The 57,671-nt window shown below is 39.1% G+C and carries 44 protein-coding genes (2 of these 44 running past the window's edge); 27 read left to right on the top strand and 17 right to left on the bottom strand.

The window, feature by feature from the left end; translation table 11 throughout:
- Positions 1–437 carry the 3' portion of a histidine phosphatase family protein gene (locus OB69_RS05500; protein WP_053222723.1) on the top strand. The gene continues 181 nt to the left of window position 1, outside the view, so the window shows 437 of its 618 coding nt (coding positions 182–618); the start codon falls outside the window, past its left edge; it ends in the stop codon at positions 435–437.
- Here the strand turns inward: OB69_RS05500 and OB69_RS05495 are convergent.
- Genes OB69_RS05495 through OB69_RS05485 form a run of 3 tightly spaced genes read right to left on the bottom strand, consistent with a single transcriptional unit; the run spans position 415 to position 3,800 of the window.
- A complete protein-coding gene (locus OB69_RS05495; protein WP_053222702.1) occupies positions 415–1,902 on the bottom strand; it encodes a tetratricopeptide repeat protein in 1,488 nt (495 codons plus the stop codon). The two genes, OB69_RS05500 and OB69_RS05495, sit on opposite strands and share 23 nt — an antisense overlap.
- 10 nt (positions 1,903–1,912) lie before the next feature.
- The gene (locus OB69_RS05490; RefSeq protein WP_053222701.1) at positions 1,913–2,692 is read right to left on the bottom strand and encodes a zinc ribbon domain-containing protein; all 780 of its coding nucleotides are present in this window, start codon (positions 2,690–2,692) and stop codon (positions 1,913–1,915) included.
- A 10-nt stretch (positions 2,693–2,702) separates the two neighbouring features.
- Positions 2,703–3,800, bottom strand: a complete 1,098-nt coding sequence (locus tag OB69_RS05485; protein ID WP_053222700.1) for a Nif3-like dinuclear metal center hexameric protein — start codon at positions 3,798–3,800, stop codon at positions 2,703–2,705.
- A gap of 41 nt (positions 3,801–3,841) precedes the next feature.
- Here OB69_RS05485 and lpxK point away from each other — a divergent pair, with 41 nt between their 5' ends.
- Together lpxK and OB69_RS05475 are read left to right on the top strand one after the other, a co-directional pair.
- Positions 3,842–4,900 (top strand): tetraacyldisaccharide 4'-kinase, encoded by a 1,059-nt coding sequence (gene lpxK, locus OB69_RS05480; RefSeq protein ID WP_053222699.1) that lies wholly within the window; start codon positions 3,842–3,844, stop codon positions 4,898–4,900.
- Positions 4,901–4,916: 16 nt separating this feature from the next.
- Positions 4,917–6,842 carry a putative porin gene (locus OB69_RS05475; RefSeq protein ID WP_221404854.1) on the top strand — a complete coding sequence of 642 codons (1,926 nt, stop codon included), beginning with the start codon at positions 4,917–4,919 and terminating at the stop codon, positions 6,840–6,842.
- A 108-nt stretch (positions 6,843–6,950) separates the two neighbouring features.
- On the opposite strand, the gene OB69_RS05470 is transcribed toward OB69_RS05475, so the two are convergent.
- Positions 6,951–7,856, bottom strand: coding sequence for a DUF3078 domain-containing protein (locus tag OB69_RS05470; protein ID WP_053222697.1), 906 nt, complete (start codon positions 7,854–7,856; stop codon positions 6,951–6,953).
- A gap of 131 nt (positions 7,857–7,987) precedes the next feature.
- Between OB69_RS05470 and miaE the strand changes: the two genes are divergently transcribed.
- The gene (miaE, locus tag OB69_RS05465) at positions 7,988–8,593 is read left to right on the top strand and encodes a tRNA-(ms[2]io[6]A)-hydroxylase (protein WP_053222696.1); all 606 of its coding nucleotides are present in this window, start codon (positions 7,988–7,990) and stop codon (positions 8,591–8,593) included.
- 23 nt (positions 8,594–8,616) lie between these two features.
- On the opposite strand, the gene OB69_RS05460 is transcribed toward miaE, so the two are convergent.
- Entirely contained in the window at positions 8,617–9,882 is a 1,266-nt protein-coding gene (locus tag OB69_RS05460) for a hypothetical protein (protein ID WP_053222695.1), read from the bottom strand.
- Between the two features lie 115 nt (positions 9,883–9,997).
- Between OB69_RS05460 and OB69_RS05455 the strand changes: the two genes are divergently transcribed.
- Positions 9,998–11,233 carry an ABC transporter permease gene (locus tag OB69_RS05455; protein ID WP_053222694.1) on the top strand — a complete coding sequence of 412 codons (1,236 nt, stop codon included), beginning with the start codon at positions 9,998–10,000 and terminating at the stop codon, positions 11,231–11,233.
- 72 nt (positions 11,234–11,305) lie between these two features.
- Positions 11,306–11,704, top strand: a complete 399-nt coding sequence (locus tag OB69_RS05450) for a hypothetical protein (RefSeq protein WP_053222693.1) — start codon at positions 11,306–11,308, stop codon at positions 11,702–11,704.
- On the opposite strand, the gene rsmG is transcribed toward OB69_RS05450, so the two are convergent.
- From rsmG to OB69_RS05435, 3 genes are read right to left on the bottom strand one after another with little or no spacing between them, the layout of a single operon-like run.
- Complete coding sequence (gene rsmG, locus OB69_RS05445) at positions 11,705–12,334, bottom strand: 16S rRNA (guanine(527)-N(7))-methyltransferase RsmG (protein WP_053222692.1); 630 nt, start codon at positions 12,332–12,334, stop codon at positions 11,705–11,707.
- A gap of 25 nt (positions 12,335–12,359) precedes the next feature.
- On the bottom strand, positions 12,360–12,968 hold the full coding sequence (locus tag OB69_RS05440) for an RNA polymerase sigma factor (RefSeq protein ID WP_053222691.1): 609 nt from the start codon (positions 12,966–12,968) through the stop codon (positions 12,360–12,362).
- Entirely contained in the window at positions 12,959–14,068 is a 1,110-nt protein-coding gene (locus OB69_RS05435) for a glycosyltransferase (RefSeq protein ID WP_185096867.1), read from the bottom strand. The genes OB69_RS05440 and OB69_RS05435 overlap by 10 nt, the downstream gene beginning before the upstream one ends.
- A 73-nt stretch (positions 14,069–14,141) precedes the next feature.
- Between OB69_RS05435 and tgt the strand changes: the two genes are divergently transcribed.
- The 3 genes from tgt to OB69_RS05420 are packed head-to-tail and all read left to right on the top strand — an operon-like array spanning position 14,142 to position 17,275.
- Complete coding sequence (gene tgt / locus OB69_RS05430; protein ID WP_053222689.1) at positions 14,142–15,272, top strand: tRNA guanosine(34) transglycosylase Tgt; 1,131 nt, start codon at positions 14,142–14,144, stop codon at positions 15,270–15,272.
- Positions 15,273–16,355 carry an LptF/LptG family permease gene (locus OB69_RS05425; protein WP_053222688.1) on the top strand — a complete coding sequence of 361 codons (1,083 nt, stop codon included), beginning with the start codon at positions 15,273–15,275 and terminating at the stop codon, positions 16,353–16,355.
- A complete protein-coding gene (locus OB69_RS05420) occupies positions 16,355–17,275 on the top strand; it encodes a DMT family transporter (protein ID WP_053222687.1) in 921 nt (306 codons plus the stop codon). Before OB69_RS05425 ends, OB69_RS05420 begins: the two co-directional genes overlap by 1 nt.
- A gap of 84 nt (positions 17,276–17,359) precedes the next feature.
- Here OB69_RS05420 and OB69_RS05415 read toward each other — a convergent pair whose 3' ends face one another.
- The 7 genes from OB69_RS05415 to topA all read right to left on the bottom strand — a co-directional run bounded on the left by OB69_RS05415 (position 17,360) and on the right by topA (position 26,222).
- Complete coding sequence (locus OB69_RS05415) at positions 17,360–17,917, bottom strand: GNAT family N-acetyltransferase (RefSeq protein ID WP_082338082.1); 558 nt, start codon at positions 17,915–17,917, stop codon at positions 17,360–17,362.
- A gap of 93 nt (positions 17,918–18,010) precedes the next feature.
- Complete coding sequence (locus OB69_RS05410) at positions 18,011–18,532, bottom strand: DinB family protein (protein WP_245620784.1); 522 nt, start codon at positions 18,530–18,532, stop codon at positions 18,011–18,013.
- Between the two features lie 402 nt (positions 18,533–18,934).
- Positions 18,935–19,789 (bottom strand): hypothetical protein, encoded by an 855-nt coding sequence (locus OB69_RS05405; RefSeq protein WP_053222685.1) that lies wholly within the window; start codon positions 19,787–19,789, stop codon positions 18,935–18,937.
- Between the two features lie 221 nt (positions 19,790–20,010).
- A complete protein-coding gene (locus tag OB69_RS05400; RefSeq protein WP_053222684.1) occupies positions 20,011–21,852 on the bottom strand; it encodes a Xaa-Pro dipeptidyl-peptidase in 1,842 nt (613 codons plus the stop codon).
- A gap of 120 nt (positions 21,853–21,972) precedes the next feature.
- On the bottom strand, positions 21,973–22,476 hold the full coding sequence (locus tag OB69_RS05395; RefSeq protein WP_053222683.1) for a MepB family protein: 504 nt from the start codon (positions 22,474–22,476) through the stop codon (positions 21,973–21,975).
- 167 nt (positions 22,477–22,643) lie between these two features.
- Positions 22,644–23,426 carry a hypothetical protein gene (locus OB69_RS05390; protein ID WP_053222682.1) on the bottom strand — a complete coding sequence of 261 codons (783 nt, stop codon included), beginning with the start codon at positions 23,424–23,426 and terminating at the stop codon, positions 22,644–22,646.
- A 297-nt stretch (positions 23,427–23,723) separates the two neighbouring features.
- On the bottom strand, positions 23,724–26,222 hold the full coding sequence (gene topA / locus OB69_RS05385; RefSeq protein ID WP_053222681.1) for a type I DNA topoisomerase: 2,499 nt from the start codon (positions 26,220–26,222) through the stop codon (positions 23,724–23,726).
- Between the two features lie 145 nt (positions 26,223–26,367).
- On the opposite strand from topA, the gene OB69_RS05380 reads away from it, so the two are divergent.
- The 9 genes from OB69_RS05380 to OB69_RS05340 all read left to right on the top strand — a co-directional run bounded on the left by OB69_RS05380 (position 26,368) and on the right by OB69_RS05340 (position 34,529).
- Positions 26,368–26,865, top strand: a complete 498-nt coding sequence (locus OB69_RS05380) for a SixA phosphatase family protein (protein WP_053222680.1) — start codon at positions 26,368–26,370, stop codon at positions 26,863–26,865.
- A 65-nt stretch (positions 26,866–26,930) separates the two neighbouring features.
- Complete coding sequence (speE, locus tag OB69_RS05375; RefSeq protein WP_053222679.1) at positions 26,931–28,208, top strand: polyamine aminopropyltransferase; 1,278 nt, start codon at positions 26,931–26,933, stop codon at positions 28,206–28,208.
- Positions 28,209–28,212: 4 nt separating this feature from the next.
- Positions 28,213–29,265, top strand: coding sequence for an agmatinase family protein (locus tag OB69_RS05370; protein ID WP_053222678.1), 1,053 nt, complete (start codon positions 28,213–28,215; stop codon positions 29,263–29,265).
- 235 nt (positions 29,266–29,500) lie between these two features.
- Positions 29,501–30,154 carry a hypothetical protein gene (locus tag OB69_RS05365; protein ID WP_157608495.1) on the top strand — a complete coding sequence of 218 codons (654 nt, stop codon included), beginning with the start codon at positions 29,501–29,503 and terminating at the stop codon, positions 30,152–30,154.
- Between the two features lie 78 nt (positions 30,155–30,232).
- Complete coding sequence (locus tag OB69_RS05360; protein ID WP_053222676.1) at positions 30,233–31,429, top strand: acyl-CoA dehydrogenase family protein; 1,197 nt, start codon at positions 30,233–30,235, stop codon at positions 31,427–31,429.
- A 9-nt stretch (positions 31,430–31,438) separates the two neighbouring features.
- Entirely contained in the window at positions 31,439–31,915 is a 477-nt protein-coding gene (locus OB69_RS05355; RefSeq protein ID WP_053222675.1) for a hypothetical protein, read from the top strand.
- 234 nt (positions 31,916–32,149) lie between these two features.
- The gene (locus OB69_RS05350) at positions 32,150–33,202 is read left to right on the top strand and encodes a phosphotransferase family protein (protein ID WP_053222674.1); all 1,053 of its coding nucleotides are present in this window, start codon (positions 32,150–32,152) and stop codon (positions 33,200–33,202) included.
- Between the two features lie 125 nt (positions 33,203–33,327).
- The gene (locus OB69_RS05345; protein WP_185096866.1) at positions 33,328–33,615 is read left to right on the top strand and encodes a hypothetical protein; all 288 of its coding nucleotides are present in this window, start codon (positions 33,328–33,330) and stop codon (positions 33,613–33,615) included.
- Positions 33,616–33,638: 23 nt separating this feature from the next.
- The gene (locus tag OB69_RS05340; RefSeq protein ID WP_053222672.1) at positions 33,639–34,529 is read left to right on the top strand and encodes a 3-hydroxyacyl-CoA dehydrogenase NAD-binding domain-containing protein; all 891 of its coding nucleotides are present in this window, start codon (positions 33,639–33,641) and stop codon (positions 34,527–34,529) included.
- Between the two features lie 207 nt (positions 34,530–34,736).
- Here the strand turns inward: OB69_RS05340 and OB69_RS05335 are convergent, their stop codons facing one another.
- Positions 34,737–36,092, bottom strand: a complete 1,356-nt coding sequence (locus OB69_RS05335) for a sensor histidine kinase (protein ID WP_053222671.1) — start codon at positions 36,090–36,092, stop codon at positions 34,737–34,739.
- Positions 36,082–37,467 (bottom strand): sigma-54-dependent transcriptional regulator, encoded by a 1,386-nt coding sequence (locus OB69_RS05330; RefSeq protein WP_157608494.1) that lies wholly within the window; start codon positions 37,465–37,467, stop codon positions 36,082–36,084. Before OB69_RS05330 ends, OB69_RS05335 begins: the two co-directional genes overlap by 11 nt.
- Positions 37,468–37,695: 228 nt before the next feature.
- On the opposite strand from OB69_RS05330, the gene OB69_RS05325 reads away from it, so the two are divergent.
- The 9 genes from OB69_RS05325 to OB69_RS05285 form a co-directional block, all read left to right on the top strand.
- Positions 37,696–39,474: a S9 family peptidase gene (locus tag OB69_RS05325; protein WP_053222669.1), complete on the top strand. Its 1,779-nt coding sequence runs from the start codon at positions 37,696–37,698 to the stop codon at positions 39,472–39,474.
- Positions 39,475–39,620: 146 nt separating this feature from the next.
- Positions 39,621–42,017 (top strand): FtsX-like permease family protein, encoded by a 2,397-nt coding sequence (locus OB69_RS05320; protein WP_053222668.1) that lies wholly within the window; start codon positions 39,621–39,623, stop codon positions 42,015–42,017.
- 177 nt (positions 42,018–42,194) lie between these two features.
- The gene (locus OB69_RS05315) at positions 42,195–44,567 is read left to right on the top strand and encodes an ABC transporter permease (RefSeq protein ID WP_053222667.1); all 2,373 of its coding nucleotides are present in this window, start codon (positions 42,195–42,197) and stop codon (positions 44,565–44,567) included.
- Positions 44,568–44,593: 26 nt separating this feature from the next.
- Positions 44,594–46,987 carry an ABC transporter permease gene (locus OB69_RS05310; protein ID WP_053222666.1) on the top strand — a complete coding sequence of 798 codons (2,394 nt, stop codon included), beginning with the start codon at positions 44,594–44,596 and terminating at the stop codon, positions 46,985–46,987.
- A 52-nt stretch (positions 46,988–47,039) separates the two neighbouring features.
- Positions 47,040–49,391: an FtsX-like permease family protein gene (locus OB69_RS05305; protein ID WP_053222665.1), complete on the top strand. Its 2,352-nt coding sequence runs from the start codon at positions 47,040–47,042 to the stop codon at positions 49,389–49,391.
- A gap of 184 nt (positions 49,392–49,575) precedes the next feature.
- Positions 49,576–51,966 carry an ABC transporter permease gene (locus OB69_RS05300; protein ID WP_053222664.1) on the top strand — a complete coding sequence of 797 codons (2,391 nt, stop codon included), beginning with the start codon at positions 49,576–49,578 and terminating at the stop codon, positions 51,964–51,966.
- A 205-nt stretch (positions 51,967–52,171) separates the two neighbouring features.
- Positions 52,172–54,523, top strand: a complete 2,352-nt coding sequence (locus OB69_RS05295) for an ABC transporter permease (protein ID WP_082338080.1) — start codon at positions 52,172–52,174, stop codon at positions 54,521–54,523.
- A 141-nt stretch (positions 54,524–54,664) separates the two neighbouring features.
- Positions 54,665–57,025, top strand: a complete 2,361-nt coding sequence (locus OB69_RS05290; protein WP_053222662.1) for an ABC transporter permease — start codon at positions 54,665–54,667, stop codon at positions 57,023–57,025.
- A gap of 122 nt (positions 57,026–57,147) precedes the next feature.
- On the top strand, positions 57,148–57,671 hold the 5' portion of the coding sequence (locus OB69_RS05285; protein WP_082338078.1) for an ABC transporter permease. The gene runs 1,822 nt beyond the window's last position; the window shows 524 of its 2,346 coding nt (coding positions 1–524); its start codon is at positions 57,148–57,150; its stop codon lies off the right edge, out of view.

Here is a 57,671-nt window from a genome sequence, read left to right as displayed (position 1 = left end):
CCGCGCAGTCTATGGAGAATTTTATTCAGCAAGGCTTACCTTATGAAGCGCTACCTGAGTTAGACGAGATTAGCTGGGGTATTCACGAAGGGGCAGAAGTAAACGAACAGCAGCACGCTTATTACTTCGAAATGATAAACAGTTGGCAAAGAGGCGAAACGCACAAGGCGATTGAAGGCGGAGAGAGCCCTGAGGGTTTGGCCAAGAGGTTACGTGCAGGGCTATCTTATATTATGGCCAAAGAGAACGAAAATAACGTTTTGATTTGCATGCACGGCCGAGCTATGCGTTTAATGCTGGCCACTATTTTTAATTACCCAATTAGTGGAATGGATTACTTTCTACACAATAATTTGGGTCTTTACGAGATTACCTACACCGGAAAAACTTTTGTGTTAGATAGGTATAATGAAATTAGTCATTTGCGCCATCTATAGTGGCCAAGGCTATTTTGGCTTTACTATCTAAGCTGTTTTTATAAGGATGCTTTTTAAATTCTAATACCTTATTGAAATATGCTTTTGCTTGCTCATTATCTTTTTCTTCTAATTTTATGTAGCCCATTTGAAGGAAAGAATTGGGTATGAAATAAGACTCTGGGAGTATGTTTGCGTTTGAAGTTACCTCCTCATAAAGCTCCATAGCTTCAGCGTAATTCGACTTTAGTTGCGCTAATCTTGCTTTTCTATAGGTGATTTCATGAACCTCCATAATGGTTAATTTCTCAAGGTTCAGTTTAGAAATGGCTTTACTGGCCAATGTATAATAACCACCATCAATAGCGTATCTGATTTGGAGTAGTTTAAAATTAGGCAGCGCGTCTGCTTCCAAAATAGCTGAGGCATTTTTATCTGCTTCTGAGGTAGCGCCTTCCGTGGTCTTTGCTTCTTCCCAGTATTGTTTAAATGAAGTGTTTTTTCCTAAGAAGTATTCACACATTGCCACCTTCATTCTCGAGTCCTTTAGTTGGTTTCTACCTTTAAACTGATTGATATATGCTAAATAATGTGTTTTGGCTTGATTGTACATTCCACCCTGAAAAAGTGCTTCGGCCAGTAAGTATTCAAATAATAGGGGAGCTCTGGCTTCTTGGTTTTCTAAGGCTTCTGTAAGTAGTTGGGCAGCTGCATTTGCATTGTGTGCTTTCATCAAAATGAGAGAAGAAATATACACTTCAGCCATTGTTTTCTGATCAGAAGTATTGTTTTTAAGGTTCTTTAAAGCTTCTTCATGCTGCTCTAAAAGGTAGGATTCAATCATGGAAGAGATGAGCGTTGCTTCAAGTGTAAAAGGAGTAGATTCCTTAGAGAGCTCCTTTAAATGCATTAATCCATTTTCTACGTCACCTTCAAGCCCCAACACATTTAATATCCATTGTTGATTATCAGGAACAGCTCCGAAAATAACCTGGAGCAAGCCCATGGTTTTAAAATTGAGTTTGAAATCTGGGTAGTTTTCAATGTTGTCTTCCGTAATTTTGTAAGCATTTCTTAACCCCCACACGCCATTCAGCGTGTTGCCGAATTTAAGTTTTACAAACGCCCATTGCATTTTGATTTCCGCTCTGAAGAAATCGATATATGGAGATTCGGTTGAAGTATTTTCAAGTTGCTTTAATCTTTCACTTTCATTCTTTTTCAGAATATCATAGCGCTCTTCATCTTCACTAAAAATAAGTTCTAATACATCGTTCAGGTTAGCAACATATAGCTCGCCCATCGGTATTTCTGTGCTTTCTAGCGAGGATAGAATAGATTTTGATGCTTTGAAGTTTAAATTCAAAGTGGTGTGGTAGGCCAAGTCAAAGTTGGGAGTTTGACTTTGGGCAAAGCTACTTGTTTGTGTTAAAATGAAAAATGGATAGACGAAAACGCCTATCCATTTTTTTATTTTTAGATACATTAATATCAAATTAAGCTTTAGTTGCAGCTCTTCTGCTTCTTTTTGGTTTAGCTTCTTCTACAACAATCTCGTCCGTAACGTCTGCTAAAATTCTTCCACAGTGCTCACAAACAATAATTTTCTTACGCTCACGAATATCGGCTTGTCTTTGGGGAGGAACAACGTTGAAACAACCACCACAAGCACCTCTATCTACAGGTACTACTGCTAAACCATTTCTTGCGTTGTCACGAAGTTTGTTGTAAGAAACCAAAAGTCTTTCTTCGATGTCTTTAGTAGCTTTTGTTCTTGCGTTCATTAGCTTCTGCTCGTCATCGTGACTTTCTTTGGTCAAAGTTTCGAGTTCGCTTTTTTTGCTATTCAAATCTTTTTCCCTCTCCGCTAATTCTTCTTCAGTTTTGGCGATTTCACCATTTTTGATTTCGATTTTTGCGAAGGCTTCTTTAATTCTCTTTTCAGAAATTTGAATCTCTAAATTTTGGAGCTCAATTTCTTTTGTAATGGCATCATATTCACGGTTGTTACGCACGTTCATTTGTTGCTCATTGTATTTTTTGATTAGCGCCTCAGAGTTTTTAATCTGGGTTTTATAATCTGCAATACTAGTTTCAAGATCTCCAGCTTCAGACTTGAATTTATCAATTCTTGTCTGGTATCCAGCGATCTCATCTTCTAAATCAGCTACTTCATCAGGTAGGGCACCTCTTACTTTTTTGATTTCATCCAATTCAGAATCAATTCTCTGAAGGTTAGTAAGGGCGTCAAGTTTTTGTGCTACAGTCTTTTCCATTCACGTTTTTTTAGAAGTACAGTACGGGGTTCGTATTCACCTCTGTCAAATAGGTTGCAATATTAGCAAATTTTTCTGTCAATAATGAATGCAAAAGCTCTTTTGTAAACTTTTCGCTTTCATAATGCCCTATGTCTGCAATTAGCGTTTTTCCTTCCCCATCAAAGAACTCGTGATACTTAAAATCTCCAGTCACAAAAGCATCGGCATTTTGAGCCATAGCAGTAGATAAAAGGAAGCTGCCGGCTCCACCGCAAAGTGCTACTGTCTTGATTGAATCCGTGTTTTTAGCGGTGTAACGAATGGTATTCAGTTCCATGGTTTGTTTCAAATGCGCTAGGAATTCATGGCTTGACATTTCCTTTTCCAGTTGCCCAATCATTCCAGAACCTACTTCTTGGTTTTCATTTTCTAACTGACTGATATAATAAGCTACTTCTTCGTAAGGATGATTTTCTTTTAAAGTGCTAATAACCTTACTGCTTAAATAACTCGGATACATGATTTCTACCCGGTCTTCACTTACCTGTTCTAGCTGACCTCTTTCACCAATTACCGGATTGGCCTTTTCGTTGGGCTTAAAGCTGCCGGTTCCATTTACTTTAAAACTACAGTGTGAATAATTTCCTATTTCTCCAGCTCCAGCCGCATAAAGTGCATCAAGCACCCTGTTGGTATCTTCTTTGGGAATGAACACCACCAACTTGTCTAAAAGTTGTTTTTTTGGTGCTAAAATTCTCGTATTGATTAGTCCGATTTTATTGGCTATTTTTTGATTAACCCCCAAATACACATTGTCTAAATTGGTGTGAATGGCATAAATAGCAATATCGTTTTTAATGGCTTTAATGATGGTTCGCTCCACATAATTTTTTCCATTGAGCTTTTTAAGGCCCTTGAAAACGATCGGGTGATGGGCGACAATCAGATTGCACTTCTTATTAATAGCATCGTCAATAACGGACTCAATACAGTCCAAGCTCACCATTATTCCACTTACATTCCAGTTTTTATCTCCGGTGATTAAGCCTGAATTGTCGTAAGACTCTTGATATGCTGGAGGTGCAAGTTTTTCCAGTTCTTCAATGATCTCCTTGATTTTTACCATCTTTGTAACTTTTAGAATGCTAAGATAGAAACCTGAATAGAATGAAACTCTTGCGATGGATATTATTTCCCATTTCTGCCCTTTATGGTGGGCTGATGAGTTTCAGAAATCACCTTTACAATATAGGCAAGAAGCCTCAGGTAGAATTTGACCGTACCGTGATTTCGGTTGGTAACCTTTCTATGGGTGGAACGGGTAAAACGCCCATGGTGGAGTACTTAATCAGGTTGCTACAAAAGGATTATCGATTGGCCACTTTAAGTAGAGGCTACGGAAGGAAAACTAGAGGCTATAGAATGGCTTCCGAAACCGATACTGCTGAAACAATGGGGGATGAGCCCTATCAATATTATAGAAAGTTTGGGGCAAATATCTCAGTTTGCGTTGGTGAAGAAAGAGTTATAGCCATTCCTTCTGCCATTATGGAGAAGGAAGATATTGAGGTTTTTCTTTTAGACGATGCCTATCAGCATAGAAAAGTGGCCAGAGATTTCAATATTCTTTTGAGCGATTTTAATCACCCTTTTTACGAAGATTATATTTTACCGACTGGTGAATTACGCGAAAGTAGAAGTGGAGCCAAAAGGGCAGATTGTGTTATTATCACCAAAAGCCCAGAAACCATTGATGAACAAGAGAGAAGAGAAATTAAGGCGAACGTAAAAGTCTATTTAGGAGAAAAGCCAGTGTTCTTTAGTAGGATTATTTATGATGAACCAAAGCCAGTGTTTAAGGAGCAGTTAGGTGAATTAATAAAAGGAAGCACTGTGTTATTACTAACAGCTATTGCCGACAATAAAATGTTTAAAACTGAGGTTGAAAGAAACTACAGTATAAAACAGGAATTTGTTTTTCAAGATCATCACGGTTTTACGGCAAAGGACTTAGACGGTTTACTGACTTATTTGCAGACACAGAAAGAAGAGATAAAGATTGTAACGACAGAGAAAGACATGGTACGACTTTTGACACTTGCCGAACATCCACTTTTTAAGAAGACAACAGCTTTTTATATTCCCATTCGCTTTGAAATGGAAGAAGAAGAGAAGTTTACCAGTCGCTTGTTTAAAGTGCTAGAACAAAAGAAAAACCTCAATTGAATTGTTAATTTTGGGCGTGCTGAAGAGGGTATTATTTATTTCAAGTTTTTTGGTGTTAAGTGCTGCGGCTTTTTCTCAAGGTAACACCACGTTTAGTGTCAATAGAGATTCACTGAAAAGTCAGAGAGAAAATCGACTTTTAAAAGATACTGTTGAGAGTGTATATGGTCCTTTAACTACTCGCTACACTTACGAGAAGAATTTCAAATTCAATAACCTCATTTTCAATTATCCAGACACCATTCCTGATAACCTTCATCGCTATACTGATATTGAAAGAAATGGCAATCTTGGTCAAAATTTGGGTAATTTGGGCACAGCCTACCGAGGTTTGTATTATGAACCATCTATGACTATTGGAAGGCGGTCAGGCTATAATGCTTATGATGAGTTTTATGTTGGCCCTGACGATATTAAGTATTTCGATACCAAATCTCCATTTACAGAAATCAATGTGGTGTATGGAGGTGGCCGAAGAGGACAAACAGATATTGTCTTCGCTCTAAACGACAGTGTTTATTTGAATTTGGGCTTTCAGTATAAAAGTGTGAGGGCAGAAAAGCAGTTGGCATTTTTAAGCACTGGCGATTTTCAGTCGAAAGGAACCAATTATAACTTCTTCGGCTTTATTCGTCCCAAAAAACTACCTCGCTATTTGGCCTTGTTTAATGTAACTCAAATGAAGTTTAGCGTAGATGAGCAGGGAGGAATTCTTGACCCTGCCATCGACCCTGCTAATGATGAGAACGGTGCAGAAGCTACCTATTTTAAGTATAAAGATGCCAACGTGTTACTCGATGATGCCGAAAGCTATGATAAGCGTGGGGGAGTACATATTTTTCAGCAATATAATTTAGATTCAGTATTGCAGGTGTATCATTCTGGTACTTATTATAATCAGGTAGTAAGGTATACTGATGTGTATAATTTGGCCGGTTCAGACTCACTGGTTTATAAACCTGTGGGGCGTAATTTGGTGAGAGATTCCATCATGGACAGAACTACTTATAATGAGCTTTCGAATGAATTTGGAGTTAAAGGTTATACCAAAAGTTTCTCATACACAGTTTTTTATCGCTCTCGTTATTTGAAATATGACAATAGAATTTTAGGTGGAGAAGGTGCTGATTTAGAAAGTTATTTGGGTGGAACTTTAAGGCAGAAAATTACGCCAAAAATTTTCTTGAAAGCTTCTGGAGAATATTTGATTGGAGGTGGCTTTTTTGTTGAAGGAAATTTTACTAGTAATTTCTTCGATGCTAGAGTTTCTAAAGTATCTAGCCAACCCTCTTACCTTTCTGAACTTTATGCTGGTCAGCAGGGCTATTGGATCAACGGGTTTAAAAACGAGCAGTCCGAAAATCTCTATGGGGAAGTTAAAATTAACACTCAGGGCATGAGTTTCAGGCCATTGATCAGATTCAATAGAATTGCTAATTACCTCTATTATGGTCAAGATAAGCGCCCAAATCAAGCGGGAAGCGATATCGTAATTTTGGCTCCGGGGTTCCATTTTGATTTCAATCTGTCGCCAAAATGGAAATGGTCGAGTAGTTTTTATTATAATACAGTTTCTGGAGGTTCTTCAGATCTTTATCGCCTTCCCGATATGTTAGCGAATGGGCAATTGGCGTATAAAAATGTAGTTTTTAACGGAAAAATGATTGTTCATACTGGAATAGATTTGCACTACCGTTCTGCCTATTATGCCAATGCTTATAACCCTATTGTTCAGCAATACTATCTTCAAAACGACTTTAAAAATGATGCTTTTGTTAAGGCCGATTTATTCTTGAATTTCAAAGTTGAGAATTTTCATTTCTTTGTTAAGTCAGCTCATTTTAATCAAGGCATTACTGCCGATGGTTATTTCTTAACACCTTATTATACTGGTGTAAAACGTACGTTAGACATGGGCGTTCGTTGGTCATTCTACAATTAAAAATCTTCGCATTAAGTAGCCTTAAAATAGAAAAGTCATTCTGAAAGCGGTATCAATTAATTTGATTAGGCCTTCCAGAATGACTCTCTGAATTGTGTTTATTAAACCTTAGTTACCTGTGCTAAATAGTTTAAAGTTAACGCCAAGGTTTAACACGTGTTTAAACTGAATTTCTCTAGACACATTTCCGTCCTCACCTTTGATTAAAATGTCGTCATCGTAGATCAACTGTGTACCAAAGGTAGCATTGAACCATTTGTTCACTTTCATCACCAATAAAGTCTCCCAGTTGGTATCTACATTACCAAAGCTATCATAAGCTGTAAAGAAGTTAAGGTTAGATTGGAAAGTAATGTTGTCCATTAACTTCAAGTTTAATGTAGTAAGCATGTTTGCACCAAATTCAGCTCTAACTTTATCGCCTGGGTCAACACCATAAGCACCTGCGGCTGAAAGTTCATCGTCCATTACAAAAGTGAATTTACCCGCTGCAGGGGCAAAAGAAACCGTAAGTACGTCACCGCTGCTGTATTCCATACCTAAATTAACAGAAAGGTAGCCAGGCGCCATAAAATTGGATATTTTCTCAGCAATTTCTTCTCCAGCATTTAAGGGATCAGCCACATAATTATTACCTTCAAGTAGTTGCGTTCTCAAAATACTAGACACGCTGTAGCCAAATTTCTCGTTAATTTTTCTTTTGTATTGACTTAATAGAATGATAGCATCATCTGTTTTTCTAAAGTCTTTGTCGCCTAGTTTGGCCCCACCAAGAGCAAAGTCAATTTGATTTTTCCAGGTAGATTGATTGGCTTTTCTGATTGCCGATGCGTTAAAAATTGTTCCCAACGAAACCGAGCTTTCGCCTCCTCCAGCCCAATTAGATAAACCAACGTTTGCGAAGGTGAATCCTAAAGAGCCATTTCTTTCCCATTTTACGGAGTCAGCCGTTGTTTGCGACTGAGCAGTATACGCCACCAAAAGGGTAAGGCAAATGAGTAGTGTTTTCTTCATAATGTCAATGTTTGGAAATTGAAATAATCAAATTGATTTTAAAATGCTTTGCAATTTAGCAGGTTCAATAAAAATTTAGGGCGTAAAGTTACTACTTTTTAATATTTGAGTAGTAGGCTTAACTTTGTAGAATGAATGAAGAACTGAGCAACCACCTTTTAGGATTACAATTACCAACTGATCCTCGTTGGGTAAATATTGCCCAGATGAACATAGAGGATATTCTGGTAGATCATGCCTATTGTGAGCAGAAAGCAGCTTCTTCGTGCATTTCGTTGATTGTTTTGTTCCCAGAAAAAACAGAAATGGTTGAAATGATAACGCCTGTTGTGGCGGAAGAATGGAATCATTTTGAAAGGGTTTTAGAGCAACTTAAGAAAAGAGGAATGTCATTTGGTCAAGCTAGAAAAGATGAATATGTCATTCAACTTCAGAAAGTAGTTAAAAAAGGAGGTAGCCGAGATCAGCAATTAGTAGAAAGACTATTGATGAATGCTTTAATCGAAGCAAGGAGTTGTGAACGGTTTAAGATTCTCTCTCAAAATATTCAAGATCAGGAGCTTAAAAACTTCTATTATGAACTTATGGTCTCAGAAGCAGGTCATTATAAGAACTTCATAAGTTTGGCTAAAATTTACATGCCAGAAGAATATGTACTTAGCCGCTGGAAAGAATTCTTAATCGAGGAAGCAAATATTTTAAAGTCTCTTGAAGTTAGAGGAGATAGAATGCATTGAGAATGCACCTTTTACTGCTTCATTTAAGTCTTCCTTTTCTTCTTTTTAGCCGCTGGAAATAGAATGTTGTTCAGAATTAATCGGTAACCAGGAGAATTAGGATAGAGATTTAAATCGGTTGGTTCTTCGCCTACTCTGTGCTGATAATCCTCTGGGTCGTGGCCGCCATAAAAAGTCCAGAAGCCATTTCCGAAAACTCCATGAACATATTTTGCTTCTTCGGCCGCATCGTTTTGGCCCATGGTCACCACATCGGGCTTGATTACTCTTGTTTTAAATGCTGTGGTTTGGCCATAAAAACCCTTAATTAAACGCGTATGGTTTTGGGTCAACATGGTTGGAATCGGATCCCATTTGGCAGAAAATTCAAAAAGTTTGAAGAAATCGTTGCCTTCATTTAATGATCTTGAACGTCTTGCATCGGTATTATCAATATCAGAGAACTCGTATTCGAGAGGATCTTTTTTTAGTTTGAAATTTTCAAAAGCCAAAGTTTGAGAGAAGTCGAACTGAGATTCGGCAGCTGGGTTGGCAGGGTCTCCATCATACATGGCTTCAATAAAGTCGAGACCATTGGCAGCTAGCGCAATATCGAAAGAATCGGTGGCAGAACACATGGCAAAGAGAAAGCCTCCGCCTGCCACAAAAGTTCTTATCTTTTGAGCAATGGCCAATTTTAGTTGCGATACTTTTGCGAAATCATGTTTTCTGGCAGAAGCTTCATAGTCTTTTTGTTGCTGTTGGTACCAACTGTAAGGAGAGTAAGTGGCATAAAACTTACCATACTGGCCTGTAAAATCTTCATGGTGTAAATGCAGCCAATCATATTTCGGAAGTTCATCGGCCATTAACTCATCATCATAAATAATATCGTATGGAATTTCCGCATAGGTCAAGGCCAAGGTTACGGCATCATCCCACGGCATTTTTGTTTTAGGCGAGTACACTGCAATTTTTGGCACCTTCTCTAATTTCATCATGTCCATGTTAGATGAAGGAGAGGCAATCTGATTTTCGTATTGCGCAGCTGTGGCGTCAGATATCACCTCGTAGCTCACTCCGCGAATTACCAATTCCTTTTCTATTGCCGCAGAAGAGGGTAATAAAAAACTTCCGCCTCTAAAATTTAACATCCAGTCGATTGATGCGTCTTTACTGAGAACCCAGTAAGCAATGCCGTAAGCTTTTAGGTGATTTGATTGTGAAAGATCCATTGGGATCAAAATTTTGGAGGCGTAGCTGGAAAGGCTAAACATTGCCAAAATCAATAAAATCGAAAGTCTTCTCATTGTGAACTGGATTATGAACCGTTTAACAGAACGATCGTTGAATTTATAAATTTGTTGGCAATATGTGACCAATGGTTGATTAAATTCGTAACGATCAAAAACTCATTTTATCTCAATGAATTTCAGAGAAAACGTCAGGGAAGGAATAAAGTCGATTAAATCGAATACCCTAAGAACTATTTTAACAGGTTTAATTATCGCTATTGGTATTACCTCTTTGGTAGGAATGCTTACCGCAGTAGACGGTATTCAAAGTGAAATAGAAGCCAGTATGTCGGGCTTAGGAGCAAACAGTTTCGATGTGGAAAGTCGTACTTCTGGTAGAAGAAATATGAATGGGGTTAGGGAGAAATCTTATACACCAATTAAATACGATGAAGCGGTTCGCTTCAAAGAAGACTTCAATTTTCCATCAACCGTAACAATTTACACAAGGGCCTCTGGTTCGGCTGAAATCAAATATGAGGATAAAAAGACTAACCCAAATACGAGTATCACTGGCGGAGATGAAAATTACTTTTCGATTAAGGATGTTAAGATTGAGCGGGGTAGAAATTTCTCGGCATTAGAAATCGAATTCGGAAATTATGTTTGTATTCTGGGTACTGAAGTAGTTAAAGCACTCTTCGATAAAAACGAAGATCCCTTAAATAAGACAGTGAAATTCTACGGTAATAATTATCGTGTTATTGGTGTTTTGGAAGAAAAAGGGGGCTTTGGAGGTGATACTGAGGAAGATAGGAATATCATCATCCCGCTTTTAAATGCTAAAAGACTAGATAGAAGCGGTAGAATGCGTTATAACATCACCGTAATGATTAATGAGCCAGAGCAAATAGACTACGCTATGGGCGAAGCCACAGGCTACATGCGTAAAATCAGAGGAAACAAATTAGGTGAAGAAAGTTCTTTCGAAGTAGTTAGGTCAGATTCTGCTACGGAGGCCTTAGACGATATGACCAACGGTTTACGAATTGGCGGTTTAGTAGTTGGAGCTGTTACGCTTTTAGGCGCGGCCGTAGGTTTAATGAATATTATGATGGTGTCTGTAACAGAAAGAACTAGAGAAATTGGGATTAGAAAAGCCTTAGGAGCAACTCCAAATAGAATCCGTCAACAGTTTTTAATTGAAGCCATTGTAATTTGTCAGATGGGAGGTATTGCTGGGGCTTTAATGGGAATAGGAATAGGGAATATTTTGGCCACAGCCCTTGGTGGTGCCTTTGTTATTCCTTGGTTATGGATTATTGTGGGCTTAATTGTTTGTGTGTTTGTAGGCTTGGCCTCTGGAGTTATTCCAGCGAATAAAGCATCTAAGCTCGACCCGATTGAAGCTTTAAGATTTGAATAAGCGGTATATGCTGCTGACGAAAGAGCCTCGATTTATCGGGGCTTTTTTTATATTGAAGTAAATTTAGAAACTATGAATTTTAACGAATCTTCGCACAAGAAAATCTTAGGTATACTTTTTATTGCTTTCAGTGCTCTAGGGTTACTGGGTTTAGTTTTCTATGATTTCTTCATGGATTTTGTACTCAATTTGGCTGCTATGGATAACGATCCTATGCCTCCAGAAGCGCTATGGATTTTTGATTTTATAGATTCCATATTATGGGCAATTGCTATCCTTTTCCTCATTCCTAAAATCGTAATTGGCTTTGGTTTGGTAAATGGACGTAGGTGGGCAATGATGCCAGCTTTGGTATATGGAATTATCGGCATTATAAGTTTCCCAGTTGGTACATTAATAGGTATATACAGTATCTTAATTTATACTGCGAAACCCCGTGAAGAGGATGATTTTGAAAGAAGAACAAACTAGTTACTGTCGGGGAACGAAAACCACTTTTTTGGTTTCGAAGAATTCTGGTTCAAAGAATTTCTCGAGATTGTGAACACGCACTTTCACCAGTTTAGACTCTTTGATTTCGGCAGTTAAATCGCCACCTTTTAAATAAAGCAAGCCACTTTTATAAGCTACTTCTGAAGTGGGTTTAAACTTATGTTTTACCCACGGATAAAATTCTTTAAGTTGGGCTACCGCACGACTTACCACAAAGTCATACTTTCTATGCTTAATGGCTTCGGCACGAACTTGTTCAGCAATTACATTTTTAAGGCCTAGTGCTTCGCTAATATTTTTCACCACTACTATTTTCTTTCCTATGGAGTCTACCAAATGAAAATTAGACTCAGGAAACATTATTGCCAATGGAATTCCAGGAAAACCACCTCCCGTACCTACATCTAGAATATCGGTATTCTCAGGAAACTTAAAAACCTTAGCAATGCCTAAAGAATGCAATACATGGCGCTCGTAAAGGTTTTCAATGTCTTTTCTAGATACCACATTTACCTTTTCATTCCATTCGGTATATAAAGGTTTTAATTGGGCAAATTGAGCAATTTGCTTCTCTGTTAATAAGGGGAAATGCTTTTTGATTAATTCCATTTGAGTGCGAATTAACAAAAAAGAATTAGATGTGTTCCTTTTTACCCTTTACAAGGTCGTACATTAATTCACGTGCCCTGTGCAATTGTGCTTTAACTGTGCCTAAAGGCGCATTTAATTCTTTCGCAATTTCGTCATAGCTGAGCTCATCAAAGTAACGCAGCTTTACCAATCGCTGATATTTGGCAGGAAGCTTCGTAACAAAGAGCTGAACCAATTCAATCTTTTGCGCTTTAATGGCTTCTTCTTGTGGGTTCAGGTTTTTGTCTTGAACATCAATATTGACTGACTCACCATTGTCATCACTAAAGCTTGTGTTCAAACTCATGGTGTCGAGCCTTTTTTTACGGATAAAGTCTATGGTATTGTTTGTGGCAATTCTAAAAAGCCAAGTACTAAAGGTGAAATCCTTTTTGAATTTATGAAGGTTCTTAAAAGCTTTTGCAAAAGCCTCAATTGTAAGGTCTTCTGCATCATCAACGTTCCGAATCATTTTCAAAATCATGTGGTATACAGGTTTACGGTAACGTTGTAATAACTCCGCAAACGCTTGTTGATCATGATTTTCAACTGCCAGGTCTATTAACTTAAAATCTTTGAGTGCCTTTTCAGAAAACTGCTTACCTAACTCCATTTAACCTTTTTTGCTATTAGCGCCACTAATCCCACCATTGGGTAATACAAATTTAAACACAGATCGAGGAATGGAAGTGCCCAGTAGGCCATGTTCATTTTCAGCTTGCGACCTGAACGGGTAAAGATAACATAAAATGACAAGCTCTTGATACCGAAAATCATCAAAATGAGTACAATATTGAAGCTTGCTAAAATTGCCCAAAATAGCATTATCCATCCTGTCAGCGAGCTTAACGCAAAAAGGCCTAGTCTCGTTTGATCTTTTTTACGATAGTTTTTGCCAACCGACAAATGCCTCACTTTTTGTCTGAAATAATCACGCCAAGTAGACTTTGGAATAGAGGTGACATGAGCGTCTGGGTGAATACAGATTTCAGTATTTGCAGCAGTAGCATGTGCATTCACAAATAAGTCATCATCGCCTCCAGTTTTAGACTCATAACCTTGGAATGAATGCTTTAAAAAGACCGACTTACGATAAGCCAAGTTCCTTCCAACCCCCATATATGGCTGTCTTTTAATTGCAAATGAAAGGTATTGTATGGCCGTAAGTAAGGTTTCAAACTGTATTATTTGATTCAGAAATCCCTCTTTATTTTCGTAGGGAGAGAAGCCTAATACAAAGTCTGTATTCTCTTTAAAACTGCCAGCCATTTTGCTGATCCATTGATTTGAATTAGGAAGACAATCGGCATCGGTGAGTAATATGATTTCGTGCTGAGCCGCTTCAATGCCTAATTGCAAGGCGTGTTTTTTACCGTTCCAGCCTTGAGGTAGTTCCGAAACGTGAATGACTTTAAGTTTCTTATGTTTAGCTTCTAGTTCATTCAAAATAGATGCTGATTCATCTTCAGACCTGTCGTTGACTATAATCAACTCAAAATTAGGGTGGTCTTGATCCAGTAGCTTAATAATCAATGTAGGTAGAAGTTTTGCTTCATTTCTGGCAGCAACGACTATGGAAACGGGCGATGGTGTTGTGTTTTTCTTGTCTGAAATCACACAGTTGGGCAACAGACAGAAATACGCCCAGTGGTAGTACAGTTGAACGGCTGCAACCAGAATAAATACGAAACAAAAGATAATTTCTAAACTCACAGAAAATGAAATGATGCATGAATGAAATAAGAATAAATGATTCCTGCTATTTTTGTGCGATCAAAAATGAGGAATGAAGTTTAATTTAGCTGGAGTAGACAAACAATCTAAGGCCCGAGCGGGGGAGATAACCACAGACCATGGTGTAATTGAAACACCTATTTTCATGCCTGTAGGCACAGCAGGGTCGGTTAAAGCGGTTCATCAGCGCGAATTGAAAGATGATGTTCAGGCACAAATCATTTTAGGAAATACTTATCATTTGTATTTAAGACCAGGCTTAGAGGTAATTGAGGCTGCTGGTGGTTTACACAAATTCAATGGCTGGGACAAACCGATTTTGACCGATAGCGGTGGCTATCAGGTGTATTCACTTTCGGGTACCAGAAAAATAAAGGAAGAAGGGGTAACCTTTAAATCTCATATTGATGGCTCCAAACATATCTTCAGCCCAGAGGGAGTAATGGATATTCAGCGCACCATTGGAGCCGATATCATGATGGCTTTTGACGAATGCACGCCATACCCTTGCGATTACGAATACGCCCGCAAGTCTATGGAAATGACACACCGTTGGCTCAAGCGCTGCTGCGATAGGTTTGATGCCACTGAAGGAAAGTACGGTTATAGCCAAACGCTTTTTCCGATAGTACAGGGGAGTACTTACAAAGATTTAAGAGTAAAGTCGGCAGAAACGATTGCATCGTATGAGCGTGAAGGGAATGCCATCGGAGGATTGTCTGTGGGGGAACCAGCAGAAATGATGTATGAGCATACCGAGATCGTCTGTGATATTCTACCTAAAGACAAACCACGTTATTTAATGGGAGTGGGAACACCCGAAAATATTTTGGAAGGAATTGCCTTAGGAGTAGATATGTTTGATTGTGTTATGCCAACTAGAAATGCCCGTAACGGAATGCTCTTTACTAGTGAAGGTATTTTAAACATGCGCAACGAAAAGTGGAAAAACGATCATAGCCCAATTGACCCGAATTTGGGAGGCTATAACAGTACCTTTTACTCAAAAGCTTATTTAAGGCATTTGATTACCAGCAAAGAAATTTTAGGGGCGCAAATTGCCAGTATTCATAACCTAACTTTTTATTTATGGTTGGTTAAAGAAGCACGAAAACAGATATTAGCAGGCACGTTTGTTGATTGGAAAAACCGAATGGTCAAAAAAGTGACACAACGCCTCTAAATGAAAATACTGGACAAGTACATATTAACAAAGTTCCTCACAACTTTCCTTTTCGTAGTAGGCATTTTAGTAGCCATCGTGCTCATTCTTACGTTTTCAGAAAGGAATGAGAGCTTCATTAAAAATGAAGTAGGTACTTGGTTGATTATTAAGTACTTCCTCTATTTCGCCCCCTATATTGCCAATTTAATTACGCCCATTACAGTATTTATAGCAGCAGTATTTGTCACTTCAAAAATGGCCAGTCATACTGAAATTGTAGCCATTCTTGCTAGTGGGGTAAGTTACCCCAGAATGTTGAAGCCATTCTTAACTGGGGCGGTAATTATAGCCGTTATCAGTTTTGTTTTCACCGGTTGGATTATTCCAGAAGCCAATAAATTCAGGGTTAAATTTGAACAACAATTCTTTGCCGATAAGCCCTATCAATATACAGGTGAGGACGTTCACTTTAAAGTGAGTCCTACCACTTATGTTTATTTGCGCAGCTATAATAGTTACCGAAATTCTGGTAGAGATTTCACCCTTGAAGAAATTGTTGATAAAGAGATGCTTTATAAAATTTCGGCAGACGAAATTTTTTGGGATTCAACTTCTACCTCATGGATTTTAAGAAAGTGGAATTTGAGAGAGTTTAACGAGCTAGATGAAGAATTCCAGTATCAGAGTGTAAACGATACTTTAATTAAAATCAACATGAGTCCCGATGATTTTTCTAGTCAAACCGGACTGCAAGAAACGCTTACGATTCCAGAGCTATATAGCTATATAGACGACCTGAAGCTAAAAGGAGCTGACAACATACCTATTTATCATATCGAAAAATTGATTCGGTTTATGTCTCCATTTACGGCCATAATTTTGACTTTTATTGGTGTGATTTTGTCGTCAAAAAAGACAAGGGGGGGGGTAGGTTTTCAGATTGCTTTAGGCTTTCTTTTGGCTTTTATTTACATACTTTTGTTTATCGCTACAAAGAGCATTGCTGAGGCAGGCTCAATGGATGCGCTGCTTGCAGTTTGGATGCCCAATATTATTTTTGCTATGCTTGGTTTCTCTATCTATCGCTTTGTTCCTAAGTAATGGAAGCCTCTCCTAAGGATTTTCTCAAACTCCATTTTATCGTTTTTCTATGGGGTTTCACCGCAATTCTGGGTAATGAAATGACCATTCCGGCTACAGATGTGGTGATGTACCGTACCGCCTTGGCCAGTATAGTGTTGGCGGGTTTCATGTATTTGAAGTCAAAAACATTTCAGGTGAGCCGAGCGGATATGATGCCACTCGTACTTACGGGATTTATCATTGCCATTCATTGGTTCTTATTTTTTGAATCGGCCAGGGTTTCGAACGTTTCGGTTTCTTTGGCAGGAATGGCCACCACCACCTTTTGGACGAGCCTTATTGAACCACTTTTCAATAAAAGGAAGATCAGGTTGTTTGAGGTAATTCTAGGCTTGGTTGTTATTAGTGGGCTTTACGTCATTTTTCGTTTTGAATTCAATAATGCTTTGGGCTTAGGCTTGGCGATGGCTTCGGCATTTATGGCTGCCCTTTTTTCAGTATTGAATGGTAAAATGACTCATAAGCTATCTCAATACACCATCACCTTTTACGAGATGGCTGCCGCAGCCATTGGTATAGCCATTTTTATTCCATTCTATAAATATTTCTTTTTGGCTGAAACCGCCACTTATGCCTTACCCACAACCAGAGATTGGGGACTGCTACTAATTCTTTCTGTAGTTTGTACGGTATATGCGTTTTCTGCTTCAGTAGAATTAATGAAGCGTATTACAGCCTATGTAGTTAACCTTACTATCAATTTAGAACCAGTGTACGGAATCATTTTGGCTGTTATTATTTATGGAGAAAATGAAGAAATGAGCGCAGGTTTTTATTACGGAACCCTCATTATTTTGGCCGCTGTTTTGAGTTATCCGGTGATTAGACGCAGCCAACGCAAAGCCTTAGAGCGTAAGAAAAAGTTGGGGCTGGGTTAGTTTTCTGTGTTATAGAGTTTAGGTAATTCTCGAGAAATGCTGGAGATGGTGTATTTTCATTACCACTTCATTACAAACTACTAATTAGTTATTTCTTTTCTGATATAAATAGTTGTCTGATGGTTGACCTTCTTGTTCAATAAAGGTAAATCCATTCTTCTCTAAAATTTTAATTGATGGGATATTGGCTTTATTACTCCATGCAATTACATTTTCTATTTCGGTATTTTTTTTAAGTGTTTCAACCATGAGTTTTACAATTTCATTCCCAAACCCCTGTCCCCAAAACTTTCGACCAATTGAATAACCTATTTCACATTCATTTTTTTTAACGCGATTGAATCTGTACATGATACTCCCAATTAATTCGGCTTCTTTTAATGATTCAACACCTTGCCTAACCGTAACAAGTTCTTGATTGATAAGTCTTTGATTTCTTATGAATTCTTTTGCATCCTCTAAAGTTTCCATTGGTTTACTGCCTCTAAATTTCATTGCTTCTTTGTCAGAATAAACTTCATATAAACGTTTAGCATCGTCCATCTTTAGTTCTCTAAACCTTAGCCTACCTGATGAGCAATTCATATTATCTTTGTTGAGTGTATTACTTTTTCTTATTGAAAATAGGGGAGTACTACGCATTAGAATAATTTATTTAAGCCCAATTTTTCTATGTTAGTTTACGGTAAAGGCTTTATTAGTAGTATTAACTATAAACATTGAATTGCGTCATTGTCAGTCCCATATTTTTGGCCGATTAATATTCATTGCTCTTAAATAGGAGAGGAATTGTCCTGCATGAACAGATTCGTGATACCCGATTCGCAACAAATATTTTCCAAGATTTTTCTTCTCTCCATTTCCGGGGTGAATGATTTCAGTTTGGCTTAATTCTGTATCCGAAAACTGATGGACACTTTCTAAAAAGGCTTTTCTATAAGGTTTGGCAAATTCAAGTTCGTTGGCAACGCTTATAAACGGTCGATTTTCCCAAGGCGTTTTATAATTTGTCATGCTCCCATTATTGATAATAATATTCCATCCATAATCGGCTTCTAAAACATGCCTCACCATTTCTATAGCAGTCATAGCTTTTTCATCTGGTTTCCAGCTGTAATAATTTTCAGGAAGTCCTTTCCAAAGTTTGATGCTTCTTCTCCTTATTTCTTCCAGGTTTAAAATGATAAGTTCGGATTGGGTCATTTTCTTTACTTCGTAATTTTTGTAATACCTCGCAACGGTGAAGTATATAAGCATTCGTGAATTTAAAAATTAATAAAAGTCTCACTGTCAACAATGGAGATTTCGCTTGTATTTACGTATCGCTAATACAAAAATAGAAAGCCGATTAGATTTCAGTAGAACGCTTGGTTACTTAGATTGAAGGGCTAATTACATTTCTGCTTTTAAATATTAAATGGTAGCTCAGCGAGACCTAAGACCAGAGTGAGGCTGGGCAGTATCCCAAAGCCCTATTTTGAGAACAACTATTACCTTGTCTAGACTAAGACGAAAAGGTAATAAATCAATGCTAGACTACTACTTAAAAACGCAACCTCAAATTCAATGAACCGCCCAGTACGAGAACCGTACGCTGGGTGGTGTGAGAGCCTCAACCTGAGCCAAACGGCTCAGGTCGGGCTACTCGATTAGGTGTAGTTATTTCTTCTTTGAATTCATAAATTTTTTAAAGTCTTCTGGATTTTCAAATTCGGTCATTTGGGCATCGTCATAGTCCATCGCATATGCCCAAAAATCAAGCGTGTTTCTTATAATGGCTTGGATTCTCCAGTCATTTGTGTTTTTATTATGCCATCCAAAAGAGTCTATGACTCCTTTATCTTGAATATATATTCCCTCATATTTTTCTTCCTCATCATTTTCCTCTGTTATATTCATCAATTTAGTCCAGTCAATAACCCATCTTTCTTCAATAGTTCCAGATTTCATTGGTGCAGGATATTCAAGTAGAAAATATATATCTTCTATGGACAGAGATTTATCAGATTTCTTTTTGGTTTTTTTTCCATCAGAAGTCATATAACGATAAGCTTCGATTAATTCATTGTCAACTATGCAACCAGACCAATTTTGCTGACTTTCTAATTTGTATGCGTTAATAAGTCCTTTGCCAAAAACGGTTGTATTATTTTCAGACTTCAAAACCGTTAATTGACCTGCACTAATCGCTCCTCTTAAGGGAATTCCAGAGTTCATAGTTGCGAACATAATTCCGTGAACACTTACGAGCATTTTTAAAAATGCTATTGGTGACGGGTTAGATGTCCAAATTACTATGCTGTCAGAGATTACAAGTGAGTTAAGTTCTGCACCTGCTGTCATTGTCTTCATTTCTCCATTAATCCAAAATTTAGTTGTTACATCAACTGATTTTTGCAATAGAATTTTATAGATTTTCTCAAGTTCCTTTGGTTTATTATTTTCAACCAAATCTTTGAACCCTAAGATATCTAAAAAGCAAACGAATGTATGTTCGAATTTTTCTGTTTTCATAATTACACCTAACGTGTCTGTATACGCAACTAGTTGCGTATATTTTTCATGTAATTTATTAAAATTTTCTTATTAAATGCCAAATAGTGGTAGTTGTAAATAAATTTATTGCGTATATATTCTTAAAGAGTGTTTCTATTATCACAACAAAAAGCCCGTTCCTTCTACCATAAGAAACGGGCTTTAATCCTTTTTACTCAATACCAATTACACAGTACTCATTACTTTTTGACTGCCTTTTCAAAAGCGGCTGTTCCGCCTACAATAGGAATGGAAATGCTGGTGCCGTCTAAATCAACGGTGAGTTCGGTGCCTGGTGCTGGCCAAAGCGTAAACTCACGGTCGGAAGACATAATCATTACACCAATCTGTTGTCCAGCAGCAATGATTTGATCGTCTGGCTGTAAATCAAAAGACATTTCGTAGAATTTGCCCGGTACCAAAGGCTCACTTTCTCTTAATGATTTATAGTTCTGAGGATCGGCCCAACCCCGGGTAATGAGGTTATCGGTAATTTTAGAATTTCTGCCTTCTCTCCAAGGTAAAGAAACCAACCAAACCGAAAGGTTAGCGGCAGGCTTACTGCTGGCTAGTTTAATTGAAACTTTCACCGTACCAGAAATATGCACTGGGGCAGTAAGCACTGGAGAAACGTAGAGCAATCTGTGTTCGGTGATTTCGGCTTGCGCTAAAGTAGCACCCGAGAAAGAATAGTTATCTACCAAAGTCTCTTTGCCTTGATTTGCCGAACGCTTAGTGCTAAGTCCACCTGCTTTAGGAGCGCCTTTTGATAGATAGAACTGCACAGGTTTTGCTTCTGGATTCGGGTAATCGGCATAAGCGGTGGGCTTGTCCATTGCATCGCCTTCTCTCACTACCCAAGCCTTTGCATCATTTTCTACCCCATTTTCTATCCCATGTAAATAGCGAGTAAACCAACGGTTCATCATGCTCATTGGGGGAGGGCCACCATGTCCGCCTTGGTGGTAAAATATTTGGCTGGGAATGCCCTTGGCCTTTGCGGCTTCATAAATACGTAAGCTATGCTCAGGTACCACGTTCCAATCGTTAAAACCATGCGACATTAATAGTGCCGCCTTCATCGGGCCCATATCATTCAAGTAATCACGGCCGGCCCAAAAGTCATTGTAATCGCCTGTAATTCTGTCCATGCCGTTCTTCATTTCCGTGTCTCTTACAGTCTTATTATTATAAGCACGTTTCGATTCATCACCGCTGTGAATAAAATCATAAAGCACATCAATGTCTTCGCCTAAATAACCTCCCGGAGACCTGATCAATCCGTTCGATCTATAATAATGGTAGTAGGAAGTATTTGGTGCAATAGGAATAATGGCTTCTAAACCGCCAACGCCTGTGGTGGCTGCGGCCAATGGAATGGTTCCATTGTAGGAAGTACCCGTCATGCCTACTTTTCCAGTACTCCAATAGGCCTTTACTTCTTCATTTCCGTCTGGGCTGGTGTAGCCTTTTGCTCTACCGTTTAGCCAGTCGATCACCGCTTTTGGTGCTAATGATTCATTGTCGCCACCCACGGTAGGAGAGCCCTGAGAAAGGCCTGTGCCCGGAGAGGAAGAGTGCACCACGATATAGCCGCGCGGCACCCATGTTCTAATCTGAGAATTTGAAATGATTGGTCGTTCGCTTCTGCGCGTTACCGTAGGGTTTACCCTTGCAGGTGGGGTAGCGCCCAATTCGTGTTTAACGTTCCATAACACTCCATCAGACAGAGCAGCAGTTCCTGCAAAATAAGGACTCGATTCATAAACAATGGGTAGTTTTAAACCTTCTGTATCGGTTTGGTACGGACGGGTAACATCTACATGCATGCGGTCTGGTTTGCCGTCTCCATCCGTGTCAAATTCTGTTTCAACCCAAAGGTCATGTCGAATCCATTTTTCAGGATCGTTGAAGGCGGGAACAATTTGTGCTTCGCCATTTTCGAATACAGGAACGGCCTTTTGTGCATTGGCCATGGGTAAAAAGCCCAAAAAGAGCAGCGCAAAACAAGCCGCTATATTCAGTACCGATAATTTCTTCATAAACTGTAATTTAGTTATTAGTGTAATAGGGTCATTTCCTAAAAAAGTATAAAGGAATCTGAAAAGAAAGATAGCCCAAGCCCATCAATAAGACAAGTGATATCATTTAAATGGCCAAGTTTAGACTTTCAAATACAATGCTTTAGCGCGCTCTACATCTGTTTTACCGTTCTCACCAATCGCTAGGAAGTAATCCAATTGCCATTGCTGCGTTTTGAGGGCCTGTTTGCTTGTGGGTTTATCCCATAAAGGGTAAACTCGAAGGGCCCTTTTTCCTTCTTTGGAAGCAGTGGAGAAAACCCCTTTTTCTAGCAACACCTTTTTAGGAAAAACGAACTGCCCTAGTTGATTTTCAGCACTTACATTAACGACTACAAAATCGATCTGGTCTAAAGCATCAAAGGGCTGGATTGGCCCATTATTCAATCGTTTCCAAAGCGTAACAAACTGCCCAATCTTAGTAGGGGTGACCTTCGCGTTTCTACTAACAATCTGTAAGCCATTAAGCTCGAATGTGCAGGCTCCGTAATCTTGACTTTCCCTTTCTCCTTCAAGGTTGGTGAGTTCCAAGCCTAGTGGCTTGTAGAAATTGTCTGTAATGATTTGGAGGCTTGGGTTGAGCATTTGATTGAAATAAAGGTAATGACTTGGTGATTTCAGCCTCTCCAGAGCTCTTGTTTCGGGAATACTTGTATGCTTGGTGGTGTGCCCCTAACGAAGTATCGGGAGGCGCACCTCGTCAGTTATAACTGGCGAGGTCGTGTACTCGATTGCCAAGAGTTTTTTAGTTCTTAAAATGGTAAGTCGCCATCTTCAGTCTTGTTATTCGAGTCTTGAGAAATTTTGAACTCAAGCTTATCTTGGTTTTGCAAAATCCATTGTTCACCTGATTCTGTGAGTCTGCAAGCAAGATATTCTTGTCCATTATTCCATTCATCGCTTTCTTTATAAGTATCTAAAAATCCTGAACTTTTTAGCGTTCTAATTCCAACACTTGTCGCCACGTCTGTGTAGCCGGCTTTGTTCATTTCATGCTTTAGTTGATATACAGATATAGAATCTTCGCTTGTAATTTGATTCTCTATTGCCAAAACCAATAGCGCAATTTCATGACTTTTTAATCCTTCTCTATCGGCAATTGGAGCTGAGCTAATTGCTTTAGCAGTTTTAGTTTTACTCCTGTATGCCTTTATTTTTCGTGTTATTGTGTCTTCTAAAATTTCGAAATCACTTTTGGAACTAGTACTATATTTAATGACATGTCTATGCTGTATATCGAAAGGAAACTTGTCTTTCCGTTCATCAGAACACACCATAACCACATCCTTTTTCTTGGCAAATGCAAAACCTAATTCGTACCAAACATTGGGGTTGTCTGTAGTGATTTCCGCAAAGCATAAAGCAGAGTCAGAAATATTTTGTTCAATCTCGTCAATAGGTATTCTTACGCTTAAGTCTTTGTCAACTCGATAAGGGTCTAATTCTGCTTTGTCAATTGCAGGTTTGAAAATGTCTTCATAACGTTTGTCGAACTTGTCGTTATCAAAAGGCTGTATTACAAAGCATTTGTCCATATGTTTCTTTTTTCAAATTGTTGCCAACGTGTCTGTATACGCAACTAGTTACGTATATTTTTCATGTAATTTATTAAAACTTTCTTATTACACATCAAATAATGGCAGCTATTGGGGGTATAGCTTCGTTTAGATAAGATTGTTCACTACGCACCTTTAAATTGTTAGATCTTGCGCTGAAGCTTCAGCGAAGGCGCAATGACGGAAAAGTGGACTTTTACTGTATAAGTAGCAGGTAGGTTATCTTAAAAAAAAGACCTATAAGGTTTTAAAAACCTTATAGGTCTGGGTATGCTTTTACTTCTTCTTGGCCTTGGCAGGTTTTTTCTTTGGCGCTGCCTTTTCTATTTCGGCTTTGGCTTGTTCTAGCGTCATGTCGGTAACATCTACATTTTTAGCAAGCTCAACTTTTGTCTTTCCTTTAATAATGTTGTGTCGTCCCCAACGGGCTTTCTCTACCCTGATTCCGGCATCTTCCCAGTTATGAACCACCTTGTCGATTTCCTTCTGAAGCTTATCTTCAATCAGTTCAACAATGTCATTATCAGATAAATTATCCCAGTCGTACTTTTTATTGACATTGATAAACATATTGTTCCATTTGATAAATGGCCCAAAACGTCCTTTTCCTTTCTGAACAGGTAAACCTTTGTAAGTATAAATAGGAGCGTCTGCATCTAGTTTTTCCTTAATGTACGAGATGGCTTCTTCCAATTCAACATCCAAAGGATCAACGCCTTTTGGCAATGAAACGAAATTATCTTCATACTTTACATAAGGCCCAAAACGCCCAATGGCAGCAATAATTTCTTTGTCCTTATACATGCCAACAGTACGCGGTAGCTTAAACAGGTCAAGCGCTTCTTCTAAAGTAATGCTTTCTATAAACTGGCCTTTTCTAAGACTGGCGTATTTTGGTTTTTCGGCTGTTTCATCATCAGGATCGGCCTCGCCAATTTGCGCCATAGGACCAAATTTACCCATACGAACGATCAATGGCTTTCCGCTTTCTGGATCGATACCCAATTCGCGAGACGAGCTAATGTCTGATCTGTTCAGTTGCTCTGTGTCTTCTACTTTTTGGTGGAAATCTCCGTAAAAGGCCGCAATCATTTTTGGCCATTCCTGCTTACCACTAGCAATTTCATCAAATTGCTCTTCTACCTTAGCCGTAAAAGAAAAATCGATCACATTCGGGAAATGTTCTACCAAAAAGTCATTCACAATCATGGCCATATTGGTAGGGAAGAGCTTCATTTTTTCGGCTCCGGTAATTTCTGTTTTGGTTTTTACTTTGATGTTATCGTTCGCTAAAACCAATTCCTGATAATTTCTTTCTACACCCTCACGGTTTTCCTTCACCACATATTCTCTTTTTTGAATAGTGGAAATAGTAGGAGCATAAGTAGACGGTCGACCAATGCCCATTTCTTCCAGTTGCTTTACCAAACTGGCTTCGGTAAATCTTGCTGCATGACGAGAAAAACCTTCTTTGGCTGTCATATGGCTGAGTTCCAAAGCTTGGCCTACTGTTAATGGAGGTAGCATTCCTTTGGCTTCGTTTACACCGTCTTCATCATCTGTCGATTCGATGTAAACCTTTAAGAAACCTTCAAACTTAATTACTTCACCATAAGCAGAAAGGGTTTCTTTTCGGGTGGAAATAGCAATAGAAGCCGTAGTTTTTTCCAATTGAGCATCGGCCATTTGCGAGGCAATGGCGCGTTTCCAAATCAGGTCGTAAAGCCTTTGCTCGTCATAATTTGCGCCTGCTGTGTGGTTAGCAAAATTCGTTGGGCGAATGGCTTCGTGGGCCTCTTGTGCCGATTGCGATTTGGTCTTGAATTTTCTGGTTTCTACAAACTCTTTACCATAGGCAGAAGAAATTTCACCTACCGCGCTTTTTATGGCATCATCAGAAAGATTTAAAGAGTCAGTTCTCATATAGGAGATCTTACCTGCCTCATATAGCTTTTGCGCCAACGACATGGTTCGCGACACCGAATAACCTAGCTTTCTACTGGCTTCTTGCTGCAGGGTAGAAGTAGTAAATGGAGGCGCTGGTGAACGCTTGGCTGGTTTTTTCTGTAAGTCAAGAATTGAGTATTTCGCACCTACGCATCCTTTTAAAAATTCGTGGGCTTCGGTTTCGCTATTGAATTTTGAAGGGAGTTCAGCTTTTAATTCAACACCATCGCCAAGGTTGAAAATGGCGGTTATTTTGTAAGAAGAAACTGGTGTGAACTGTTCTATTTCACGCTCTCTTTCTACCACCATGCGCACCGCAACCGATTGCACACGACCGGCAGAAAGGCCTCGTTTAATTTTTTTCCAAAGTACTGGCGACAGCTCAAAACCCACAAGTCGGTCAAGGATTCTACGGGCTTGCTGCGCATCTACTAAATCAATGTCAATTGTTCTGGGGTTGTCAATTGCCTTTTGAATAGCTGTTTTAGTAATCTCACGAAAAACGATACGTTTCGTGTTATCATCTTTAAGTTTTAGGGCTTCTTTTAAGTGCCAGCTAATGGCTTCTCCTTCGCGGTCATCATCACTCGCGAGGTAAATCATTTGCGATTCTTTGACCAATCTCTTCAAGGTTTTTATTACCTCTTTTTTGTCTGCAGTTACCTCGTAAGTTGGCTTAAAACCATTGGCTATGTCTATGGCTTTGTTGCCTTTAGGTAAGTCACGTATATGGCCATAACTCGATACAACTTTGTAATCCTTTCCCAGAAAACCTTCTATGGTTTTGGCCTTGGCTGGGGACTCTACAATGACTAGATTTTTAGACATAAACTCGTGATTTTTTAATTTTGACCGCGCCAAAGATGGGCATAAATGTTTCAAAAAAACAAACGAAACCATTTTTACCCTGCATCTATTTATATGAAGAAGGGAAAAAACACGTTTTAGCAACCGTAACTAAGGAGGAGGAAGAATGGTTAAGAATCTTTTATTAATAAGACATGCCGATGCGCAAATGCCGCAAAGAAACGAGCGTGATTTTGAAAGGAAGTTAAGTGAGAAAGGGAGAAGTGAATCGGCATTACTGGGTGAGTACTTACAGAAACTTCCTTTTAAAATAGATACTATATATACAAGTCCATCGGTGCGTACTTTACAAACTTGTGCCGAAATCATACAGCAGTTAGAAGTATCGCCACGCATAATATCGTCTGAAGAATACTATGAAGCTACCCGAAATGTGATGATGGCGGCTGTAAATAGGGTGGATAATATTTTTGAAAATGTGGCGATTTTAGCCCATAATCCATCTATTAGCCATTTATACGAATACCTTACTGGCGACTCGCAAGGGGGCTTTGTAACAGCAGGCTGCGCATGGCTTCAAGTGCTGGCAGATCAATGGGAACAAGTGTCGGGAGGAATGGCAGAAACCAAAGATTACTACTATCCTGGAATGAACTCGAAGTAAGTTTTTTTATTTTGTTTTAGTCCGTTTAAAATGAAGACCTCATATTTGTGTAAAAATTATATTAAATGGCTTCATTGGGTAGACACATCATTGTCGAGTATTACAACTGCTCATCAGAAATTTTAAACGATGTAGTACACATCGAAAAAAGTATGGAAGGCGCTGCGGAAGATGCAGGCGCTACCATTATTAACTCTACGTTCCATCACTTTTCGCCCTATGGCGTATCTGGTGTTGTGGTAATTCAAGAAAGCCATTTGGCTATTCATACTTGGCCAGAATACGGTTATGCTTCAGTAGATATTTTTACTTGTGGCGATACCGTAAACCCTTGGGTGGCTTATCAAATTCTTAAAGAAAAATTTGAAGCCGGGCATGGTTCGGCAGTAGAGTTATTAAGAGGAGAGAAGGCGCTTTTGAAAGAAAGAGACTTCGATATCAAAGCCATGCGCGATGAAAAAAGCAGCGAAGAAGGCAGTCCAATCCGCACCAGAGATGTATGGTTTACCGAACGTGACGATAAAATCGCACTTTCTTTAAAGCATGATGGAAAGCTTTACGATGTACAGTCTGATTTTCAGAAAGTAGAAGTATATAAAACACAAGCTTACGGTAACCTACTTACTTTGGATGGCATGGTAATGACCAGCGAAAAGGATGAGTATGTGTACCACGAAATGATTACGCACATTCCTACTTTAACACACCCTAAGCCAAAAAGAGCTTTGGTGATTGGTGGTGGAGATGGCGGTACTGCCCGTGAATTATTGCGCCACGATTGCTACGATGAAGTAGTGATGGTAGAGATTGACGATAAGGTAATTGAGGCTTGCAAAGAACATTTACCGGGCATTGCTTCGGCTTTCGGCAACCCAAAATTGAACCTGATTGTAGATGATGGAATCAAATATGTGAAAGATGCAGCAGATGGTTCTTTCGATATTGTAATTGTAGATTCTACCGACCCAGTAGGACCTGCTGAAGGTTTGTTCACGGTTGAATTCTACAAAGAAGTGTACCGTATTTTGAGCGATGACGGGATTATGATCACGCAAAGTGAGTCTCCTCGCTTCAACAGCAAAGTATTTAAAGAAATTTACCAAGTATATCGTTCTATTTTTGGGCAAGATCAGGTGCATTGCTACTTGGCTTACATCCCAACTTACCCAACAGGCATGTGGTCTTTCTCTTATTCTTCTAAAGGAAAAGCACATCCATTAAAGGATTTCAATGCAGAGGAGAGCAAGGCTTTTGCTAAAAAGCATGGTTTGAAATATTATAATGAAGGTATTCACCAAGCTGCCTTTGCTTTGCCTAGTTTTGTTGCTGAAATGATCAGTTAAATATATGGCCGATATAGACAATTTTAATCCTAATGACGTAGGCGTAAAGGGCACCCTTTTCGGGTTGCCTTTTGATACTGATTCCGCCAAAGTAGTGGTGATTCCAGTGCCTTGGGACGTTACCGTATCTTATGGAGCGGGCACAGCCGATGGGCCAGAAGCTATTTTAGAAGCTTCTTCTCAAATCGACTTTAGTCAGTTAGACATTCCGGAACCTTGGAAACTGGGCGTGGCAATGGCCGATATTCCTGAAGTTTGGTACTCGTTAGGAAGCGAATTGCGCGAAAAATCGGAAGAATATATTGCTTGGTTGGAAGAAGGCAGCGATGAAGATGAGCGTGAAGAGATGGAGGCTATTTTGGCCGAAATCAACAAAGAAACGCATCAGCTGATGGAATACGTAAGGCAACAGTCAGAATATTGGCTGTCGCAGGGGAAAACCACCATTTTAGTCGGTGGCGACCATAGTACTCCATTGGGCCATTTCCAAGCTTGCGCAAAACACTATGGCAAGTTCGGTTTACTGCAAATTGACGCCCATGCCGATTTACGTGATGCTTATGAAGGTTTTGAGTTTTCGCATGCCAGTATCATGACGAATGCACTTAAAATTAAGGAGTTAACCAAGTTGGTGCAGGTGGGGATTCGTGATTTCTGTGATGAAGAACAGCAGCTAATTGCCAATTCTAATGGGCGAGTAGTCACTTTCTTCGATCAGCAGTTAAAGCACGACCAATACGCAGGGAAAACTTGGGCTACGCAGTGCGAAGAGATCATCAAAGAACTTCCGCAGCAGGTGTATATTTCATTCGATATTGATGGCCTTGACCCAAAACTTTGTCCGAATACTGGTACGCCAGTGCCGGGAGGTTTTGATTTGGAGCAGGTAATGTATTTAATCAAGCGGGTAGTCAAATCAGGACGCACAATCATTGGTTGCGACCTGAATGAGGTTTCGCCTAGCGAAGACGAATGGGATGCTAACGTGGGCGCTAGAGCGCTTTATCGTATGATCAACCTAATGGCTGCCAGTAAAGGAATGTTACAACTGAATTAATTATACGGCATACAATTCTTGGTTTAAGAATTTAGAATCCCTTACTTCAATAAGTTTGGGATTTTTTTATGTCTTGAAATGAAAAGGAATCATTCAATATATGCCCCAGAGTTTTTGTTAAGAAACTAAAGATCAATTACCTTATCCGATATTGCCCTGATCACCGATTTTCTAATCCCTCTTAACGAATTATAGAGCTCGGTCTGCTGTTTGACTAAAATTGAATTAGTTATTAATGAAGTGTCTAAGTATCATATTTTTCATTTTAATGTTCTTAGGGAAATCATTTTCTCAGGAAGTAGAGTTACCAGTTTTTTTAGATGGCTGTAAGAATTTTGAGAAAGCCGATAGTTTAATGTTTTTAACAGTTAATGGTGAGGCCACTGGACGAGTTAGTTTTAAAGAATCTTTAGTTAACGAGGGAATTAACTTTATCAGTGGGTCTAATCAGAATGGTCTTGAGTTTACTGTGTGGTTTTATTCTGATGAGTCACTTGATACACTTGAACTACCTCGATTCAGAATTCAATATACAGGTGGTATGCATAATATGTCTTACAAACATATGTACTGTGATGATGTGGCTGATGGTTTGATAGTTGATCTTAGTAAAAAGGGGGTGAAGAAGCTTGAAGGTAATTTCAGTCAGGGAAAACCTCTTTGGTTGTCAACTTTTAATCAAGAAGGAAAGCTATTTTTAAAAGAGTATTATTATCGAAAGACTCACTTATTAAAAAGAATCGAGTACTACGATGGAGCTAATGCTTATAGGTATGAAGAACATAAATTTAGAGGTAAGAACACCTTGCTAATTTATTATGAGAATGGGGAGATAGTCAAAAAGGAGAAAAGTAAATCAGTAAAAACCAGAAACGGAATCATTAGATGAAAAGATGCTTGTTTTGATAGAACCATTACGAACTCCCCTCTCAACCATTAACTAATAACCAATAACCAAACACACCCCATGACCGAATTATTCGCTACCGATAAATTAAAAGCCCTTTATCCTAAAGTAAAGCAGTTTATAGAGGAAGAATTGTACCCTTCAGAACTCTATTTTTTGAAAGACCCTTGGGACGAAGTGAACCATATTTTGAAAGCCAAGCGTGAGAAGGCAAAAGAATTAGGCATTTGGGCACCTTATCTTTCGGAAGAAGAAGGCGGAGCAGGTTTAACACTTACAGAGTTTGCGCAATTGTCTGAACTATTGGGAAGAACGCCATTAGGTCATTATGTGCTCAACTGCCAAGCACCAGATATTGGTAATATTGAACTGATGCATCAATTTGCTTCAGCTGAATTGAAAGAAAAATACTTAGCGCCTTTAATGAAAGGCGAAATCAGAAGCTGCTTTTCCATGACCGAGCCAGACTTTGCGGGTTCGAACCCAGTGAATATGGGTACTACGGCCGTTTTGGATGGAGACGAGTTCATCATCAACGGACATAAATGGTTTACCACTGCGGCTGACGGAGCTACTTTTGCCATCGTTATGGCAGTGACCAATCCCGATGCTGAACCCCATAAAAGGGCCAGTATGATTATAGTTCCTACCGATACCCCAGGCTTTGAACTCACCCGAAACATTCCCATTATGGGCGATGTGGGAGAAGGCTATTTGAGTCATGCCGAAATCCACTATGTGAATTGTCGTGTGCCGAAAAGTAACTTGATTGGCGAAATGGGTAGTGGCTTTATGTTGGCGCAACAGCGTTTAGGCCCAGGCCGAATTCACCACTGCATGCGCTGGATTGGCATCTGCGAACGTGCCTTCGATATGATGTGTAGCAGGGCGGCTTCTAGAGAATTAAGAGACGGCAGAATGTTGGGTCACCAGCAGACTATTCAAAACTGGATTGCTGAAAGTAGGGCAGAGATTAATGCTTCAAGGTATATGGTACTTCATGCTGCGCAAAAGATTGATAATGAAGGAGCTAAAGCAGCACGTTTAGAGATTTCTACCATTAAGTTTTATGTAGCAGATGTTCTGATGAAAGTGCTCGATCGTGCCATTCAGGTACATGGCGCGCTGGGCATTACCGATGATACTTTACTTTCGTTTTGGTACAGGCATGAGCGTGGTGCAAGAATTTACGATGGCCCAGACGAAGTGCATAAAGCGAGTTTGGCCAAGGCGATTTTGAAGAGTTACGGCTTATAAAGTCTATTCATGGAGTTTCAACTATATAAGCGCCATAAGCAAGTCTTAAAGAATTCAATTGCTACTTTTTTCTTCCTTGTGGCAGTTTCATGTATAGGGTTAATGACACGAGGTAAAGGAGGGAGTGAATCATTTTATAGTCGTTGGGATGTACCAATTTATGGATATGTACTAACTTTCATGGGAGCTATCATTCTAGGTGTTGTTTGGCTTCTTATAGATGGCGCAAAATCTACATCACAAAAAATATTATTTGAGCATAATTCTATTCAATTCAATAAGTTCAAAGAAAGGATTCCAATTAAGGATGTAGTTTTTATTAAAAGAGACTATCATCAATGGATGGTCAATGATGAAAGCGGCAATGTTTGGATTCTAAAAATGAAGAATAAAAAGGAGGTTAGGTTTTTAGTCGAAAGGAAGTTTGATGACGATTTAAAAAAATGGATAAATGAAAATATTGAATCAATGGAGATCAAAGCATAAAGTAACCGACATTGCGAACCTGCCAAAGTTTATCGAAGTAATGATATTGACGTGAAGCAATCTCACTGGCCAATTAACAACTAACAAAGATTGCTTCGTCATGAGCTTTCGCTATCGCGAATCTCATTTCTCGCAATGACGGTTCAATTGGTGTTTTCTTAAGCTTTCACCATTGACCATTGACTAATAACTAATACACTCTTCCCTAATAACCAATAACTATTAAACCAACCAATGATTGACAAGGCAAAAGACATCAGGAAAGGAGAGGAGTTAGACCTCACAAAGCTGACTGAATACTTGGGTGATCACCTAGCTAGCTTTTCTGGAGGGTTAGAAGTCTCTCAATTCCCAAGCGGTTTTTCTAACCTTACCTATTTAATCAAAACAGGTGAACAGGAATATGTATTGAGGCGTCCGCCCTTTGGGGCGAACATCAAAGGTGGACATGATATGCAGAGGGAGTTTCGGGTACTTTCGGCCCTCAAGCCAGTGTATTCCAAAGTACCCAAGTCTGTATTGTTTTGTGACGATCATTCCGTGATGGGAGCCGATTTCTACCTTATGGAACGCGTAAAAGGTGTGATTTTACGAAGTCAAGCCCCGAAAGACATTGAGCTCAAACCTGCGTTAATGAGGTCCATTTCTGAAGCCTGCATTGATAACTTGGCAGATCTTCACACCATGGATTTGAATGCGGCTGGTTTGGCAGATTTCGGTAAACCTGAGGGCTATACCCAAAGACAAGTAGAAGGATGGATTGGACGCTATTATAAATCCGAAACGGATAAGCTGCCTCATATGGATGCGGTGGCCGAATGGCTGCAAAAACACATTCCAGAGCAGCAATATATCAGCTTTATTCACAATGATTATAAGTACGATAACCTCGTATTGAACCCCGAAAAACTAGATGAAATTATTGCGGTACTGGATTGGGAAATGTCGACTGTGGGCAATCCATTAATGGATTTAGGTACTTCATTGGCCTATTGGGCACAAGCCGATGATTCTGACGCCTTAAAACCTTTCAGCCTCACTTGGTTACCTGGCAATTATACCCGAAATGAATTGGTAGAACGTTATGCGGAAAAAACAGGCTTCGACCTGAAAGATCAAGTGTTTTATTATGTCTTTGGGGCTTTTAAAATTGGGGTAATCATTCAGCAGATTTACGCTCGCTATAAAAAAGGGCTGACCCAAGATCCACGTTTTGCCAATTTGATTTATGCCGTAAAAGCCTGTGGTGCCAACGCGGTAAAGGCTTTGGAAAAGGATAGGATATGAATTTAAATAGAACAATTTTAATCGCCCTATTTGTTGTTTTATGCGCTCAAATATCTCTGGCTCAGAAACCGGAAGAGAATTTTGAATCTTTCTTAAAGCGATTTGATACAGACTCTTCATTTCAAATGTCGAGGATCCTTGATTCGGTTATAGTAGTTTACACATCAGATATAATAGTCGATGCTGACGGAAATGGTTATACCGAAAATTATGAGGCTCCAATAGCTAAAGCAGATTGGAAAGTCAAGAAACTTGAGAAGAAGGAGTTTAACAATTGGGAAATCAGAGAAATTGAAAACGATATTAAGGAACTAACGATGGCTGGTAAACAGAGTGGAGTGCATGTGGTAATTGAATTCGTTCTTCGTGATGGGCTTTGGTTTTTACGTAAATATGGAGATTACTCAACCTGAATTTTTATCATAATAATCTAAGAATGAAACTAAAAATAGAAGACATCAATAAAGTACTTATCCTAGGGGCTGGAACGCTGGGTTTAAGGGTAGGGCTGCAATGCGCTATAAGTGGTTTTGAAACTACCATTTACGATATCTCCGAGAAAGCACTTGACACCGCCATTAAAACTCAGGCCAGCATTCTTAAAATGTTGATTCGCAATGAAAAGCTCACCGAGGCACAAGCAGAGCAAGCCAAAGGCCGTTTGACATTCACCACCGACCCAGAAGCTGCCGCAGATGATGCCGACTTCCTGAACGAATCTGTCACCGAAAACCTCGAATTGAAGCGTAAGGTTTGGGCGCAGTTTGGATCACTCTGCCCTGAAAAGACACTTTTCACTACAAATACTTCCTATTTACTCGGTTCGCAAATAGCGGATGCTTCTGGCCGACCTGAGCGCTTTTGCAACTTCCATTTTCATGATGTGTTCTATTCCAATGTGGTGGACGTAATGCCGCATGCGGGAACAGAAGCTTGGATCAATGATTTATTGATGGAATTGGGCGAGAAGCTTTGCCAAACTCCAGTCTTCGTTCAAAAGGAAAACACGGGTTACATCTTCAATTACATGCTAATGGCGCTTTTGGGAGCCGCAGGTTCACTCAGAACACTAGACATTGGCTCTATTGAGGATATTGACAGAAGTTGGATGGGCAACTTTAAAATGGAAATGGGACCCTTCGGAATTTTAGATACGGTGGGGCTAGATACGGCTTGGCATATCACAAGCAGTCAACCCGATAAGAAAAGCCAGGCTTTTGCTGCCTTACTGAAAAGCTATATTGATGCAGGTAAACTGGGTGTAAAAACAGGGGAGGGCTTTTATATTTATCCAAACCCAAGGTTTAAAAAAGAGGGGTTTGTTTGATAGCTCCCTGTTTTCTATAGGGTAGAAGACTTAGATCTTTCGTTCCTCAGGAAAGGAAAATGGGCAATTAACTTTCAATCAACGAGAGGAGCTGAAATAAACGCTTAACTACGTTTTGCTAAAATGAACTGGACAAGGTAAAAACGAGTCCAACCATCACTAAACGCACAATGCTTTTCATCCTGAGGGACGAAGGATCTAAAAGGCTTATTCACTATGAAAAACCATCCTAAAAGTAGCGCCTTTGCCAAGCTCAGTTTCTAGCTGAATATCTCCACCATGCAGCTGCATAATCTGTTTAGAAAGGCTGAGGCCAATACCCGAACCTCTGTTTTTGGTAGAGAAGAAAGGCATGAAAATCTTCTCAGTGGCTTCTGGCGTAATGCCCGCGCCATTGTCGCTAATTGATACAGTCACTAACTCTCCATGCACATGGGTTTCTAGTTTCACTTTAGCGTTTTCTTTGTTTTCAACCACTTCTAAGGCGTTTTTGAGAATATTGATCAGCACCTGCTCAATCAATTGATAATCGATATTCAGTTGAATTGGGGTTTCAGCATGAATCACCTCTAAAACTACATTCGCTTTAAGGAAATCATTCTTGAGTAAAGCTGTGGTGTTTTGCACCAATGACTTAACATCCGTTGGACGTTTGTCGGGTTCTGGTAGGTTGGTGTAATCGCGATAGGCATTCACAAAATTGATTAAGCCTTCACTCCGGCTGGAAATGGTGCTCAAGCCTTCGGTAAGGTCTTCAAGACTTTCATCTTCGATGGTATTGAGTCCGTTTTTCTTAATTACGTCTTCCTTCAACACCTCACTTAGGGTAGAAGTGAGTGAAGAAATGGGGGCTATGGAATTCATGATTTCGTGCCGAAGTACTTTAGTAAGGTTCTGCCAAGCTTCCAATTCTTTGGCTTGCAGTTCTGCCTTAATGTCTTGTAGGGCAATCAATCTGTAAAGCTCACCACCTAGTTTATACATGGTTTCTAGAATGACCAATTCCTGTCCTTTTTCGTTTTTATAAGCCGCTCTTTTAGAGGGGTTAAGATGATCGATAGTAAAGTGAAAGTTAGGTGCTTTTTGTCTGAGGTCATCAAGGCTTCTAAGGCTTTCTAGCTGCAATAAATGAAGCGCAGAACGGTTGATTAATTTCACTTCCCCTGTCTCGTTGATGGCGATGATTCCTGTACCAATATTTTCAACGACTACGCGCAACTGTTGAAAAGACTGTTCGCTCTTTTTACGTTCTTCCAAAATGGCGTCAATTACATCTTTGAAAGCCAGATTCAACGCTTTAAAAGTTTTCCCCAGTTTATTATCGTGGGTAAAACTCATGTTGAAGTCATTGTATTTGATAGCATCGAAGAAGCGAGCTAGCTTTTTATTGGTGCTTTCTATGTAATTAAAAAGCTCAAATACTTCGAAAATGATGAGAAAGCCAGTGACCACCGTAGTGACATATTTCTGATCGAAGAAGAGCAAATACACGAAAGTGGCCACCGTGATAAACAAAACGATAACGCGAATCAGCACGAATATTCTAAAGCGATTAAAGCCCATATTTCTCTAGTCTTCGATACAATGATGAACGGGTTAAACCTAATTCTTGAGCCGCATGGGTAATGTTTCCGTTGTGTTTGGCCAATACTTTCCTAATTAAAATACGCTCGACATCTTCTAAATTAAACTGTTCCAAATTGATATCATCTTTATCGCGAACAGGCTGATTATTATTGAAGAAGAAGTCTTCTGGTTGAAGAATGTTATCACGACTCATGATTACCGCGCGCTCAACCGCATGTTGTAACTCACGCACATTACCAGGCCAGCTGTATTTCTCCAAACGTTTCAAAGTGGCTTCACTGAACTTGTAAATGTCTTTGTTGTATTTCTTGGCATAGTCTTTAAGGTAATGTTTAGCCAGTAGGGGAATGTCCTCAATACGTTCCCTCAAAGCTGGTAATTTCAGTTCTATAGTGTTAATCCGATAGAGCAAATCTTGCCTAAATTCTCCTTTCTGCACCATTTCGTAAAGTGGCATATTGGTGGCGCAGATCAAGCGAATGTCCACATCAATTGTCTTATTCGACCCCACTCGATTCACTTTTCTGTTTTGCACTGCGGTTAAAAGTTTGGCTTGAAGTGGGAGCGAAAGGTTACCAATTTCATCCAAAAACAAGGTGCCACCATTGGCGATTTCAAAGCGTCCAGCCCGATCTGTTTTGGCATCGGTGAAAGATCCTCTTACGTGACCAAAGAGTTCGCTTTCAAATAAATTCTCAGAAATAGCCCCTAAATCAACACTGATAAAGGGTTTCTCTGCTCTTGTTGAGTTTCTATGAATTGATCTGGCGATCAGTTCTTTTCCAGTGCCATTTTCACCCAATACTAAAACGTTGGCATCGGTGCTGGCCACTCGGTCAATGGTATCGAAAACCTGAATCATTGATCCGCTTTGACCAATAATTTCCTTGAATTTATGATCGAGGTCTTGGGTCAAAGTGTCCTCTCGGTCTTTCATCAACTTTAGCTCTTCTTTCGAAGAACGCAATCGGATGGACGATAGAAGCGTAGCCAACAATTGTTCATTTTCCCATGGTTTCATCACAAAATCAGAAGCGCCAGCTTTTATGGCTTTTACGGCCAAATCAACCGAACCAAAAGCGGTTATCAGTACAACCACTGCGGATGGGTCGATCTCTAATATTTTATCCAACCAATGAAAACCTTCTTGCCCAGAGTTCACGTCCTGGGTGAAATTCATATCGAGCAGAATCACATCATATGCGTCATTCTGGAGCAGGTCAGGAATAAGCGTGGGATCCTTCTCCAAGTCTATTTGACCAAAATGCCGCTTCAGATAAATCCTTGCTGCTTTTAGTAAATCTTCATTGTCGTCTATGATTAGTATTTTTCCTTGTTTCATTATGTCTATTTTTCAACCTGTCTCGTCCTGCAACTGGTTTACATTTGTCTTTGAATCTTGTGCAAATCAAAAGCTTGTCGAATATACAAACAAATGCTGCCGTCCGCTAACGGACGGTAACGTTCGGTGGCGAATGATTTATGGCTAATTTATTATCGTAAGTATCTGTATATCTATTATTTATACTTGGTATAGTAATTGGCTAATGGCTGAGATAATATAAAAAACTCCTTCAAAATGCTTAGAAAATTTTTAGGGCTAATTCTCTTGATTTCCCCGTTCTGGTCCTTAGCGCAAAGCCTATCAGGGTTTCAGGTCAATGATCAGGCAACACACTTAGTTTATGTTGAAAACAATGATATTCTTTATTTAAAAGAACTTAACAGCGATAAAAAACCCACTTTGATTGGTAAGGGACTTTCAGACAGTGAAAACGATATCCTCAGATCATGGAATAAAAATGGCGACATTTTTATCTATGAAAAGTCTGGCGATTTCTATTATTACTCTGTTGAAACGGGTGAAACAAATCAGATTGAATTAGCTGATGCGTTTAGTCTATTTAAATATTATCGAATCAATCAGGTTGCCGCGACCGATCAAGCACTTTACTTTTCGGCTAGAAATGAGACTTCTGACAAGAATTTCAGCCTATACAAGTTAGATTTGAAAGGCGGAAAAGCGATTAAGTTACTGGAGTTAGAAGGTGATGTCGCCAATATAGCCTTATCTCGAGATTCTAATTTACTGGCATTTACAAGTTATCAATACCTTGATGAGCAATATCAAAATAGGCTGCACATCCTCAATTTAAAAGAAGATGCTGGAATTGTCTCTTCCCATTTAATGAAAAACGCTTTCTATTCTAATCTTTCGTTTTCTAATGATGGCCGTATTTCACTTCGAAATATGAATGGTTCAGCATTTATTGCAGAATATGATCAGTCAGAGGCAGTACTAAATATTGAGGAGCTAGAAATGAAATCTGGACAACAATTACTTGGCTTCAAAGAGAACAATTATTTGGTATTAAGCCTTAATTCGTCAGGTAAGTCTTACACTCTTTTAGATACCTCATTGAACATGGTACATGAACTAAGTGGTAATTCCAATTTACTGCTGGTAGACTATCTGGATGATGAGTTTTATTTTACTGAAGAAAGTGGAATTTTACCAAAGTCTTTATTTAAGTTAAATCCCATGAAGGGAGATAAACAACAAATAATCTCTTTCAAAGCTGAAAATCTACTAGCAGATATTCAATATGAAATCTTAACCTATTATGATCAAAGTGGTAAGGGCCGTAATGCTTTTCTTTACTATCCTAAAAGACATAATAGCGGTCAATTCCCAACTATTTTAATGAATTATGGTGGTTATGCAAACAAGTATCCAGATTGGAGTTACTTTTTAAACCAATTGATATTTCCCATGCTAGATGAAGGTTTTGGTGTTGTACTTCTAAATACACGAGGTGTGAATTCTGAAAGGTTAGGAGAAGGCTATGGACAATATCAGTTGGAAGATACAGAGCACTTTATTGATCAGTTTAAAGGGGAAATCCCAGTTGATTTTGATAGACTAATTCCCGTTGGTCATAGTCATGGTGCGACTATGGTGTATTATTATTTAACACATTCAAAAAGTTTTGTTAGTGGTATAGCCATAAATGGGGCTGCTGACTGGGTAGAGCAGGCTAAGTTGGAGAGAATGACTGGCTTGCCTGGTGAGATGGGAGGTAAACCTGATGAACTCCCAAAACTATATCAAAAGTTTTCTCCAATTGAAAATATTTCAAGCGATTTGAATCCTATGTTGATATTCAGTGGTGGGCAAGATGAACAAATCCCGTATAATATAAATTCTAAGGCATTTGCTGAAAAAGCTCTTGAGCTTGAGGTTGACGTAGAATATATTCATTTTGAAGATCAGGGGCATATTTTTGAGGATCCTGCCATAATAGAACAGATGAGGAAAAAACTCAGGGATTTCCTTCTCCAGTGGAAACATAATTAGTATCGATTAAAACTACCGTCCGCTGATGGACGGTAAAGTTCGGTGGCGAACTAAGTGTAAAGCTGTTTTGATATTAACATTCTTATTATCAGTACTTTATTACTGGCATTGAGATTGTTTTACCTAAAAAAAATAAAATCTAAGCTATGCTGAATCTTAAAATCATCTTGAGAAGCCTCAGAAGGAATCTGATTTATACTTGGACTAACGTAATCGGGCTTGCAATTGCCTTTTGTTTTATTTTCCTGACGTCTATTTATTTGATTCACGAGTACACTTTTGACCAATCTTATGCTGACAGCGGTAAAATTCACAGACTAGTCACTACAAACTCTGCTTCGTCACGGTCTGCAAACAGTTCCAACTACCCTTATATACTATCATCAAGTTACCTCGAAAAAAATCCTTCAATAGAATCGTTGGTTAGGGCCTACAATAATTCCTACGTTTCCGAATTAGTCAGACCAAGTGCAGAAAAGGAAAAGGCCTTTGAAGAGAAGGGTTTTTGGTATGTAGAAAGAGGCTTCTTGGATATGTTTGATGTGAAACAAGTCAGTGGAGACTTTGGAATGTTTGATGTTCCAGGAACGGTTTTAATCAGCGAGTCTGTCCATCAAAAGATATTCGAGGGAGAGGAAGTTGTAGGAAAAAGGATGTTAGTGGGAGAGTATGAATTTGAGATCATTGGTATTTATGAAGATTTCCCTTCTAATTCCTCTCTTGACCCACGGTTTCTTATTTCGGTTGAAACCATGAAGTCGAACCCTGACTATAGTGACTATTTCACTAGCACAGGTTATCTCATGTTTAAGGTTTTTATGACATTAAACGAGGGTGCTGATATAGATGCTTTGGAAGCTCAGTTAATGGAACAGGATAAGGGTGGGGAATCTCAGGGAGAAAAGTACGAGTTGGAGCCAATTGAAGATTATCATTTCAGCACTTTAGATATTGCTAGATCATTTCGGCCAAAGGCGGATGAGCAGTTGGTGGTTTGGTTAGTTATAATTTCTATCTGTTTACTGGCTGTGGCCATCGCCAATTTTGGTAATATTTCTCTGGCTGTTGCATTGGACAGGAGCAAAGAGGTGGCCATTCATAAGATCATAGGAGCCAGAAGAACTCAATTGATTAAACGGTCTTTAATTCAGTCGCTTTTTTTGAGTTTTATTTCGTTTGTTTTTGCCTTGATATTGATTGAGGCGTTAATCCCACTGTACAGTCGATTCGTGGATAGAGAGCTAACAGTAGCAATTTTTGGTTTTAGAACCTATTTGATCCTTTTGGCCTTTACATCTATGGTGGGATTGATCGCTGGAATTTACCCAGCCTTAATTGTTTCCAGTTTTAAGGTATCCAGTCTGTTTAATTCTTTTAGCAGAAGTAGTGGGTCAAAATCTTTGATCAGAAAGAGTTTATTGGCTTTCCAATTTTTTATAGCCTTTGGTATTATTTCCGCCATGCTTTTTATGAATCGCCAACTTGAGTTTATGCTGTCCAAAGAGCCGGGTTATGATTTTAAAAATACACTCGTTTTCCAATCCAATTGGTTCCAAGGTGGGGATGAATCAACTATACAAACATTCAAGGACCGTTTGATGGCGATGCCAGCCATTCAAGATATAGCGCTTTCAGATGAACATCCAATGAGGGCTTTGGATGTTAATGACCTACAGAAACCAGGGTTTAGCGATGGATGGGAAAAAGTTGAATTATTGAGTATTGGGATCGATTGTCATTTCTTCGAATTCTATGGGATTCAGGAGAATTATGATGCTGATGTGATCTCCCTATTTTGTGGTGATAGCAAAGTGGCTCTACTCAATGAAACAGCACTTAATACGCTGGAAAATGAGCCCATTGGCAAATTACTACCCTCTTATTATGGCAAGTCAAAACCTGGATATATTGTTCAAGAAGGTGCAGTAAGTGATTTCCATTTTAATTCGGTAAGTGAACCAATTCCGGCCATGTTATTTATGCCTTTAAGCTATTCGAATGGAAGGGCTAACTATTCTATTCGTTACTCTGAAAACACCAATGTGGGGGAACTTATTCAAACCATTCAGCAGATGTTTTGGGAATATGAGCCTTCGGAACCTTTTGTGTTGAAAGTGCTCGAAGAGGAACATAAACGACTGTACTCTTCAGAAACCAAGATGATGCAAATGATGGGGGTTTTAGGCATTGGAGTTTGTCTAATTGCCTTTGCAGGGGTATTTGCGATGTCGATATTTTATGGCCGAGAAAGACTGAAGGAGATCAGTATTCGTAAAGTGCTTGGGGCAGGAGTTGTACAGCTTTTTGGACTTCAAAATAGAGTATTTGTAATCGCAATGATCATCTCAATCGTAGTCGCAGTTCCTGTTGTGATTAGGATAATTGACTCATGGATTTCTCAATTTGCTTACAGAACTGACCAACCTTTATGGCTCTTTGGTATAGCTGGCCTGATAATGCTTGGCGCAACGCTTCTGTCTTCAGGATGGTATTCTTTAAAAGTAGCAAAGTCTAATCCAGTAGATACTCTTCGTGATTCATGATCAAATGGGCTGCCGTCCGCTAGCGGACGGCAAAGTGCGATGGCGACCAATTAGTAAGGGTTTGTTTGTTTTAAATTATTGATATATAGTTAATTAACTTTGGTATGACAGTTGGATAGCAGCAAACAGTATTTGTATAATAATTCAATCATTCTAGTTTTAACCTAAATAGAATTCATGTTATCCTCCTTTTTTAGAATTGCATTTCGATACCTGGTAAAGAACAAGCTTTACTCTGTTCTGAATATATTCGGATTAACCGTAGGCTTGATCTGTTTTGTAATCTTAAGCTTATATGTGAGGGAGCAGTTTGATAAAGATTCTTATCATACTCATTCAGAAGAAATCTATAGGGTTTTGGTTGCCAGAGATGACTCTACTCAAGTTGAGCCCAATTGGGAAATCATGACTCAATTTCCAATGGGGAATTTGCTAAAAGAAGGTATTCCAGAGGTGAAAAACACGGTAAGGTTCGGTCAAACCTCTGAATTAGTTGTTGAGGCAGGTCAGCGAAAATTTAAAATTCAGTCTCTTCATTTTGCTGATCCTTCGTTATTCGATGTATTTGATTTTGATGTATTAGAGGAATCTAAGCCACTAGATCAACAAGCGGTAAGTGAGCTTGTTTTGGCGAAGTCTGAGGCTGACAAGCTCTTTGATTCTGCGGAAAACGCTATTAACAAAACCGTAAAACTGAATGGCTATGGAGTGTTTAAAGTGATTGGAGTAATTAATGACCTAGGTCAAGAAACCCACATGGACTTCAAGTATATTCTACCCATAGAGCAATCAGATAAAGCTTATGGTGAAGATGGCCGTTATCGAGATTGGGGAATGATGTCTGCATTTCCACTCTATGTTCAGATTGATAAAGAAGCCGAGGTTGCTACTATTGAAAGCAAAGCTAAGGCACTTCTTCAACCTCATATTAAAAACATGAGTGTTCGTTTAGAACCTGTGAGTGAAGTTTACTTCAGTAAATTATACTCATTTTTTAAGAAGACTGGCGATAAGCAATTCATAAGGTTGTACATGCTTGTTGGGCTTCTGATTCTGCTTATTGCTTGTATAAACTACACCAATTTATCAACCGCTAGGTACCTAAAAAGGGCCAAGGAAGTAGGGATTAGAAAAACAGTAGGAGGCTACAGAAGTCAGATTATCATGCAGTTTTTTATCGAGTCCATTGCACTTGCCTTTATAGCTGTGGTACTTTCAGTTTGCTTTACGGAAATACTTCTGCCCTCATTTAATGCTTTTGCGGGTTCTTCCATATTTATTGATTATCAAAGCCCTATTACCTACTTATTTATGGTATTGGCTGTTTTAGGCATTGGCGTTTTTGCAGGGCTTTACCCCGCTGTTTTCCTCAGCCGTTTTAGTGCCACCCAAATTTTATCGGGCAGTGTAACCAAAGGAAAATCAGGTCTGCTTTTCAGAAATGTATTGGTGGTAGTTCAGTTTTTTATTTGTATTGGTTTGTTTATTTCTACCAATGTTATCTATCAGCAATTCAAGCACTTAAAGGGGCTAGACGTGGGCTTTGATAAAGAGCAAGTGATTATAATTCCGTTGAATGATCAAGCTATCAAACAATCATATAAGGCTTTCAAAAATGAGCTTAGTTCAAACCCATCAATTGAATGGATGACAGGAGCAGGACCAAAAGTGTTTGGTGGTCAGGCTCAGTTTTATTTAGAAATTGATGGAAGCGAAGACGTTTCACCCATTTCTATTTTTCCTGTGGACGAAGATTTCTTTCAAAAGTTCGATATAAAACTGCTTGAAGGAAAGCTCTATCAACCTGAATTAGGTAAGGAGGGAAATGATTTTCTAATTGTAAATGAAGCCTTGGCCAAAGTGGGCGGATGGAAGATTGAAGATAAAATGGGTAAGAACGTGTTTAAGGATGATGTGGGCGTTCCAAATTTAGGGGGAGTAGTAGAAGATTTCGTTTTCTTTTCGGTGAAGGATGAGGTAACTCCAGCAGCTTACCTTTATAGGCCTAACGACAATAACTTGGCTTATGTAAAGGTAAAGCCTGAAAACATGGAAGCCACGATTGCTTCTATTCAAGCCACTTACGAAAAGTTCGCCAATCTTTATCCTTTTGAATACTCGTTTTTAGATCAAGAATTTGCTACCCAATATGCAAAGGAACAGCGTTTGGCCAGCATATTTACCACGTTTAGTGGAGTGGCCATTTTAATCGCATTGCTCGGTTTGTTCGGACTTACCATATTCTTGGCTGAGCAACGCCTAAAAGAATTCAGTATACGAAAAGTACTTGGCGCTTCAAACATTCATTTGGTTTGGTTAATGAACAGTGGTATCAGTCGTATGCTGCTGATCAGTACCGCATTGGTGATTCCATTGGTGTATTATTTCCTTGAAGATTGGATCAACACTTTCGCTTTTAGAATTAAACTTGATTGGCCTCTTTTTGCATTGCCAGTGGTCTTGGTAATGCTTTTTGCCTGGCTTACTACACTTTATCAGTCAGTTCATTCGGCCAGAAAAAACCCAGTGGACTCATTACGTAACGAATAAACTCAAAAATTAAAAACAACAAGGTCATGTTACAGAACTATATCAACATTGCGATTAGAAGCCTAAAAAGGCAGAAGGCTTACTCACTGATCAACATCTCAGGATTGTCGGTGGGCATTATGGCCTGTATCATCATTTTGCTTTATGTCAGAAATGAATCGTCTTACGAGAAATTTTACCCCGATGCGGATAAAATTTACCGAGTCACTTCCATTTTTGAAACATCTGGACAAACAGAACAGATTGCAATCGCCCCAAGTAAAGTTACTCAGGTGGCATTAGAGCATATTCCTGAAACTGAATTAGCCACTTTTGTTTTTGATTGGAGTGTAGGTCGAGAGTTTTTGGTGAGGTATGAAGACAATACATTTACGGAAACAAATGTCTTTTATGCTGACTCAAGCTTCTTTAAGGTTTTTCAATATCGTTTCTTGGATGGCAATTCCAGCAATGCTCTTACAGAGGAACAATCAATTGTGTTGACAGAATCGACTGCAAAGAAGTATTTTGATAGCGCAGCCGATGCATACGGTAAAACGATAAATGCCAACGGTAGCGATTTTGTAGTAACTGGAGTAGTAGCTAACCCTGCCGGAAACACCGCTTTGGATTTTGATATGGTCATATCTATCAATTCAATTTTTGGCCAAATTGATAATACTAGGTGGTTTCCTATGAACTATTATAGCTATGTAAAACTCAATGATAAATCAGCTGCCGAAAGCTTTAAAAGCAAGCTAAATCAATATATAGAAGATGATTTTGGTGATCAGATGACGGCTGGAGGGTTCAAGATGTCGTTCGATGTAGAGCCCATCACCCTAATGCATTTTGATACTAGCAAAGGATCCGACTACTCAGAGAAAATATCAAGGGAGTTGTTGTATTCCTTAGTGGGAATTGCCGCCTTTATTCTACTAATCGCCTGTATCAATTACATCAACTTAAGTACAGCTAAGTCTGAAAAAAGAGCCAAAGAAGTTGGTATTCGTAAGGTAATGGGCGCTCATAGACGGCAGTTGATTCTTCAGTTTTATGGAGAGACATTTATGATTACGCTTTTGTCAGTGGTAATAGGTGTAGTGTTAGCCGAAGTTTTAATGCCTTTTTTTAATCAAATGGCAGGTACTCAACTGGCTATTGACCTTCAAAGCGATCCTAGTTTAATGCTCATATTGATCGGCTTTGTTTTGCTGGTTAGTATTATTTCGGGCAGTTATCCTGCTTCATTCCTTTCCTCATTTCAGCCTGTAAAAGTACTCAAAGGTACTTTCAATGTTCAAGGGGGGAATATGTTCCGAAGAATTCTAGTGACCCTTCAGTTTACTGTGAGTGTATTTCTTATCACTGGCACTTTAGTGATTTTCTATCAACTCCGGTATGTTCAGAATACCGATATAGGTTACAATCAAGATCAGGTAGTGTATCTCAAACTTCCAGATCGCGCAGCCCGAAATGCCTATAAATCTTTAAAAACTCAATTCCAAACCATTACGGGAGTAGAAGAAGTAACGGGAAGTAACAACGAAATTTCTAATGTGCTTTCTGGCTGGGGAGCAGTGATGGATGGACTGCCAAAAAATGTCAGCATTTCCTTTAGAGGCATGTATGGCGACCAAGACTTTCTAGAAACTTTTGGTTTCGATCTTTTGGCTGGCGAAGGTTTTAAGAACAAGTCGGATTGGGATACTACAGTCTACTATTTGGTAAATAAGACTGGCATTGAAAAGCTCGGTTTAACACCTGAAGAAGCAGTGGGCAAGCGCTTTGGAATAGACGAAAGTATGATGGGTACCATTGCAGGAGTAGTTGACGATTTCCACTTTACCAGTTTCCACAATGATATAGAATCTTGGGCGGTTTATACTGGGCCTCAGGATTATAAGCAATTGCTATATGCTAAAGTAAATATGGCTCGAATTGAGTCGGTTAAGGCAGAAATGGCTAAAGTATGGACTTCACTAGTTCCCAATCGTCCGTTTGAATTAAGGTATGTAGACGAAGCCGTTAAAGCGCTTTACGAAAAGGATAAACAACTGAGTCAAATCATTCTGACTTTTACGGTTTTAGCCATAGCAATAGGTTGTTTAGGGCTGTTTGGTTTGGCTTCTTACTTAGCCGAAAAACGGACTAAGGAGATTGGTATCAGGAAAGTGCTTGGTGCCGATGTCTCCAAAATTGTGATGATGCTTTCTAAAGAATATGTCCGAATTATTTTGATTTCTAACCTCATTGGCTGGCCAATCGCCTATATCGCCATGAGTCGCTGGCTACAGGGCTTTGCCTATAGTATTGACTTGAGTTGGTATTATTTCCTTGTCGCGGGTTTGATGACGGTTATGGTGGCGATGGTAACGGTTTCTTATCAATCTGTGAAGGCAGCATTTTCAAACCCAGTGGATTCTTTAAGGAATGAGTGAGCTAATGGATGAAAAGAAAAATGAATTAATGATTTAAGGAAATAAGGATGCTATGAGATTAGTAAAATACACCCAACGCATTTTTAAACGAGATAAGTTTTTCACCTTGGTAAATCTCCTTGGTTTGAGTCTCGGTATGTTCTGTTTTTTAGTTACCGCACTCTACGTGAGAGATGAGTATACGCATGACCAATGGCATGAAAATGCGGATCGAATCTATTTCCCTATAATTGCGATGGAACGGGGTGGTGGCGTTAGCTTCAATTTGTATCCCACGATTCTTATTGGCGATGCCCTAAAGGAATCCAGCCCAGGTGTAGAAAATGTCGTGAACATTGGAATGGATGGAGATGCGCAGTTTAAAATAGGAGGGGACTGGATTGAAACCTCATCCTTTGTGTATACCCAACCTTCCCTTTTCGATGTCTTTGATTTCGACCTGAAATATGGAAACAAGATCACAGCCCTTAGCGAGCCAGATAACATTGTTTTGTCATTAGAGGTTGCAGAAAGGTACTTTTCGGGAAGAAACCCAGTTGGCGAGTTTATCGAATTCAAAGATATTGGGCGAAAAATAGTTTCAGGCGTATTGAAGCCTATTCCTTCTAATTCTCATTTGCAATTTGAAATCCTAGCACCAATTGACTTTAATATAGAACCTTATAAAAGCTATAAATCGAATTGGAATACTGGACCAGGCTTAAACTATATCCAATTAAAAGAAGGTTATTCTTTAGGTCAACTTAAGGAAGATGTTCAACAGGTATTGGCGAAGCATGAGGGCGCGCGCTATGCAGATCAGTACCAATACATCTCGTTCGCAGATGCCTACATGAGTGGCGAAACCATGCGATTCAATTCCAAAAATATGTTTGGAGGTCAACTAAAGTACATTTTCATTTTTGCACTGATCGGAGGCTTGATCCTTATCGTAGCCTGTTTTAATTACATCAACCTTACCACTGCTCGTTCACTGTCAAGATCAAAAGATATTGGCATCCGCAAAGTAATTGGAGCAAGCAAAAAGCAGTTGGTATTTGGCCAAATGATGGAAACCCTTTACGTTTCTTCTCTGGCGTTAATTATCGCCTTGATTGGTTTAGAGCTATTGCTTCCGTTGATTAACGAACTCATAGGAAAAGGTTTAAATCTCAGTTTTACTCATGCATTTGATATACTTCTATTGCCGCTAGGTTTGCTCACCCTTGTGGTGTTGTTTTCGGGCATTTACCCAGCGTTGACTTTAAGTACATTCAGCCTCTCATCTGTATTAAAAGGAAATAGTCCAAAATCAGGCAGTACGGTATTCCGTAAAAGCCTTATTGTATTTCAGTTTTTGATTTGCTGTGGCCTGTTCACCGGAGCCTTAATTATTCGAGGACAAGCCAATCATATGATGAACCTCGATCTGGGGTATAACCAAGAGAACATCTTAAGTGTGAGTTTGACAGAAACTAAAATGGGCGAAAAGTACCAAGCATTAAAAACGGCCCTAGAGCGTATACCAGCAATAGATAAAGTAAGTGGTTCGCCATTGCCAAAGCTTAATTCCGTAACCTTTTTTGAGGTAGGAGAAGGTGAAGAAAAAATACCGATCAGCGCTTTTTATGGGGTGGCGGACAAAGATTTTAATGAGATAATGGGCTTAGAAATTCTACAAGGAACAGATTTTAGCGGATTAACGGAATCGGAATTGGCTACTGCTGTTTTGATAAATGAAAAAACAGTAAAAGTTTTGGGTTGGGATGAGCCTATCGGAAAGAAACTGTCAGAAGGGATGATTGTGAGAGGAGTAGTGAAAGACTTCCATTATTCTTCAGCTCACAACGAAATCAACACCGCTTTGATTAAGTATGGAGTAGACGAAATCCAAAATATTCAGTTCAGTTTTAGACAAAGGGATAAAGAGGCTGTTAAGGCGCAAGTAGTTGGTGTTTTTGAGTCGTTCGGAGTTGACGAAATATTTGAAATGAGTGAGATTTCGGACTTTTTTACTGATTCCTATAATAAAGAGGCAAAGTTGGTAAGCATTTTCGATGTCCTAACTGGCTTGTTGGTGGTCATTGCATTTTTAGGCCTTTTTGCGCTTTCAACCTTCGAAAATCAATTAAGGCAAAAGGAAATAGGGATTCGTAAGGTGTTAGGCGCAAGCTATTTACAACTGCTCAATGCACTTAATAATCGCTTTCTCATCCTCATCGCAATTGCGCTCATTATTTCTGTTCCAATTACTTACTATTTGATCAACCAATGGCTCAGCTCTTTTGCTTATCGAATTGAAAACCTGTCTCCCTATTTTGCTATGGCTATAGTGTCCGTAGTCATTTTAGCGATTGCTGTACTGAGCATACACAGCTATATGAACGCCAGAAAAAACCCTGTGAATGTGCTGAGAAATGAGTAAGGCAGAAGATGATTTATGAATTGAGAATTACGATCTATGATTCATAAGTAATTAACTAAGCTATGAGCAACTTTTTGAAAACGGGAATAAGGAATCAATGAAAGAATGAATTGAGGCCGGAAGTCAGAAATAGATTTTCGTTTTCACCAATGACCAATGACCAATGTACTAATGAACCAATAATATGCTTAAGAACTATTTCAAGATTGCGGTTAGAAACTTAATCAAACATAAAGGGTATTCATTTATTAATATCAGTGGTTTGGCCATTGGAATTGCAGCCTGTTTGCTGATTTTTCTTTACATCAACGATGAAGTCACTTTCGATAAATTCCATCATAATTCAGATCTAATATACCGTATTAACTCCAAGGTGAATTTTGGTGGCAACGAAAGGAAAATAGCGGCAACAAATAAAATTGAAGCTGCTGCCTATGCCGAATCTATTCCTGAGATTGAGGCCTTTGCCAGAATTAACAATGCTACTTTGATTGTTCAGAAAGGTGAAGAATATGTAAGGCAGTTTAAAGGAGTGTATGCTGACCCTCAGATTTTTGATTTGTTTGATTTTAAACTGATTCATGGAGATTTTAAAACTGCATTGCAATCCAATTTCGGTATAGTCATAACGCGTTCTGTAGCGGCTAAGTACTTTGGAAAAACGGATGTGGTTGGTAAGGAGCTACGAATCAAAATTTCTGGTGAACCCGAGTCTTATTTTGTAGATGCAGTAATTGAGAACCTTCCATCTAATTCTTCACTAAACTTTGAAGTGATATTGCCTTGGTCTAAAACTGCCAAAAAAGGCGCTATTACCAGTCGCGATTGGGGCAATATTAGCAACACATCCTTTATCATGATTCGTAAAGATGCGGATGTCAACCTGGTTCAGCAAAAAATGAAAGAGGTGCGAAACCTTCAGAACCCAGGAGAAGACGGTGAGTTTGCCAGAGGAATAGAAAATTTCCTTCAACCTTTAACGGCCATTCACTTTACACAAGGCTATAACGGAGGTTCGGCTGGAATTAAAAAGAACAGCAATCCCACGCATGCTTTGACATTGGGCGGGATTGCAATTTTAATATTGGCTTTGGCCTGCATCAATTTTGCCAATTTAACTGTTGCTAGGTCATTGCCGAGGTCAAAAGAAATAGGGGTAAGAAAAGTACTTGGTGCCAAAAGATCACAATTGACCAAACAGTTTTTGAGTGAAGCGCTCTTTGTATCGTCAATCTCCTTTATTCTGGGTCTTATTTTGGCCGAATTGTTTCTGCCCGCCTTTGGCGAACTTACCAATAAACAGTTTTCTTCGAGTATAATAGACAACCCAGTTTTACTCGTTTTATGCCTTCTTTTGGTATTGGCTACAGCATTGTTAGCAGGTGTGTATCCCTCATTTTCAATTTCGAGATTCTCTACTATTGACAGCCTTAACGGCAAACTCCGACTTTCGAATAGACGCTATGTATCTAAGGCGCTTGTGCTCTTTCAGTTCGCCATAGCAGGAATTCTCGTTGTCGGAACGGTAGCGATTAATAAGCAAATTGGCTTTATGGTCAACAAGGATTTAGGTTTCGATGACTCCAACCTTGTCTATATGGACATGTTTATGTTCGAAGACAAAGCTTCGATTATTAAAACAGACCTTTCCTCAAACCCCAACCTCACTGGAGTGGCACTTTCTAATGGCTACGGTTCCGGTTCAGAATATGATTTCAAGGGTAAAAAACTGCTTGGAATATCCAATATCATAGATGGAGATTATATGGATTTAAAAGGCCTTGAAATTATTGAAGGTCGAAGGCTAATAGGAGGAGGCGATTACACTTATCGAGGCACAGATACCCTTTCTAATGTAATTGTAAATGAAATGTTCATCAAAGAAATGGGCATTGAAGAACCTTTAAATACGACTCTTGGCGATGGAAGTGGCAATGAGGTTTTTAGAATAGTAGGTGTGGTAAAGGACTACGATTTTGCGACAGCTCGTTCTAAAATTAGCCCTTTAGTATTGTTTTCAGGGAAATCCACAGGGGAATATGCAGAGGTGTTGGTTCGGTACAGGTCTGGTTACGACAGCCTGATCCAAGATGAATTACTCAAGTCGTGGAGAAAGATTGAGCCATATCAACCATTGTCTTTCAAGTTTTTGGAAGAGGAAAATCAAAATGCTTTTGCCGAAGAAGAACGTTGGAAAAGCATTATTACAAACGCATCATTCTTGACCATTTTCATTTCATGCTTAGGTTTATTTGGTTTGGCACACTTGTCTGCCGAACAGCGCAAGAAGGAAATTGGAGTACGGAAGGTTTTAGGGGCTTCGGTGCAAAACCTGCTACTATTGTTGAATGCAGGGTTTTCCAAACTGGTATTGCAGTCTTTCATTATAGTAGTTCCAGTTGCTTATTTCTTGGTAAATACATGGCTTCAGAGTTTCCCTTATAGAATAGAAATTGGTGTGGGCTTATTTCTGCTGCCAGCGATAATCACTTTTGGAATTGCCTTTCTCACTGTAAGCTTTCAATCACTTAAAACTGCCAATGCTAATCCTGTGGACTCTTTAAGGAATGAATGAAATAATGAATTAAGGAATCAATGAAATAAGGAATTAAGGAATGAATGAATTAATGAAATAAGGAATGAGTGAGATAATGAAATAATGAAGGAATGAGACAATGAATTAATTAAAGAAGGTTAGAAGACAAAAACAGATTTTCGTTTTCACCAATGACCAATGACCAATGACCAATGACCAATGAACCAATAAACCATAACGATTAATGAAATATTTTGAGAATATACTCCGAAGCTTAAAACGCGAGAAAGCCTTTACATTGATTAACCTTATAGGTTTAAGTATTGGCATGTTCTGCTTTTTAGTGACAGCTCTTTATGTTCGAGATGAAGTGACCTATGATCGTTGGCATAAGAATGCTGACAACATTTATATGTCGTCTTTGGAGTTGAAAAAAGAAGATGGTACTTCATTTAAAGTAAGGCCATCTGATGCACTGATGCATGCATTGAAAGAGGAGAGTACTGCTGTTTTGGACGCTGTTAGTATAAGTAGAAACTCTTATGCTAGTTATAAGGTCAATAATGAATGGGTACGAACCGACAAACTGTTTTTCTCTTCTCCATCACTTTTTAAAGTCTTTGATTTTGGTTTAAAATTTGGCAATGAAGAAACGGCACTGACAGATCCCTCGGATATCATTCTGTCTTCAGCCATGGCAGAAACCCTTTTTCCAGGATTTAACCCCCTAGGAGAAACGCTTACTTTTCAAAATAAAGGTAGTTTTAGAATAGCAGGAGTACTCAACCCTATTCCTAAAAACAGTCATTTGAAATTTGATTTTCTAGGGCCGATTAATGCCGAAATATCGAATTATGATTACAATAAAGACAATTGGCTGAATGGGTCAGGCTTCAGCTATTTTCTATTAAAAGAAGGACATTCACCAAATGAGTTGATGGCAGATGCCAAGCAAATTTTGGCCTTGCATGATGTTACTCAAGTGGCGGATGGCCTTGAATTTCTTAAGTTCTCAGATCTATACCTCAATGGGCAAACCGAACGCTATGATGCTAAAAACTTGTTTGGAGGTCAATCAAAGTACTTATATATTTTTTCTCTTGTTGGAGGCTTAATTCTTTTTGTCGCTTGCTTTAACTACATCAATCTTACTACAGCCCTTTCCTTTTCTAAGGTAAAGCAAATGGGCATTCGAAAAATAATGGGTGCAAGCCGCAGCCGTTTGGTTCTTTCTCAAATGGTAGAAACTTTTGCTTTGTCCTTTTGTGCTTTAATAGTGGCGTTAATTGGGCTCGAATTAGCATTGCCATACGCCCAGCCACTTATTGGTAAAGAATTGGATATCAATTTTAGTCAAGCTCCACAGCTATTATTGTTACCTATTGCTGTGCTCATTCTTGTAGTGGTGATTTCTGGGATTTATCCAGCCGTTTCATTGAGTTCTTTCAGTATTTCAGGAGTACTCAGAGGAGTCCTGCCTCAATCCAAAGTGAATATTCTTCGAAAATCACTTTTCGTATTACAGTTTATGATTTGTACAGGTTTGCTCATTACAGCCTTGGTTATTCGTGGGCAATCGGATTACCTAATAAATTTGGATAAGGGCTATAACGAGGAAAACATAATGACTTTTAGCCTTTATCAGGAGGGCCGATCGCTCGATTATCAGACGGTAAGAAATGCGCTAGAAGCTATTCCGAAAATCGAAAAAGTAACTTCTTCTCCTTTGCCCATGTTTGCGCCTCCACCACCTATGATGATCTTGGTAGATGGAAAACCTGTTCCCATTACCATTTATTCTGGTGCAGCTGACCAAAATTTTAATGAGCTCTTTGAACTTGAAGTTTTAGAGGGGACGGACTTCTCTAACTTACCAAAATCTCAATTGGACAGTTTGGTCATCATCAATGAAACAGCAAAAAAGAAACTCGGCTTGAACCCAGCCGTTGGCGCAAAAATGCCTAATGGTAGAAGGGTGGTAGGGGTAGTGAAAGACTTTCATTTCTCTTCTGCTAAAAATGTAATAGAACCGGCTATGATTACCTATTCTGCTAATCCAAGAGGCCCTGTCCAGTTTAAATATAGGGCGAACAATAAAGAAGCAGTGAAAGCGCAAGTAGGTTTGGCGCTCAATAAACTAGGGGTTAAAGCAGATCCTAACTTAACTGAGCTTGAAGGCTTTTTCTCACCTGCATATCAGAAAGAATCGCAGCTCATTACTATTTTCGATTTCCTCACTTTGATGGTTGTTTCGGTGGCTTTCTTAGGACTTTTTGCGCTCTCTTCTTTCGAGAATAAGTTAAGAGAAAAAGAAGTGGGGATCAGAAAAGTACTTGGCGCAAGCTATTTGCACTTAGCACAAACTTTAAATAAGCGATTCACTTGGCTGATAGTATTGGCCTTTATAGCAGCCGTTCCGCTTACCTATTATGGTTTGGAACAATGGATTGCTGAGTTCCCATACAGATTAGAAAACCTCACCCCATTCTTTATTCAAGCCATCATTATGGTAGGTGTATTGGCCATTACTGTGCTTGGTTTGCATAGCTATTTCAGTGTTCAGAAAAACCCAGTTGATGTATTGAGAAGTGAATAATGAATTAATGAGAGGCGATTAATGAAATAATGAAGTAATGAGATAAGGAATTAATGAAACAATGTTGGAAGTCAGAAGCGGGTTTTCGTTTTCACCAATGACCAATGACCAATGACCAATTAACTAATAAACCATCAAGCCATGCTAAAGAATTACATCACCACCACGCTAAGAGGAATAAAGAGAAACAAGGTGTTTACATTGATCAACCTGACAGGTCTTTCAGTGGCCATGGCTTGCTTTATTTTGGTGGGCTTGTATGTTCGGTATGAGCTTTCTTATGATCAGTTTCATGAGGATGTAGAGGATATTCATATTGTTCAACTCAAATTTATTGAGGAAATGGGAGGGGCTTATAACCAATTGCTCCCTGCTGTTTTTGCTGATATAATAGAAGAAGGTGTACCAGGTTTGGAAGGAGTGACCACCACGCTGTCTGGCGCTGGGAGCATGTATGTGGTTAAGAATGAACAAGACTACTTACCAGAGAAGTATTACACTTTACAAAACTCATTTTTTGATCTTTTTACCTTCCCGTTTATCCATGGAAATAAAGCCAATGCCTTAACCGACCCCAAATCGGTAGTGATTTCTAGAGAAATGGCACTGAAGTATTTTGGTAAGGAAAACGCAGTAGGAGAAATTCTTTCTGTAGATACCAAAGGAGACTATAGAGTGACAGGTGTTTTAAAGGACTTCCCTAAGAATTCTCAATTCCAGCCTCATTTTTCTTTTTCACTGAATAGCATGTCCAGCCTAGACTCTTGGAGCGATAATACATTTTTCATCTATATTAAAACTTTGCCCAATGCCAACTTAGATGACATTCAAAAACGAATAGCTTCTTTATATAACACTAATAAACCTGAAGGTTCAATATATGAGGATGCCGCTTTAGGTTCCTTTGCTGATTCTTATTGGGCACAAACTGGCAGTGGGGCCGCAATGAACAATCGTGAGCGTGGATTAGGTGCCAATAAAGACATCATTTACATCTGTTCTGGAATGGCACTTCTGCTGTTATTTATAGCCTTGGCCAATTATGTGAATATGGCGACTGCCAAAGCCATGGAAAGGGCCAAAGAAGTAGGAATCCGTAAAGTGAATGGAGCTACTCAAAATCAACTGATCAAACAGTTTTTGGGTGAAACACTTTTCTTTGCTTTACTCTGCCTGGTGGTGGCAGTGATTATGGTAGAAATCCTTTTGCCTTCCGTTTCTCAAATTATGGGAATTAGCCTAAAGATGGATTACCAAGACATTACCATTTTGGGCTATTTAGTAGGATATGCGCTGTTCTGTGGCCTTTTGGCGGGTATTTATCCCGCAGTACTGTTGTCTCGCTTTAACCCAGTAAAAGCATTAAAAGGACAGAAACAACAAGGCCATTCTCGTTTTTCTCATCGCAGTGTTTTGCTCTTTTTTCAGTTCGCCATTTCAGCTTTTATGATCATCGTGCTTTTGGTGGCCAATAAACAGATCAATCATTACCTCAACTTCGATCTTGGTTTTAATAAAGAAAGGGTGGTGAGTATTAGCATGACGAAGGAAATGTCTGAAAGGCATCAGGTTTTCTTGCAAGAGATAAAGAATATTAGCGGGGTTGAAGGAGTAACAATGGGGCCGCTTCCAGGAGGTGGGTTTGGCTTTAATACCTTGGAGTATAAAGGAAAAACTTTTAAAAATGTCCCTCGGGTTGAAACGGATGAAAGTTTCATCACAATGCTTGAAATTCCCTTATTGGCCGGAAGAAATTTTGACCCTGAAATCTCATCTGATTTCGACAATTCAATCATAATTAATGAATCCTTAGCCCAAAAGCTCGAAATGGAGAATCCCATAGGGAGAACACTGCTCTTTGAAGGAAGTACTAAAACAGTGATTGGCTTAATTAAAGATTTTCACATTAGTGGTTCTATGTCGACAGTGAGAGATTTGATGTTAACACCATTAATCAGCGGAAGAGTGAATAAACTGTTGATCAAGGTGAACGCTCAGAATATGGCTAGTACTTTAGGGCAGATTGATGCCATTTGGGATCAGTTTGATTATAAGGATTCGTATCAATACCAGTTTTTAGATGACGCTTATGAGGCCAAGCTAAGTAGATTGCAAAACCTTACGTTAATCATTAACGGGGTTACCACTGCCATTGTGGTGATTTCCCTCTTTGGTCTTTTTTCACTTGTTACTTTTCAAACCTCACAGCGAATCAAGGAAATCGGTATTCGAAAAGTACTTGGCGCGAGTGCAAATAACATTCTCTTTATTTTAGGAAAGCCCTATGCTTGGTTGATTCTTTTATCGTCTCTGGTTTCCATACCATTGGCCTATTACTTTATGGGTAACGCACTCAACCAGTTTCCAAACAGGATTGATTTGAACGCCTCGTTTGGAGTCATTACAGTGATCAGCATTCTCGGTTTTTCAGCACTGGTGTTGCTGAGTAGGGCACTTTCAACCATTAGAACCAATCCTGTGGATATTTTGAGAAATGAGTGAAATAATGAGAGAAGAAATTAAGGAATTAATGAAAGAAGGTTGGAAGACCGAAGATGGAAGTCAGTAGTGGTTTTTCGTTTTCACTAATGACTAATGACTAATAAACCAATAACTAAATCGCTATGCTACGAAACTACATCAAAGTCGCTTTTAGAAGCCTGAGAAGGAACAAGCTCTATGCAAGTCTGAACATCCTTGGGCTGAGTATCGGTTTGGGCTCATTCTTTATCATTTACCTTTTTCTTCAGAATGAATTGGCCTATGACCAGTTTCATGAAAAGAAGGACAGGATTTATAGGGTAGTAACAGTTTCTGACAGCGAACATGGTGTAGAGAAACAAACTGCCATTAGCTATGCTTTTTCCCCAAAGTTTGTGGAGAGTATCCCAGATATTGAGGCCTTTAGTAGGGTATATCGAAGATCAATTCCGTTTTCTTTTGTTGAAGGTGAAAAGAGTAAATTGGAGATAGAAACAGCTGTTGTAGATCGTGGTTTTATGGATTTCTTTTCATTGAATATGATTTCTGGCACTGCTTCAACAGTGTTTAAATCTCCTAATGCTATACTGATTAGTGAGTCAACAGCCATGATGCATTATGGTACAACAGATGTTTTAGGTAGAATGGTCGGCTATTACACCACAGA

Source organism: Roseivirga seohaensis subsp. aquiponti (assembly GCF_001267955.1).
GTDB classification, from domain to species: Bacteria; Bacteroidota; Bacteroidia; order Cytophagales; family Cyclobacteriaceae; genus Roseivirga; species Roseivirga seohaensis.
Note: the sequence above shows the minus strand (reverse complement) of the source record. Positions and strands in the feature narration are given on the sequence as shown.

Excerpts from the sequence above, each read along its gene's own strand:
- OB69_RS05495 (WP_053222702.1), bottom strand. The coding sequence starts at position 1,902 with ATGTATCTAAAAATAAAAAAATGGATAGGCGTTTTCGTCTATCCATTT.
- OB69_RS05490 (WP_053222701.1), bottom strand. The coding sequence starts at position 2,692 with ATGGAAAAGACTGTAGCACAAAAACTTGACGCCCTTACTAACCTTCAG.
- OB69_RS05485 (WP_053222700.1), bottom strand. The coding sequence starts at position 3,800 with ATGGTAAAAATCAAGGAGATCATTGAAGAACTGGAAAAACTTGCACCT.
- lpxK (WP_053222699.1), top strand. The coding sequence starts at position 3,842 with ATGAAACTCTTGCGATGGATATTATTTCCCATTTCTGCCCTTTATGGT.
- OB69_RS05470 (WP_053222697.1), bottom strand. The coding sequence starts at position 7,856 with ATGAAGAAAACACTACTCATTTGCCTTACCCTTTTGGTGGCGTATACT.
- miaE (WP_053222696.1), top strand. The coding sequence starts at position 7,988 with ATGAATGAAGAACTGAGCAACCACCTTTTAGGATTACAATTACCAACT.
- OB69_RS05460 (WP_053222695.1), bottom strand. The coding sequence starts at position 9,882 with ATGAGAAGACTTTCGATTTTATTGATTTTGGCAATGTTTAGCCTTTCC.
- OB69_RS05455 (WP_053222694.1), top strand. The coding sequence starts at position 9,998 with ATGAATTTCAGAGAAAACGTCAGGGAAGGAATAAAGTCGATTAAATCG.
- OB69_RS05450 (WP_053222693.1), top strand. The coding sequence starts at position 11,306 with ATGAATTTTAACGAATCTTCGCACAAGAAAATCTTAGGTATACTTTTT.
- rsmG (WP_053222692.1), bottom strand. The coding sequence starts at position 12,334 with ATGGAATTAATCAAAAAGCATTTCCCCTTATTAACAGAGAAGCAAATT.
- OB69_RS05440 (WP_053222691.1), bottom strand. The coding sequence starts at position 12,968 with ATGGAGTTAGGTAAGCAGTTTTCTGAAAAGGCACTCAAAGATTTTAAG.
- tgt (WP_053222689.1), top strand. The coding sequence starts at position 14,142 with ATGAAGTTTAATTTAGCTGGAGTAGACAAACAATCTAAGGCCCGAGCG.
- OB69_RS05425 (WP_053222688.1), top strand. The coding sequence starts at position 15,273 with ATGAAAATACTGGACAAGTACATATTAACAAAGTTCCTCACAACTTTC.
- OB69_RS05420 (WP_053222687.1), top strand. The coding sequence starts at position 16,355 with ATGGAAGCCTCTCCTAAGGATTTTCTCAAACTCCATTTTATCGTTTTT.
- OB69_RS05415 (WP_082338082.1), bottom strand. The coding sequence starts at position 17,917 with ATGCGTAGTACTCCCCTATTTTCAATAAGAAAAAGTAATACACTCAAC.
- OB69_RS05410 (WP_245620784.1), bottom strand. The coding sequence starts at position 18,532 with ATGCTTATATACTTCACCGTTGCGAGGTATTACAAAAATTACGAAGTA.
- OB69_RS05405 (WP_053222685.1), bottom strand. The coding sequence starts at position 19,789 with ATGAAAACAGAAAAATTCGAACATACATTCGTTTGCTTTTTAGATATC.
- OB69_RS05400 (WP_053222684.1), bottom strand. The coding sequence starts at position 21,852 with ATGAAGAAATTATCGGTACTGAATATAGCGGCTTGTTTTGCGCTGCTC.
- OB69_RS05395 (WP_053222683.1), bottom strand. The coding sequence starts at position 22,476 with ATGCTCAACCCAAGCCTCCAAATCATTACAGACAATTTCTACAAGCCA.
- OB69_RS05390 (WP_053222682.1), bottom strand. The coding sequence starts at position 23,426 with ATGGACAAATGCTTTGTAATACAGCCTTTTGATAACGACAAGTTCGAC.
- topA (WP_053222681.1), bottom strand. The coding sequence starts at position 26,222 with ATGTCTAAAAATCTAGTCATTGTAGAGTCCCCAGCCAAGGCCAAAACC.
- OB69_RS05380 (WP_053222680.1), top strand. The coding sequence starts at position 26,368 with ATGGTTAAGAATCTTTTATTAATAAGACATGCCGATGCGCAAATGCCG.
- speE (WP_053222679.1), top strand. The coding sequence starts at position 26,931 with ATGGCTTCATTGGGTAGACACATCATTGTCGAGTATTACAACTGCTCA.
- OB69_RS05370 (WP_053222678.1), top strand. The coding sequence starts at position 28,213 with ATGGCCGATATAGACAATTTTAATCCTAATGACGTAGGCGTAAAGGGC.
- OB69_RS05365 (WP_157608495.1), top strand. The coding sequence starts at position 29,501 with ATGAAGTGTCTAAGTATCATATTTTTCATTTTAATGTTCTTAGGGAAA.
- OB69_RS05360 (WP_053222676.1), top strand. The coding sequence starts at position 30,233 with ATGACCGAATTATTCGCTACCGATAAATTAAAAGCCCTTTATCCTAAA.
- OB69_RS05355 (WP_053222675.1), top strand. The coding sequence starts at position 31,439 with ATGGAGTTTCAACTATATAAGCGCCATAAGCAAGTCTTAAAGAATTCA.
- OB69_RS05350 (WP_053222674.1), top strand. The coding sequence starts at position 32,150 with ATGATTGACAAGGCAAAAGACATCAGGAAAGGAGAGGAGTTAGACCTC.
- OB69_RS05345 (WP_185096866.1), top strand. The coding sequence starts at position 33,328 with ATGTCGAGGATCCTTGATTCGGTTATAGTAGTTTACACATCAGATATA.
- OB69_RS05340 (WP_053222672.1), top strand. The coding sequence starts at position 33,639 with ATGAAACTAAAAATAGAAGACATCAATAAAGTACTTATCCTAGGGGCT.
- OB69_RS05335 (WP_053222671.1), bottom strand. The coding sequence starts at position 36,092 with ATGGGCTTTAATCGCTTTAGAATATTCGTGCTGATTCGCGTTATCGTT.
- OB69_RS05325 (WP_053222669.1), top strand. The coding sequence starts at position 37,696 with ATGCTTAGAAAATTTTTAGGGCTAATTCTCTTGATTTCCCCGTTCTGG.
- OB69_RS05320 (WP_053222668.1), top strand. The coding sequence starts at position 39,621 with ATGCTGAATCTTAAAATCATCTTGAGAAGCCTCAGAAGGAATCTGATT.
- OB69_RS05315 (WP_053222667.1), top strand. The coding sequence starts at position 42,195 with ATGTTATCCTCCTTTTTTAGAATTGCATTTCGATACCTGGTAAAGAAC.
- OB69_RS05310 (WP_053222666.1), top strand. The coding sequence starts at position 44,594 with ATGTTACAGAACTATATCAACATTGCGATTAGAAGCCTAAAAAGGCAG.
- OB69_RS05305 (WP_053222665.1), top strand. The coding sequence starts at position 47,040 with ATGAGATTAGTAAAATACACCCAACGCATTTTTAAACGAGATAAGTTT.
- OB69_RS05300 (WP_053222664.1), top strand. The coding sequence starts at position 49,576 with ATGCTTAAGAACTATTTCAAGATTGCGGTTAGAAACTTAATCAAACAT.
- OB69_RS05295 (WP_082338080.1), top strand. The coding sequence starts at position 52,172 with ATGAAATATTTTGAGAATATACTCCGAAGCTTAAAACGCGAGAAAGCC.
- OB69_RS05290 (WP_053222662.1), top strand. The coding sequence starts at position 54,665 with ATGCTAAAGAATTACATCACCACCACGCTAAGAGGAATAAAGAGAAAC.